At 54.7% G+C, this 57,049-nt stretch carries 58 protein-coding genes (1 of these 58 cut by a window edge); 27 read left to right on the top strand and 31 right to left on the bottom strand.

Annotated elements, in window-relative coordinates; translation table 11 throughout:
- The 3 genes from HX773_RS16910 to HX773_RS16900 all read right to left on the bottom strand — a co-directional run.
- Positions 1-124: the 5' end (the start) of a GNAT family N-acetyltransferase gene (locus HX773_RS16910; protein WP_176972487.1), read on the bottom strand. 398 nt of this gene lie to the left of the window's left edge; only the first 124 of its 522 coding nucleotides appear in the window; it begins with the start codon at positions 122-124; the stop codon falls past the left edge of the window.
- Positions 112-402, bottom strand: a complete 291-nt coding sequence (locus HX773_RS16905; RefSeq protein ID WP_176972486.1) for a DUF1778 domain-containing protein — start codon at positions 400-402, stop codon at positions 112-114. The genes HX773_RS16910 and HX773_RS16905 overlap by 13 nt, the downstream gene beginning before the upstream one ends.
- A 143-nt stretch (positions 403-545) precedes the next feature.
- Entirely contained in the window at positions 546-875 is a 330-nt protein-coding gene (locus HX773_RS16900; protein WP_176972485.1) for a gamma-glutamylcyclotransferase family protein, read from the bottom strand.
- Positions 876-1,189: 314 nt separating this feature from the next.
- Between HX773_RS16900 and HX773_RS16895 the strand changes: the two genes are divergently transcribed.
- Entirely contained in the window at positions 1,190-2,029 is an 840-nt protein-coding gene (locus tag HX773_RS16895) for an MBL fold metallo-hydrolase (RefSeq protein WP_255433251.1), read from the top strand.
- 28 nt (positions 2,030-2,057) lie between these two features.
- On the opposite strand, the gene HX773_RS16890 is transcribed toward HX773_RS16895, so the two are convergent.
- From HX773_RS16890 to HX773_RS16870, 5 genes are all read right to left on the bottom strand, one after another.
- Positions 2,058-2,603 carry an RNA polymerase sigma factor gene (locus HX773_RS16890; protein ID WP_176972483.1) on the bottom strand — a complete coding sequence of 182 codons (546 nt, stop codon included), beginning with the start codon at positions 2,601-2,603 and terminating at the stop codon, positions 2,058-2,060.
- Between the two features lie 5 nt (positions 2,604-2,608).
- Positions 2,609-3,052 (bottom strand): hypothetical protein, encoded by a 444-nt coding sequence (locus tag HX773_RS16885; protein WP_176972482.1) that lies wholly within the window; start codon positions 3,050-3,052, stop codon positions 2,609-2,611.
- 140 nt (positions 3,053-3,192) lie between these two features.
- The gene (locus HX773_RS16880; protein ID WP_176972481.1) at positions 3,193-3,903 is read right to left on the bottom strand and encodes an SDR family oxidoreductase; all 711 of its coding nucleotides are present in this window, start codon (positions 3,901-3,903) and stop codon (positions 3,193-3,195) included.
- A gap of 313 nt (positions 3,904-4,216) precedes the next feature.
- Complete coding sequence (locus HX773_RS16875; RefSeq protein WP_176972480.1) at positions 4,217-5,587, bottom strand: amidohydrolase; 1,371 nt, start codon at positions 5,585-5,587, stop codon at positions 4,217-4,219.
- Between the two features lie 106 nt (positions 5,588-5,693).
- Positions 5,694-14,156, bottom strand: a complete 8,463-nt coding sequence (locus tag HX773_RS16870; protein WP_255433250.1) for a GH36-type glycosyl hydrolase domain-containing protein — start codon at positions 14,154-14,156, stop codon at positions 5,694-5,696.
- 406 nt (positions 14,157-14,562) lie between these two features.
- Here HX773_RS16870 and HX773_RS25800 point away from each other — a divergent pair, with 406 nt between their 5' ends.
- Entirely contained in the window at positions 14,563-14,724 is a 162-nt protein-coding gene (locus HX773_RS25800) for a YnfU family zinc-binding protein (protein ID WP_217548267.1), read from the top strand.
- Positions 14,725-14,728: 4 nt separating this feature from the next.
- Complete coding sequence (locus HX773_RS16865; RefSeq protein ID WP_176972478.1) at positions 14,729-14,989, top strand: hypothetical protein; 261 nt, start codon at positions 14,729-14,731, stop codon at positions 14,987-14,989.
- A 2-nt stretch (positions 14,990-14,991) separates the two neighbouring features.
- On the opposite strand, the gene HX773_RS16860 is transcribed toward HX773_RS16865, so the two are convergent.
- Positions 14,992-15,267, bottom strand: coding sequence for a hypothetical protein (locus tag HX773_RS16860; protein WP_255433249.1), 276 nt, complete (start codon positions 15,265-15,267; stop codon positions 14,992-14,994).
- A 193-nt stretch (positions 15,268-15,460) separates the two neighbouring features.
- Here HX773_RS16860 and HX773_RS16855 point away from each other — a divergent pair, with 193 nt between their 5' ends.
- The 3 genes from HX773_RS16855 to clcA all read left to right on the top strand — a co-directional run bounded on the left by HX773_RS16855 (position 15,461) and on the right by clcA (position 18,158).
- Positions 15,461-15,937 carry a ferritin-like domain-containing protein gene (locus HX773_RS16855; protein WP_137387363.1) on the top strand — a complete coding sequence of 159 codons (477 nt, stop codon included), beginning with the start codon at positions 15,461-15,463 and terminating at the stop codon, positions 15,935-15,937.
- A 291-nt stretch (positions 15,938-16,228) separates the two neighbouring features.
- Complete coding sequence (locus HX773_RS16850) at positions 16,229-16,639, top strand: hypothetical protein (RefSeq protein WP_176972477.1); 411 nt, start codon at positions 16,229-16,231, stop codon at positions 16,637-16,639.
- 112 nt (positions 16,640-16,751) lie between these two features.
- Positions 16,752-18,158, top strand: a complete 1,407-nt coding sequence (gene clcA, locus HX773_RS16845) for a H(+)/Cl(-) exchange transporter ClcA (protein ID WP_176972517.1) — start codon at positions 16,752-16,754, stop codon at positions 18,156-18,158.
- 165 nt (positions 18,159-18,323) lie between these two features.
- Here clcA and ampR read toward each other — a convergent pair whose 3' ends face one another.
- Positions 18,324-19,196 (bottom strand): LysR family transcriptional regulator AmpR, encoded by an 873-nt coding sequence (ampR, locus tag HX773_RS16840; protein WP_176972476.1) that lies wholly within the window; start codon positions 19,194-19,196, stop codon positions 18,324-18,326.
- A 116-nt stretch (positions 19,197-19,312) separates the two neighbouring features.
- Here ampR and blaPSZ point away from each other — a divergent pair, with 116 nt between their 5' ends.
- The gene (blaPSZ, locus tag HX773_RS16835; RefSeq protein WP_176972516.1) at positions 19,313-20,446 is read left to right on the top strand and encodes a PSZ family class C beta-lactamase; all 1,134 of its coding nucleotides are present in this window, start codon (positions 19,313-19,315) and stop codon (positions 20,444-20,446) included.
- A 65-nt stretch (positions 20,447-20,511) separates the two neighbouring features.
- On the top strand, positions 20,512-20,652 hold the full coding sequence (locus tag HX773_RS16830; protein ID WP_167391175.1) for a hypothetical protein: 141 nt from the start codon (positions 20,512-20,514) through the stop codon (positions 20,650-20,652).
- Here HX773_RS16830 and HX773_RS16825 read toward each other — a convergent pair.
- From HX773_RS16825 to HX773_RS16815, 3 genes are read right to left on the bottom strand one after another with little or no spacing between them, the layout of a single operon-like run.
- Positions 20,639-21,751, bottom strand: coding sequence for an MFS transporter (locus HX773_RS16825; protein WP_176972475.1), 1,113 nt, complete (start codon positions 21,749-21,751; stop codon positions 20,639-20,641). The genes HX773_RS16830 and HX773_RS16825 overlap by 14 nt on opposite strands.
- Positions 21,748-22,290, bottom strand: a complete 543-nt coding sequence (locus HX773_RS16820) for a TetR/AcrR family transcriptional regulator (protein WP_176972474.1) — start codon at positions 22,288-22,290, stop codon at positions 21,748-21,750. The genes HX773_RS16825 and HX773_RS16820 overlap by 4 nt, the downstream gene beginning before the upstream one ends.
- A gap of 58 nt (positions 22,291-22,348) precedes the next feature.
- Positions 22,349-23,296, bottom strand: a complete 948-nt coding sequence (locus tag HX773_RS16815) for a MurR/RpiR family transcriptional regulator (protein ID WP_176972473.1) — start codon at positions 23,294-23,296, stop codon at positions 22,349-22,351.
- Between the two features lie 288 nt (positions 23,297-23,584).
- Here HX773_RS16815 and HX773_RS16810 point away from each other — a divergent pair, with 288 nt between their 5' ends.
- The 6 genes from HX773_RS16810 (at position 23,585) to HX773_RS16785 (ending at position 28,188) form a co-directional block, all read left to right on the top strand.
- Complete coding sequence (locus HX773_RS16810) at positions 23,585-23,893, top strand: PTS sugar transporter subunit IIB (RefSeq protein ID WP_176972515.1); 309 nt, start codon at positions 23,585-23,587, stop codon at positions 23,891-23,893.
- A 59-nt stretch (positions 23,894-23,952) separates the two neighbouring features.
- Entirely contained in the window at positions 23,953-24,294 is a 342-nt protein-coding gene (locus tag HX773_RS16805) for a PTS lactose/cellobiose transporter subunit IIA (protein ID WP_176972472.1), read from the top strand.
- Positions 24,287-25,600, top strand: a complete 1,314-nt coding sequence (locus HX773_RS16800) for a 6-phospho-beta-glucosidase (protein ID WP_176972471.1) — start codon at positions 24,287-24,289, stop codon at positions 25,598-25,600. The genes HX773_RS16805 and HX773_RS16800 overlap by 8 nt, the downstream gene beginning before the upstream one ends.
- 31 nt (positions 25,601-25,631) lie before the next feature.
- Positions 25,632-26,984 carry a PTS cellobiose transporter subunit IIC gene (celB, locus tag HX773_RS16795; protein ID WP_176972470.1) on the top strand — a complete coding sequence of 451 codons (1,353 nt, stop codon included), beginning with the start codon at positions 25,632-25,634 and terminating at the stop codon, positions 26,982-26,984.
- A gap of 442 nt (positions 26,985-27,426) precedes the next feature.
- Complete coding sequence (locus tag HX773_RS16790) at positions 27,427-27,687, top strand: biofilm/acid-resistance regulator YmgB/AriR (protein WP_176972469.1); 261 nt, start codon at positions 27,427-27,429, stop codon at positions 27,685-27,687.
- A 159-nt stretch (positions 27,688-27,846) separates the two neighbouring features.
- Positions 27,847-28,188 (top strand): hypothetical protein, encoded by a 342-nt coding sequence (locus HX773_RS16785; protein ID WP_176972468.1) that lies wholly within the window; start codon positions 27,847-27,849, stop codon positions 28,186-28,188.
- 94 nt (positions 28,189-28,282) lie between these two features.
- Here HX773_RS16785 and HX773_RS16780 read toward each other — a convergent pair whose 3' ends face one another.
- From HX773_RS16780 to HX773_RS16755, 6 genes are read right to left on the bottom strand one after another with little or no spacing between them, the layout of a single operon-like run.
- A complete protein-coding gene (locus HX773_RS16780) occupies positions 28,283-28,939 on the bottom strand; it encodes a flavin reductase family protein (protein WP_176972467.1) in 657 nt (218 codons plus the stop codon).
- A 2-nt stretch (positions 28,940-28,941) separates the two neighbouring features.
- Positions 28,942-30,366, bottom strand: coding sequence for a M24 family metallopeptidase (locus tag HX773_RS16775; protein WP_176972466.1), 1,425 nt, complete (start codon positions 30,364-30,366; stop codon positions 28,942-28,944).
- Positions 30,367-30,395: 29 nt separating this feature from the next.
- A complete protein-coding gene (locus tag HX773_RS16770; RefSeq protein ID WP_176972465.1) occupies positions 30,396-31,220 on the bottom strand; it encodes an ABC transporter permease in 825 nt (274 codons plus the stop codon).
- Positions 31,213-32,040: an ABC transporter permease gene (locus HX773_RS16765; protein WP_176972464.1), complete on the bottom strand. Its 828-nt coding sequence runs from the start codon at positions 32,038-32,040 to the stop codon at positions 31,213-31,215. The genes HX773_RS16770 and HX773_RS16765 overlap by 8 nt, the downstream gene beginning before the upstream one ends.
- A gap of 9 nt (positions 32,041-32,049) precedes the next feature.
- Entirely contained in the window at positions 32,050-33,099 is a 1,050-nt protein-coding gene (locus tag HX773_RS16760) for an extracellular solute-binding protein (RefSeq protein ID WP_176972463.1), read from the bottom strand.
- 15 nt (positions 33,100-33,114) lie between these two features.
- On the bottom strand, positions 33,115-34,230 hold the full coding sequence (locus tag HX773_RS16755) for an ABC transporter ATP-binding protein (RefSeq protein ID WP_218168282.1): 1,116 nt from the start codon (positions 34,228-34,230) through the stop codon (positions 33,115-33,117).
- Between the two features lie 540 nt (positions 34,231-34,770).
- On the opposite strand from HX773_RS16755, the gene HX773_RS16750 reads away from it, so the two are divergent.
- The 10 genes from HX773_RS16750 to HX773_RS16705 all read left to right on the top strand — a co-directional run bounded on the left by HX773_RS16750 (position 34,771) and on the right by HX773_RS16705 (position 45,268).
- Positions 34,771-35,874, top strand: a complete 1,104-nt coding sequence (locus HX773_RS16750) for a sugar phosphate isomerase/epimerase family protein (protein ID WP_176972461.1) — start codon at positions 34,771-34,773, stop codon at positions 35,872-35,874.
- A 101-nt stretch (positions 35,875-35,975) separates the two neighbouring features.
- Positions 35,976-36,713: a GntR family transcriptional regulator gene (locus HX773_RS16745; RefSeq protein ID WP_176972460.1), complete on the top strand. Its 738-nt coding sequence runs from the start codon at positions 35,976-35,978 to the stop codon at positions 36,711-36,713.
- A gap of 141 nt (positions 36,714-36,854) precedes the next feature.
- Positions 36,855-38,282 carry an L-fucose/L-arabinose isomerase family protein gene (locus HX773_RS16740; RefSeq protein WP_176972459.1) on the top strand — a complete coding sequence of 476 codons (1,428 nt, stop codon included), beginning with the start codon at positions 36,855-36,857 and terminating at the stop codon, positions 38,280-38,282.
- A gap of 299 nt (positions 38,283-38,581) precedes the next feature.
- On the top strand, positions 38,582-39,046 hold the full coding sequence (locus HX773_RS16735; protein ID WP_176972458.1) for a nucleoside deaminase: 465 nt from the start codon (positions 38,582-38,584) through the stop codon (positions 39,044-39,046).
- A gap of 213 nt (positions 39,047-39,259) precedes the next feature.
- A complete protein-coding gene (locus HX773_RS16730; RefSeq protein ID WP_154191282.1) occupies positions 39,260-39,970 on the top strand; it encodes a FadR/GntR family transcriptional regulator in 711 nt (236 codons plus the stop codon).
- The gene (locus HX773_RS16725) at positions 39,957-41,123 is read left to right on the top strand and encodes a PLP-dependent transferase (RefSeq protein ID WP_176972457.1); all 1,167 of its coding nucleotides are present in this window, start codon (positions 39,957-39,959) and stop codon (positions 41,121-41,123) included. Before HX773_RS16730 ends, HX773_RS16725 begins: the two co-directional genes overlap by 14 nt.
- A 20-nt stretch (positions 41,124-41,143) precedes the next feature.
- Positions 41,144-42,415 carry a sugar ABC transporter substrate-binding protein gene (locus HX773_RS16720; RefSeq protein ID WP_176972456.1) on the top strand — a complete coding sequence of 424 codons (1,272 nt, stop codon included), beginning with the start codon at positions 41,144-41,146 and terminating at the stop codon, positions 42,413-42,415.
- Between the two features lie 24 nt (positions 42,416-42,439).
- Positions 42,440-43,363, top strand: a complete 924-nt coding sequence (locus HX773_RS16715) for a carbohydrate ABC transporter permease (protein ID WP_176972455.1) — start codon at positions 42,440-42,442, stop codon at positions 43,361-43,363.
- A gap of 9 nt (positions 43,364-43,372) precedes the next feature.
- Positions 43,373-44,197 (top strand): carbohydrate ABC transporter permease, encoded by an 825-nt coding sequence (locus HX773_RS16710; protein WP_176972454.1) that lies wholly within the window; start codon positions 43,373-43,375, stop codon positions 44,195-44,197.
- Positions 44,198-44,200: 3 nt separating this feature from the next.
- A complete protein-coding gene (locus tag HX773_RS16705) occupies positions 44,201-45,268 on the top strand; it encodes an ABC transporter ATP-binding protein (protein WP_176972453.1) in 1,068 nt (355 codons plus the stop codon).
- A gap of 41 nt (positions 45,269-45,309) precedes the next feature.
- Here the strand turns inward: HX773_RS16705 and HX773_RS16700 are convergent, their stop codons facing one another.
- On the bottom strand, positions 45,310-45,531 hold the full coding sequence (locus HX773_RS16700; RefSeq protein ID WP_101761506.1) for a hypothetical protein: 222 nt from the start codon (positions 45,529-45,531) through the stop codon (positions 45,310-45,312).
- A gap of 254 nt (positions 45,532-45,785) precedes the next feature.
- Positions 45,786-45,998 carry a hypothetical protein gene (locus HX773_RS16695; RefSeq protein ID WP_176972452.1) on the bottom strand — a complete coding sequence of 71 codons (213 nt, stop codon included), beginning with the start codon at positions 45,996-45,998 and terminating at the stop codon, positions 45,786-45,788.
- Positions 45,999-46,360: 362 nt separating this feature from the next.
- On the opposite strand from HX773_RS16695, the gene HX773_RS16690 reads away from it, so the two are divergent.
- Positions 46,361-46,633 (top strand): hypothetical protein, encoded by a 273-nt coding sequence (locus tag HX773_RS16690; protein ID WP_176972451.1) that lies wholly within the window; start codon positions 46,361-46,363, stop codon positions 46,631-46,633.
- Here HX773_RS16690 and HX773_RS16685 read toward each other — a convergent pair whose 3' ends face one another.
- Together HX773_RS16685 and HX773_RS16680 are read right to left on the bottom strand one after the other, a co-directional pair.
- Positions 46,634-46,840, bottom strand: coding sequence for a hypothetical protein (locus tag HX773_RS16685; protein ID WP_176972450.1), 207 nt, complete (start codon positions 46,838-46,840; stop codon positions 46,634-46,636).
- A gap of 81 nt (positions 46,841-46,921) precedes the next feature.
- Positions 46,922-47,404: a MarR family winged helix-turn-helix transcriptional regulator gene (locus HX773_RS16680; RefSeq protein ID WP_176972449.1), complete on the bottom strand. Its 483-nt coding sequence runs from the start codon at positions 47,402-47,404 to the stop codon at positions 46,922-46,924.
- A 183-nt stretch (positions 47,405-47,587) separates the two neighbouring features.
- Between HX773_RS16680 and HX773_RS16675 the strand changes: the two genes are divergently transcribed.
- Positions 47,588-48,163 carry an NTP transferase domain-containing protein gene (locus HX773_RS16675; protein ID WP_176972448.1) on the top strand — a complete coding sequence of 192 codons (576 nt, stop codon included), beginning with the start codon at positions 47,588-47,590 and terminating at the stop codon, positions 48,161-48,163.
- Here the strand turns inward: HX773_RS16675 and HX773_RS16670 are convergent.
- The 7 genes from HX773_RS16670 to HX773_RS16640 all read right to left on the bottom strand — a co-directional run bounded on the left by HX773_RS16670 (position 48,150) and on the right by HX773_RS16640 (position 55,691).
- Entirely contained in the window at positions 48,150-49,073 is a 924-nt protein-coding gene (locus tag HX773_RS16670; RefSeq protein WP_176972447.1) for an XdhC family protein, read from the bottom strand. The two genes, HX773_RS16675 and HX773_RS16670, sit on opposite strands and share 14 nt — an antisense overlap.
- 17 nt (positions 49,074-49,090) lie before the next feature.
- On the bottom strand, positions 49,091-51,289 hold the full coding sequence (gene paoC / locus HX773_RS16665) for an aldehyde oxidoreductase molybdenum-binding subunit PaoC (protein WP_176972446.1): 2,199 nt from the start codon (positions 51,287-51,289) through the stop codon (positions 49,091-49,093).
- A gap of 3 nt (positions 51,290-51,292) precedes the next feature.
- Positions 51,293-52,243 carry a xanthine dehydrogenase family protein subunit M gene (locus tag HX773_RS16660; protein ID WP_176972445.1) on the bottom strand — a complete coding sequence of 317 codons (951 nt, stop codon included), beginning with the start codon at positions 52,241-52,243 and terminating at the stop codon, positions 51,293-51,295.
- Positions 52,240-52,908 carry an aldehyde dehydrogenase iron-sulfur subunit PaoA gene (gene paoA, locus HX773_RS16655; protein ID WP_176972514.1) on the bottom strand — a complete coding sequence of 223 codons (669 nt, stop codon included), beginning with the start codon at positions 52,906-52,908 and terminating at the stop codon, positions 52,240-52,242. Before paoA ends, HX773_RS16660 begins: the two co-directional genes overlap by 4 nt.
- 241 nt (positions 52,909-53,149) lie before the next feature.
- Entirely contained in the window at positions 53,150-54,415 is a 1,266-nt protein-coding gene (locus HX773_RS16650; RefSeq protein ID WP_176972444.1) for a type II toxin-antitoxin system HipA family toxin, read from the bottom strand.
- A complete protein-coding gene (locus tag HX773_RS16645; protein ID WP_176972443.1) occupies positions 54,405-54,725 on the bottom strand; it encodes a helix-turn-helix domain-containing protein in 321 nt (106 codons plus the stop codon). The genes HX773_RS16650 and HX773_RS16645 overlap by 11 nt, the downstream gene beginning before the upstream one ends.
- A 48-nt stretch (positions 54,726-54,773) precedes the next feature.
- On the bottom strand, positions 54,774-55,691 hold the full coding sequence (locus HX773_RS16640) for a LysR family transcriptional regulator (protein ID WP_176972442.1): 918 nt from the start codon (positions 55,689-55,691) through the stop codon (positions 54,774-54,776).
- Positions 55,692-55,819: 128 nt separating this feature from the next.
- Here HX773_RS16640 and HX773_RS16635 point away from each other — a divergent pair, with 128 nt between their 5' ends.
- A complete protein-coding gene (locus HX773_RS16635; RefSeq protein WP_176972441.1) occupies positions 55,820-56,083 on the top strand; it encodes a DUF2798 domain-containing protein in 264 nt (87 codons plus the stop codon).
- Positions 56,084-56,109: 26 nt separating this feature from the next.
- Here the strand turns inward: HX773_RS16635 and HX773_RS16630 are convergent, their stop codons facing one another.
- Entirely contained in the window at positions 56,110-56,952 is an 843-nt protein-coding gene (locus HX773_RS16630) for a LysR substrate-binding domain-containing protein (protein WP_370463614.1), read from the bottom strand.
- Positions 56,953-57,049: the final 97 nt, after the last annotated feature.

Below are 57,049 nucleotides of genomic sequence, written 5' to 3'. Positions count from 1 at the left end.
CATGCTGTTTCGCGAGATGTTTTTTGAGGAACTCGTCTAACTCGGGGCGCCCACAATTGAAGTTTTCGACGTTAAGTTGCATGTCAGCCGAAAACTTCACAATGGCTAGTTTTACCGTTTCCATTCCCAGGTTGCTTCCTCTCTGCTGAGAGCCGCCGCACGACGAAGACGTTCATTGGGCGCTGGAGGATTTTCAAGTGCGTCCATGACAGCATTCCATGACTCTTCAGTCAGCTTGATACGGCTATGCTCGCTAATCACATTTGCTGCTCGTTCCAGAGCAGAATCAGCAATGAATTGCGAAACGCTAACGCGGCTGATCTGCGCCGCAGTTTCAATTTCGCTTTTAACATCAGGACTGATACGAAGCTCAAGACGTTCGGTTTTTGCCAAACCTGCCATGATTATTTCTCCAGTTATTCTCATGAAGAACCGAGAATTCACATCAGTGATACAAAATCAGTTCTTATTAACGTACGGCATTTATCCGTACAAGCATAGTAAGTATGTCAGCGATCATTTTCAATGGTTCTTTCTGTTCATTTTTACTGCTGCGGCTGCAACTGATAAATCCACGCCGACAGTTGCTCTCCATTGCTGGTGGTGACATCAACTTCAACGCGATCGTAACCATCTTCAAACTCATCGAGCATCGGCCAATGCGGTTCAAGTTTCTCTGAGATAAACAGATAACCCGGCACGCGCGGGCCGTTTTCCTGCAACACAATGCCGGGGAAATCTGCTGCTGCGCCCCAGCCGCGTTCATAGAAGGTGCCAGAAACCGATCCCGCCAACCATTCGCCGCCGATGTTTTCCAGGATATGCGCGTTTGAATGGCCTGGCTGGAGCGTTCCGTAAACAAATAAACGTTTCATTTTCCCTCATAAAATCAAGCAAAAGCGTTACTTTAACTATCGGCGATAGCGATGTCATCAATCGCCCAATATGCGATGTGCGATGCCTTAAAAGTGGCTATTCTGAAGGACCCGCGATGAGAGGTAAAAGATCAATGTTGAATAGTTCGAGCATTTCTCGCTGCAATATAAAACGCTATCCGCAATCCGCTCAGTTTGATGGCAAAAGGTTTAACAATAAGATCCCTCGCCAGCAGTTAGGATTGACTGAATTCGCCAAACTATTCTGGGATTTTGCCTTTAATAAACCAAAAAATACTGCACCTGAATCTGCATTGCCGTTAATCAAACTCGACGCGCAGCAACTTGCTGCGGCGGCGGATAACAGCGTATTTCGTCTTGGTCACTCTTCATTGCTGTTTAAAATGCAGGGCAAATATTGGCTGACCGATCCGGTATTTACGCAGCGCGCTTCGCCCTTTAAGTGGTTTGGTCCCAAACGCTTCCAGCCTGCGCCGATTGCGCTTGAAGATTTGCCGCCCATCGAAGGGGTCATTCTTTCGCATGATCATTACGATCATCTGGATTATCACACCATTTTGCAGCTCAAAGATCGCGTGCGCTATTTCCTGACGCCGCTTGGCGTCGGTGATTTACTGTTATCCTGGGGCGTTGCGCAGGAAAAAATCACCCAGCTGGATTGGTGGGAATCAAAGAATATCGGCGGTATTCATTTTGTCGCCACGCCATCGCAGCACTTTTCTGGCCGCGGGATCATCGATAGTAATAAACGGTTGTGGTGCTCATGGAGCATTATTAGTGATGATTTCCGCCTGTTCTTTGGCGGAGATTCTGGTTATTTCGACGGTTTCAAACAGATCGGCAATAAATTCGGCCCGTTCGATATGGCCTTTCTGGAAAACGGTGCTTATGACCGTCGCTGGGCCGATATTCATATGCTGCCGCAAGACACCATTAAAGCCTTTAACGATCTCAACGCGAAATGGCTGTTCCCGATTCACAATGCCGCTTTCGATTTAGCCTTTCATCAATGGAACGATCCGCTGAATCAAATCGTGGCGCTGGCGCAGGAACAGCAGATAAATGTGTCGATGCCACAACTCGGGCAGGGCGTGCAATTTTTACAGCCGCAGCAAGAGAAAAAGTGGTGGTAAAAAGATGCCCGATTGCCAGGCAATCGGGTTATCCGGTTATTTCGTCATACAGGTTACGCAGCCGCGTGCGTAGAAATAGCACTGATTTGTGCTTGCGCGATAATAATGTCTGCACGCTGCTGCCGCTCTCTTGCGCCAACTCGTTATAGCTGTAGCCGAGCAGTTCGGTTTTCTCGAATACCTCGCGCTGCGCGTCAGGTAATTCGGCTAACGCTTCCTCCAGTTCTTCCCACAGCAGCGTTTTCAGATATTCATCTTCTGGCGTTTGCGGCACGCCAAATAAGGTTTCTGCCAGCTCATCTTCCGGGAAATCTTGCTCTTCGTTGCCACCGAATAAATCGGCCAGCGGCAGCTCACGCTTTTTCCGCGCCCGATCGGTCATTTCATTACGTGCCGCCCGGAACAACCAGGCGGCGACATTCTCCACCGGCTGTTCCACCTGCATCAGCTTATAAGTAACTTCCTGCAAGATATCGTCGGCATCTTCACGCACCGCGGTTCGCCCGCGAATGAACGCATTCAGCTTGGTGCGACAGGCGGTGATTGCCGACATCAGCAGTGAGTCCTGCGCCATCACGCTTACTCGGCGTCGCTGGATTTAGGCGGATTATTCTCCGGCTGAGGACGCGCTTCGCCTCGCTCATCACGACGACCATGCCAGTCGCAACGATCGTGGTGACCACGATGACCAAAGCGATTGCGGCGATGCTGCATAAACTCTTCGCGCTGTTCTGGCGTCATCTGCATCCAGCGTTCGTGCATACGGCGACGCGCCATACCGAACATGCCCGGGCGGAATCCCAAACCGCCAAACAAGATGCGGCACAACGCCAGCATGCCCAGCGCCTGCCAGAAACCGATGCTTTTCACGCCGATGATGCCCGGCAGCAACGCATTCCACAGCGACATCACCAACAAGCCCAGTGCGGCGATGATCACCGCGCCCATCAGCAGCGGTTTCGCCAGGCGATGGCCGCCAAAATGATCCCGATGACCGTGTCTGTGCATATCAAAATCTCTCATTGTTTTTGTCCTCATTACATTAACGGATAACTGCTGGTGATGAGGTAGACGAATGAGCGGTGGGAATATTGCTAAAAAAAGACAAAAAATAAAAAGGCCGCCGGATGGCAGCCTCGCGTTATGGATTTTTCACTGTTGAATCAGCGTCTTGCTTTATCGCGGCGCGGACGAATCACAATATCTGCAATCTGCGTATCTTCCGGGCTATCCACGATAAATCGCACGGCGCGCGCCACCGAAGCTGCATCAAGATACTCCTGCGGATTGATCGGCGCATGGTTGCCCGCGCGGGCACGTGATGCTTGATTCATCGGCGTATCGGTCGGGCCGGGCGCGACTGTCGCGACCCGCACGCCATGTTCGCTCTCTTCGCTACGCAGCGCATGCGCCAGCGCGGTGAGGGCAAATTTGGAGGCGGAGTAAATGACGTGTCCGGCCAGCGCCAGCGTCCCCGAACCGGAGTTGATAAACACCACTTTGCCCTGCGAGGCGCGCAGGGCGGGCAAGGTTAAGCGCGTGAGTTCAGCAGGCGCGATAACGTTAATATTCAGATGCTGTTGCCACAGTTCAGGCGTGGCGGAGAAGGTGGTGCTGAGAATCGAGATCGCCGCCGAATGCACCAGCACATCAACCCGATTTAATGTGGCAGTGAACGCGGCCACGGCGGCAAAATCCGTGATATCCAGTGCAACCGGAATCACATTGGTGACCTGTTCTAAAGCCTGCAACGTTTGCTGATTGCGCCCGATGGCGTAAACCTGATGATCGGCCGCCAATAATTTCACCGTTTCCAGGCCAATGCCGCTGTTGCCGCCGGTGACAATCGCGACCGGTAATGCTGATGCTGTCATAGGTTCCTCTCCTGTTGAGGATTTCAAGCTAAGGAAAACAGCAGCCGCAGGCAAATGCCTAAATTGACTATGTTTACCTGGTGCGCATGAATGCGTACACGATGAAATCTTTGAAATCGTAGGATCGCCATGAATGTCGTAAGGCCAATCATTTAAGCACTGCATCACATCACGGCACATTTCGTAGCGGCGCGATTTATCGCGCAATGAATTGCGCCGCTACGATTTGTGCGCGCAGTAATTTGTGCTTTTATCTCTTAACTGACCAACATTACGCCATTTATGGCGACCACCACCGTTATTGGCAGGGAATCTACATCTTCGCCAATCCACCAAACGTCTGTTTGCCGTTATAGAACGTCGCCACCACCGGCGCGATGTGCGCAACAGCTTCCGCAGAGCAACTGGCGTTAACCAGCATCATGGTGGCGTGATCCTGCGCTTTCGGCCATTGTTGTTCGCCGTGGCTATTCAGCGGCAACACCTCGTTGGTGGCGATACCTAACGCGCGGCTCAGTGAATACTCATCCGGCCCACGATAGAGCTGCGAATAGACGTTGGCTTTCTCCAGCATGCTGCCGCTGCCAAAGGGCTGCCAGTGATCGGCGATGGTGTCGGTGCCCGACCACACCGGCACGCCCGCGGCGCGTAGCTGCGGCAGCGGCATGATCACGCGACCAATCGGCACGGTGGTGGCGATGCTAAACTGCTGCTCTTTCAGTTCCTCGATCATCGCCGCCAATTCGTTACCCTGTAACGTTCCCAGCGCAAAGGCGTGGCTGATGGTGACTTTGCCTTTAAGCTGCGGATTGTCGCGCACCGTTTTCAGCATGTAGCGAATCGCCGCCACGCCGTGCGGTTCGGTTTCGTGCAGATGAATGTCGATCGGTGCGGCGAAGTCGAGCGCGATGCTGAACAGGGTATCCAGCGACTTCTCCATCGCGCCGTCAACGTTGGTTGGATCCAGTCCGCCGACATAGTTCGCGCCCATCTTCATCGCTTCGCGCATCATGCCTTCAACGTTTGAGCGTAGTAATCCGTGCTGCGGGAAGGCGACAATTTCGGCATGAAAATCATCGCGATGGTTGGCAATCGCCTGCTGCAGATGCTCCAGACCTTGTAATTTGCTGACCGGATCAATGTTGCAATGGCTGCGTGCAGAGCTGCTGCCTTTCGATTGCAGCAGGCCAATCAGTTTCTCAGCGCGGATTTCAGAAGTCGGCAGCAGTTCGGGCAGGATCTGCTCTTCCTGATGGATCATGTCAATCACGCTATGGCGCGGCAGCGGCGCGCGCCAGCCTTCGCCGTAGAAGGTTTTATCGAGATGGATGTGCATGTCGCGCGTGGCGGGCAGCAGCAGATAACCTGCGGCGTCCCACGTTGGCAGATTAAGGCTAACGCCCGCAGGATGAACGGCGGCAATCTTGCCAGCGTTCACCTCGACATCATACAAACCGGTTTGCGTGGCGGTGATGACATCCTGTTTGCGGATAAAGGCTTCTTCCAGGCGCACATTGCGTAGCAGATAGTGCGTGGCATCAACACGGCTGGCAGGCGCCGGTTGGCAGGTTTCAGCCGCCTGAACGCTGCGGCTCATGCCCGCGCTGAGTAAGGTGCCTGCGGCGGTGAGTTTCATGCCGGCGGAAAGAAAATCCCGGCGATTGCCGGGTGATAAGAGGCTCATGAATTATTCTCCTTGTAGGGGAGAATAACCCTAAAATAGCCGCTGGCAGGGCGCTGCGATATTTTCCACTGCTGGCTATGGTGAAAACTAATGACCGCAGTGATTGCTACTCAGCGAGATGAATTCGCACCTGATGAAGCCCGGCTTCGCTGCTGAGCGTAATCGCATCATCCGCACTCAGCACATCATCCAGCCACAGCTGATAAGCGCCGGGCGCACGCCGCATCTCAATCTCATAGCGCGCGGCACCTTCATGATAAATCACCTTCGCGCCCGGCCACGCTGTGGGCAGACGCGGACGCAGCCGCAATGTAGCGCCGTGGCGCGTGATGCCGAGCAGGCTTTCGATAATCAGCTGATAGGTCCAGCCCGCCGATCCGGTGTACCACGTCCAGCCGCCGCGACCTTCATGGTGCTCGGCGCTGTAGACATCTGCCGCCATCACATAAGGTTCGACTTTGTAGGTTGCAACAGCGGCAGCATCCAGGCTGTGATTGATCGGATTGATCAGCGCCAGCAACTCCCATGCGCGATCGACCTGGCCCATTTCGGCGAACGCCATAATCGCCCACAGCGCGCCGTGCGTATATTGCCCACCGTTTTCACGGATGCCGGGCAGATAACCGCGAATGTAGCCCGGATTGGGGCCCACGCCATTAAACGGCGGCGTCAGCAGCTTGATCAGGCCGTTATCGCTATCCACCAATTGCTGATCAAGCGCCTGCATCGCCGAGGCGCATTTGTCGTGATCGCCAGCCGCAGAAAGTACCGACCAGCTCTGCGCGATGGCATCAATGCGACATTCGGCGTTGCGCTGTGAACCCAGGGTTTCGCCATTATCGAAGTAGCCACGCAGGAACCATTCACCATCCCAGGCGAGCTGATTGAGCGCCGTTTTCAGTTTGTCAGCCTGCTGTTCACACAAGCTAGCGGCTTCCGTTTGGCCGATACGTCTGGAGAGCGCGGCAAAGCGGGTTAGCACGCTGTAGAGGAAAAAGCCGAGCCAAACGCTTTCACCTTTACCGGCAATGCCGACTTCGCTCATGCCGTCATTCCAGTCGCCGGAACCCATCAGCGGCAAACCATGCTCACCCAATCGCAAACCATGTTTGATGGCGCGCAAGCCATGCTGCCACAGGTTTTCCTGCAGCTGACTGACGTTGGGCAGGCTGTAAACTGACTCTTCTTCGGCGGTGAGCAGCGGCGCTTCAAGATAGCTAATCGGCTGTTCTAACAGCGCGAGATCCTCAGTGGCGGTGATGTAGTGGCAGAGTGCAAAGGGCAGCCAAAGATAATCATCCGAGCAGCGGGTGCGCACGCCGCGTCCGGCGGGCGGATGCCACCAATGCTGCACATCGCCTTCGAGGAACTGGCGGGAAGCGCACAGCACCAGCTGATCGCGCAGTAAGTTGGGCGCGGCGTGGGTGAGCGACAGCGTATCCTGCAACTGATCGCGGAAGCCAAACGCGCCACCGGACTGATAATAGCCGCTGCGCGCCAGCAAACGGCTGGCCAGCGTTTGGTACAGCAGCCAGTTATTCGCCAGCAGATTCACCGCCGCATCGGGCGTCTGCACTTCCACTTTGTTTAGCAAAGCGCGCCAATGCTGTTGCACCTGCTGCAGCTCGGCTTCCGCCTGTTCGCCAGGCAGAAATTGCTGGATCAACGTCAGCGCCGCTGCGGTATCTTCCGCCGCACCTAACACGAACACCAGCATACGCGTATCGCCGTCAATTAAGGTGGTCAGCGTTTGCAGGGTGGCGCAGGGATCGAGTCCCGCGCCGGTATTGCCCGACAAGCCACGCGCCTGCATCATCGCGGGCTGGCGCGTCGAACCATTGCGGCCCAGACACTCAAGGCGATTACCGCTGAAAGCAATCTGATTGCCTGATGCGGCGAAGAAGGCGGTGCGCGCCGATCCGCTGCTGGTGTAGGGATTTACCGCCAGAATGGCGCTGCCATCGGCCACTATCGCCGATGAGGTTTGTACGTGGCGGGCAGATTGGCTCATCAGCTCACCCAGCACCCATTCGACGTAGCCGGTGATCGACAGATGACGGGTTTTGCCAGACAGATTGCTCAGCTGAATCAGGGTGATTTTCGCCGCCTGCTCGCCAGTCACGAAGGTGGTGAGCGTGCTGCGGATGCCTTGCTCCTGATGCACAAAGCGGCTGTAACCCATGCCGTGCTGCGTCAGATAATCTCCGGTGCCGCGCATCGGCAGCGGCATAGGCGACCAGACATCGCCGCTCTCCTCATCGCGCAGATAAAAGGCTTCGCCCGACGTATCGCTCACCGGATCGTTGTGCCACGGCGTCAGGCGATATTCATGCGCATTTTCGTACCATGTGTAAGCCTGACCACTTTCCGAGATCACGCTGCCAAACTGTTTATTCGCCAGCACGTTGCACCAGGGCGCGGGCGTCTGCTGATGTAGGGACAACAAAATGTGATATTCACTGCCATCGGCGCTGTAGCCGCCGGTGCCATTGAACAACTGCACGGTGTCCGGCACAGCGAGGCGAGTGGGCGCAGGAAAGGCCTGTTTATGCGCCAGGAAGCGACAAGGCGGCGCCACCGGCTGCGGTTTCAACAGCACCGTCAGCTGATCGGCCAAACTGCCGTTGCGGCCTTCCAGCACCACGGCCGCTACGCTGAGTAGCAGCGTGATATCTTCGGCCGCAAAGTGCTCGCTTTGACGCAGGAAGATGCCGCCAGGCTTGTCGGTCAGCATCTGCATATCGCCAGATGAAATCATCTTGATCAGCTGATTTTGCAACAGCTGCTGATAGCCGACCTGCTCGCCGTTGAGGATCACCAAATCCGCCATCAATCCTTTCTGCCGCCAGTATTGATGCGCCTTGATCAGATTGCTCACCAGGCTCAGTTGGGTACCGTTTTCAATGCGCACCAGCACAATCGGCAAGTCACCTGACAGCGAGTGTCGCCACAGCGACGATTGTCCCAGGCGATTCTGCTGCAGACGCTGGCTGTCGCCGCGCATTTCAGGGCTGGCAAAAATCACCGCGCTGGCGAGCTGGTTATACAAACTGGCATCTTCAGCGAGAATATTCAGCTGACGCAGCGCCACCTGACTGTGCGAGGCCGCCATCTCAAATACCCGATTGGCGTAGACATTGTTGCGATACTTCTCAATCAAGCCAAGGCAGGCGTCACGCTGCGTGGTTACGCCATACACCAAATCGAGGGTGACGGATTTACCCGCTTTAATCGCGATTTTCTGGCGAATCGACATCAGCGGATCGAGCACCGCACCGGCGCTGCCGCTGAGTACGCCATCGGCTGCAATCGCCTGCGGATCGGCGGCGGTTCTGCCGCGACCAATAAACTGCGCGCGATCGGTTTCATAATGCGTATCGCGCTCGCTGGTGCCGTGAATCAACAGGGCGTGGAACATCCACAGCGGCTCGGTTTTCTCATCACCCGGGCGGCGATGCGCCAGAATCGCTTCCAGTTCAGTGACGATTTCGGTTTGCACAAACAGATTACTGAACGCCGGATGCGCCATATCGCTGGCTGCAGAAGCCAGCACCACTTCCGCATAGCTGGTGATATCAATCTCTCGCAGCTGGCGTGAATGGTTGGTCAGGACGATGCGGCGTATTTCCACATCATCTTCTGGCGAAACTACCACCTGCGTGCGCGTGCTGAGCGTTTCCATGCGCGATTCAAACTCCGCGCCGGCGTTGGTAAAGCGCGCAATATGCTGCGGGCGCGCATCGCCGCTGGGCTGGAAGGTCGGGCTGATCAGCTCGCCGGATTGACGATCGCGAATATAGCAGAAGATACCGTGTTGATTGCTGGTGCCATCGGCGCGCCAGCGGGTTAACGCCACGCCTTTCCACTGGCTGTAACCGGTACCGGATTGCGTCACCATCACATGATAATTGGCATTCGACAGCAGCTGGACCTGCGGCAGATGCGCCGCCGCGCCGCTGAACTCGCGCAGTTCGGGCGTATCCGAACGCGGCTTGATCTCACTGGTATCAACGAACTGACGACGCGGCGTATACAGCTCAATGTCATCCGGCACGCGCTCCTGCAGCAGCAAGTAGGAAGACTGGAAGCGCGCGCTGGACATAAACCGCGCCACCATCGGCGCTTCATGCAATAGATGCGAAATCGCCAGAAAACCCATTCCCTGGTGATGCGCCATGTAGGTTTTCACCGCGACAAATTGCTGGCCGCGCGCCAGGCGCTGCGCGGTGAAATCGAGCGCCTCGTAGAAACCGTATTTTCCGCAGGCACCCATTTTTTTCAGCCGCATCAGGTTATCGATGGCCTGATGCGGTAGCACCATCAGCGCTAATAGCGAGGCGTAAGGCGCAACCACATGATCATCGTTGAGACCACGCTTCAGCCCTAACTCCGGCGTACCAAAGGCTTTGTATTGATAGTTCTGGCTGTCATCGAACGCGGCGTACGCCGACTCGGAGACGCCCCACGGAATCTGCGCGGCGTCGCCGGACGCGATCTGCTGCTTGACCGCCGAGAGCGCCATTTTCTCCAGCAGCGTATCCGGGTAAACCGGCATCACCAGATGCGGCATCAGGTACTCAAACATCGAGCCGCTCCACGACATCACCGCCGGCTTGTTATCCAGTTGGGTGAACAAACGGCCCAGCACGAACCAGCTTTTTACCGGCAGCTGGTTGGCGGAGATGGCGTAATAGTGCGTCAGGCGCACTTCGGACGGGAAGAGATCGTAATGGCCTTTATCGAGCACGCCGCTGTCGAGGTTGTAACCGACGCTGAGCAGCGCGGTTTTTTCGACATAGAGAAAGCGGAAATCCATTTTGGCGTGATCTTCCAGCCGTCCTTCCAGCTCCAGTAAGGTCGCCATGCGTTCACGCGCGGCCCACATCACAGACGCCGCGAGCTGAGAGTTGAGGCCGGGGCGATGAAGCTCTAACTCACTCAGCCACAGCAGAGAAGGCAAGGCGTCAGGCAGGTCATCATCCGGCGTGATCCAGCTGAAAAACAGCGTCCACTCCTGCTGAAAATCGCTGAGCTGGTGGATAAACAGCGCGAACCATTTCACCTGCAACGGCGGCAGCGTGATCTGCGCCAGCAGAATTTCACTCAGCGCGATCAGCGATGAGAGATGATTGGCAATCGCAGCAGGCGCGGCCTGCTGCAGCGCAGTAAACTGCTCGCTTAACTCATCCCAGCGATCGTTACGTTCAGCGCCCATTTGCGCTACTGCCAGCAACAAGGTGTCATTCAAGCCCGCCATGATCACCGGTAAAGTCAGCACCGGCAGATGCTTCCACTGCGCCAGCCCGGCTTGCAGGGTGGCGAGGTGCGCGGCGAGGTTGCCGCTGTCGACGGTGGAAACGTAACGCGGATTTAACGGCTTTAGCGTGTAGGTGTCGTACCAGTTGTAGAGATGTCCACGAAAATGCTCCATGCGATCGAGGCTATCCAGCGTGGCGAGCGAACGGGTAATCACCTGTTTCTGCGTGATGTAGCCAAAATCCCACGCGGTTAAATTGGCCAGCAGCGACAAGCCGATATTGGTCGGCGAGGTGCGGTGCGCCACCACCGGCTGCAACACTTCCTGAAAGTTATCCGGCGGCAAATGGTTATGCTCGGCAGTGACGAAATCATCAAACCATGCCCAGGTGTGACGCGCGGTCTGGCGCAAAAACTGCTGCTGCTCGGCGGAGAGCTTTTTCTGGCGCGATTGCGCGGGTTTACTCAACTGCCACAACAGCCACGGCGTCACTAACCACAGCAGCGAGATCGGCAGCGCCAGCGCAATCAATTCAGGATTAACCAGCGCGGTTAAAAGTGACAGTGCAACGCCCGCCGCCGGATTAAACCACATCGCCTGATAAAAATGGCGGAGTGACGGCGTGGGCGACGAACTGCCCGCCGAGGCACTTTTCCATTCGTGGAGAAACTGCCCGCTCACGTTCAGTCGCCACAGCGTGACGATAATCGCTTTCAGCGACCAATAGCTTTCGTGCGGCAGCGCCGCCAGCGTCAGTCCGGCGCGGCTCAGGCGCATTAACGCATCCGAAGACAAAATAGTGAGATGATGCTGCCAGGCGCGCTTCTTGCTTTTGCGCATGCCTTCCATGCTTAGCGCTAATGCGCTGGGCAACAGTAGGAACAGCGCAATACAGCCGAGCCAAAACGGCGGATTCGCCACCCAGCTAAAGGCCAAAAACATCAGCAGCAGCAAGGCGGGCGCAATCAGGCTGCGACGCAGGTTATCGAATAATTTCCAGCGCGACAGTGCACTCAGCGGATTGGCCTGATAGCCACCATCCTCCAGTCGCACGCGCAGTTTCAGCCAGTTCAGCAACTGCCAGTCACCGCGCACCCAGCGGAAACGGCGCGCGACATCGCTGAGATAGTTATCCGGATAGTGTTCATACAGCACCACATTGCTGACCACGCCGGAGCGCGCATAACAGCCTTCCAGCAAATCATGGCTGAGCACCAGATTTTCCGGGCAGGTATTACGCGTTGCGCGGGTAAAGGCCGCCACATCGTAAATGCCTTTGCCGACAAACGAACCTTCGCCAAACAGATCCTGATAGATATCGGAAGACATCGACGAGTAGGCATCGTTGCCCGGCACGCTGCTGGAGAGGCGCGCGTAGCGGCCTTGTCCAAATGGCGGAATCTCCTCCGCCAGACGTGGCTGCAGAATGGCATAGCCTTCCACCACGCGGTTCAGGCTGTCATCAAACACCGGCGCATTAAGCGGATGCGCCATGATGCCAATCAGCTTGTGCGCGGTTTCACGCGGCAAAATGGTGTCGCTATCGAGGGTAATGACGTATTTCACCGTGCGCATTTGCGCCTGGCTGGCGCCGACGATGACGTTAAACATCTCCGCTTCACCCTGCAGCCAGCGATTGAGCGCATGCAGTTTGCCGCGCTTGCGCTCGTAACCCATCCACACGCCCTGCGAAGGGTTGTGCACGCGGTTGCGATGCAGCAGAGAAAACAGCACATCATTGTGCGACTTGCTGCTGTACCGGCGGTTGAGCGCCTGAATTTTCAGCACCGCATAACCGATGATTTCAGCATCATCGTCATTATGTTCATCGACGTTGTCGGTGAAATCGGCCAGCAGCATAAAGCTAATGTTGTCGAGCGCATTGCCGAGATAGCTGGTTTCCAGCGACCGCAGCAGCGCATCGGTGCCTTGTTTGCTGCTGATTAAACAGGGGATCACCACCAGCGTGCGATCGCCATCCGGTACCGCCAGCTCGTAATCAAGTCGTGGAAGCGGTAGCGGATGGCGGGTGCGGGTTGTCACTTCGCTGAGCAACTGCATGGCGAGCTGGCTGCTGATTAAGATCACCGCCGGCACCAGTAACAGCCACAGCACCACCGACATCGCGGATTGATGGGTGAAAAACAGCGCTTCGGCGCTGAAGGCGGTGGTCAATAACGTCAGGCTGCCCAGCCAGGAGAGCAGCGGCGTTTGGCTGAGATGATGACGCGCCTGATTCAGCCACGAACGGCGCGGCTTTAGCTGTTGCTCAAGCTGCGCGCGCCCTTTATCCAGCAGGAAGTAACCAATGTGCTGCTGACGCGCTGGCAATCCGGGCTGACGACTCAGCGCCAGCACCTGATTGGCCACGCTAAGCTCGTCGAATTCGCTCTGGCGAGCCAGTTCTTCAACCACATGCCGATATTGATCGCGACTGTCAAAATGCATCTGCGGATAAATGCCAGCGGGATCCTGCGCCAGCACCTGTTCGACCAGGCTCAGCGACTCCACCAAATCCTGCCAGTTGATTTCGCCCAGCTGGCGCAATCCGGCAATGCTGTTGCTGACCGATAGCTGGCTCAGTGCCAGCTGGCGGTTGAATTGTTCAATCACATCCGCAGTATTACGCCCGGTGTTCAGCAGATGCTGCTCCACCCACGTTAGCGCCAGCGAGTGATTTTGCCCATTCAGTTTGCGCGCCAGTTCGGCGACAAACGCGCCGGATAGCTGGTCGTTTTTATGCGCCATATCGGCGATCACCTGAATCACGCGGGTGGCGTCTTTGGCGGAGTGATGAACGATCTCATTAATCCACGCTTCGGCCTGGCTGCGCTCCTGATGAATCTCGGCAACGCCTTGCGCAATGCGCGCGAGGTTATCGAGCAGCGCAAAGCGCAGCATGGCGGGAAGCGCCCAGAGTTCACCCATCAGCAGCGGCGTCACGCGCTGATAGGCATGAATAAAGGTCGCCAGCACCGCCGACTCTAAGCGGCCATCGCTGTGGCTGATCATCTCATCCGCAATCGCCTGAATACGTAAATAGTGAGCGGGCTCTTTCAGCGCGGGCAAACCCTGACCAAATTTGGTGGGCAATAGATGGCGCACCATACGAATTTGCTCTTCGATAATATAAAAATTATCCAGCAACCATTCGCCAGCCGGAGTCAAATTACGCTTATCGCCGGTACTTAATATTTCTGCGCTTTTTATCAGCGCCTGTTCATTTTCAGTCAGCCGCTGCAATAATTTATAGCTTTTTTTGGCGTCAGAAAGATGATGCGTTTTTGCCAGACGCTCACCATATATTTCCATTTGTCGCTCGGAAAAAACATCTGGCCGGTTCGCCTGATAAACGCCGCTGTGATGTAAAAACTCAAAGCTGCTGCGTGCCGTTGCTGGAAGCGCACTACTGCTGATGATTGACCCGGTGGGAAGTTTATTTTTCATAATGGCGTCGCAAAAAATCCAATGGATTATAAAAGTCAGCACTATCAACAGGAAAATTGACGGTATAAGAGAGGGCGAGGGAAAATAATTGTCTTTTTTGAGTATAGCGCTAAATCAATTTAACGGTTGGTTTATAAAATAAAAGTTAATTTAAAACATTTAACTGAACGTAATGATGGAGTTGAAGATCTTTAACAGGGTTGTCAAGTGTTAGCTGCAATGAAAAAAATCAGGTGTGTTAGAATGAGTTAACTGAAAAAGGAAATAAATCATGAGCTGGTTAAATCAATTTTTAGAAAGCTTATCACGCCGGGAAGTCAAAACTCAGTGTCCAGTCTGTAAAAAGTTTTGCCCACAATCGTCCTTAAAGCAAGCGCGCGGACAGGCTATGTTGTGCCCGCACTGTAAATCACTGTTTATTGCCGAGGAGTAAGCGAATGCGCCATATTCTTGAATGGATTGATGTAAATGAACAAGCGCCCGGCTACAAGCAGGAGTGCATCGTGCAATTTGAAAATGGTGAGGTGCAGGGCGGCTGGCTGTACGGCGGGCAATCGCGCAGCGGCGAGCATATTTTCCTTGAAGCGCATGCGGAATATGAAACCAGCATGGATGTGAATTTCTGGATGTCATTGCCGCCAGCGCAACCGGACCAACTCGCTGCGTTTCATTCGCCGATGCGAAAGAACGCAAGATAATATTATCGCTCATATTCGATAAATGACCGCTGCGCTTCAGCCTGATCGACAAACTGAAAAGCCAGTGGATGTATTAATTCTTTATCACAATACCAGCAGTCATTAACACGTTTAAAAACGTCACCCTGGTGAAAGGGTTGAGCTTTATCCAAACGCATGACGGCATATTTGCCATTATTGAAGGTAACTTCATAAAGAGAAATTAAACCGAGCGGCATTAATTTGCGTTCGTGAATAATTTCGCCGTTGAGTTCTGGCGGGCTTGGTTTTTTCATCATGTTCTCTCCGATTGACCTGATTTAAGTCTGGCAATAATTTAAACAATGCGGTGAGTTTATTTTTCAGGCTTCGCTTGTGAATTATGCATTGTCCGCCAGGATTAAGTCAGGCTTATGTGCCGGCGTAATTCCTTATTCGTTCTCGCCCACGTTTTTACCTACCTGATATTCTATTCTACCTAAAGGCCATATTATGACGATTAAAACACTGCAAGATCTGTTTGTGCATGATCTCTCCGATATTTACAGCGCCGAAAAACAGATCACTAAAGCGTTACCAAAAATGATTCGCGCCGCCTCTGATCCTAATCTGGTTGCCGCTTTTAAACAGCACCTCGAAGAAACGCGCGGACAAATTGAACGTATTGATCAACTGGTTGAGCTCACAGAAGGCGTGCAGATCAAACGAATGAAATGTCATGCGCTGGAAGGTCTTGCTGAAGAGGCGCAGGAAATTATCGATGAAGTGGAGAAAGGGCCGGTTTGCGATGCGGGTCTGATCGGTGCCGCGCAGAAGGTTGAGCACTATGAGATCGCCACTTACGGCACCTTGCGCGCCTTAGCCCTGAAACTGGATTATCAGGATGCCGCCAGGTTATTGGGTGAAACGCTGGAAGAAGAAAAAGCCACCGATGAAAAACTGACGCTGATTGCTGAAGAGCAGGATTAAATGTCGGCGCAAGCGGTGAGCAGGCGAGAAACAAGCCAGCTGTAGTTCTTCACCGATAATGACGATTTTTTCAGCACCGCAGGGCATCCTGCGGGCTGAATTAATTGGCGCGTTACCCCCGCAATTCCTATCAAAAAGAAATGTCTTACCTGACAGGTTCTTATTTCACGTCCAAAAAAATCCCCCCTATAATCTGATACAGATCAATTCATGCCACGCTTCAGCAACTTACTCTGCGCTTCGTAAAGAAATGTAAGTCCACAGCGAAACGATTAAGTGAGGGGAAAGGTCATGATGAATAAATTCGTGCAGAGCATATTTCTGGTGATGACGATGGTTGCGGTCAGCCCGGCACATGCGATCAGTGCTGCGCATCGCGCCGCGCTTGAGCGCTCAGGATGTGATATGCAGAACGAAGCAACCTGGTGTGACATTCATAAAACCAAAACGCAGAACGACGCGCACCGTCCTGCCGCCGACTCGTCAAAAAGCACACTGGAGGCGCAGAGAAGTGATATTGCTTCCTTTCTACAATCACGTGTTGTGGCACAACCTAAAGCGAGCGCTTTTGCGGCATTGGTGGAGCATGGATTCATGCGTGAAAATGACGGCGACTATTTCAAAATCACCGATCGTTCAGCGTGGCATGTTTTGATGACGTTCAACGCGGATGGCACTGTCGCCAGCGCCACGGTTAAATAATCCACCCAGTTCATTGAAAAATTCGCTTGCGAATTAATGCGTTAAAATTCACTTCTATCACAGTATGCTGATCGTCCTTTTCTGGAACATGGCAATGAAACAGAGGATTTGCATGTCTGCTAACGGTCACTCCGCAGAGCCCAAAACGATATTTCGTGCTGGGCGCTTCTTATTGATGCAGAAACTACTACGCCGCGACAAAACGCCGATCGCGCTGTTGCTACTGGCTGCGCTGGTCGGTGTGTTAACCGGTTTGATTGGCGTAGCATTCGATAAAGCCGTGAATTTTGTGGTGCAGACGCGATTGAGCTGGCTCGCGGATGCCGGTGACAATCTGCTGGTGAAAATAGCCGGTGCGTTTCTGCTTTCGGCATTATTAGGCGCACTCGGCTATTTTCTGGTGCGACGCTACGCGCCGGAAGCGGGCGGATCGGGCATTCCCGAAATTGAAGGCGCGCTGGAGGAACTCCGTCCGGTGCGTTGGTGGCGCGTGCTGCCGGTGAAATTCATTGGTGGCATGGGCGCGTTAGGTTCAGGCATGGTGCTGGGTCGCGAAGGGCCAACCGTGCAACTGGGTGGCAATATCGGCGGCATGTGTGTCGATATATTCCGCGTTAAATCTTCTGAATCTCGCCACACGTTGCTGGCAACCGGTGCTGCCGCCGGTTTGTCGGCCGCCTTCAACGCACCGCTGGCGGGCATCCTGTTTATTATTGAAGAGATGCGTCCGCAGTTTCGTTACAGCCTGATTTCCATCAAAGCGGTGTTTGTTGGCGTTATCGTCTCCAGCATTGTTTTCCGCGTGTGTAATGGCAATGACGCGATCATCAATATTGGTCAGTTGCAGGATGCGCCAACCAATACGCTTTGGCTTTATCTGGTATTAGGTGTGTTATTCGGTGGCTGCGGCGTAGCGTTTAACCGCTTCATTTTCCTCGCGCAGGATCAGTTTCAGCGTTTGCACCAAGGCCGCGTGGCACCGTGGGTGATGTGGGGAAGTTTACTGGCTGGCGCGTGCGGCGTGATTGGTCTGGTGCTGCCACAAGCCATTAATGGCGGGATTGCCCTGATCCCGGATTTCTCCAGCGGCACCTACAGCGCGCTGGCGCTGTTTCTGCTCTTTGCATTGCGCACGCTCATCACTATCTGTTGTTTCTCCTCCGGCGCGCCAGGCGGTATTTTCGCCCCGATGCTGACGCTAGGCACGCTGCTCGGCACCTGCTTCGGCCAGCTCTGCATGCAGTGGCTGCCGGGTTTACATCTGGAGCCGGCAACCTTTGCCGTGGCCGGTATGGGCGCGCTGTTTGCGGCCTCGGTGCGCGCGCCGCTGACCGGCATTGTGCTGGTGCTGGAGATGACCAACAATTATCAGCTAATTTTGCCGATGATCATTACCTGTCTCGGCGCGACGTTGGCTGCGCAGTTCTTCGGCGGCAAACCGCTGTACTCCGCAATTCTTGCGCGCACGCTGGCGAAGGCGAAACAGATAAATGTGCCGTCGGTGAATCGGTCGTCATAAATGGCGTATTTAGCCATAAAATGCCTATGTATGAAGGTGCGCATGAATGCGCACCCTACGAAAACCTCGCCAAACTGCTGTAGGGTCGCCATTTATGGCGACCGAATAACGCTTAACTGACGGGCATTACGCCATGAATGGCGACCCTACGGCGTAAGGTGTGCATTAAAGCAACGCACTCATCAACCAACTCGAAAACGCCGTCATCGCGGCGCTTTCTGGCCGCGATTGCAAACGCGTTAACCAGTAACCGCCGAGATCGATTTCAGCGGGAAAAGGGCGCACCAGCTTCTCGCTTTGCAGCAGGTGATTGAAAATCCTCACCGGCGCCAGCGCAATCCCCGCACCCAACAATGCCGCTTCGATCATCGTCAGGGACGAGTCAAAAATCATCACCGGATGCGCAGGCGATGGCGCATGTTCGTTAATGCTTTGCAGCCATTGGCTCCATTCATCACGCCGGAACGAGCGCAGTAGGGTAAATTTGTGCACGTCTGCAGGTTGCTGCAACTGCCGGGCAATGGCCGGATTACACAGCGGTGATAGCGGGGCAGGACAAATAAACTGCGCCTCGGTGCCGTGCCAGGCGCCGCTACCAAAGCGAATGGTGTAATCGTGGCCTTCGGCAGCCGGATCGACGCGATTGTTGTGGGTGGAGAGTTGCAACTCGATGTGCGGATAGCGGCGGTTAAAATCCTCTAATCGCGGCAACAGCAAGCCGGTGGCAAAGCTTCCCACCACGCCGACTTTCAATTTCTCGCGCATCTGTCCGGACGAGAAACGATCCAGCGTATCGGCAATCCGATCGAAAGAGTCGTTGAGCACCGGCAACAGGCTTTCACCTTCTGTGGTCAGCATCAATCCGCGCGATACCCGCACAAACAGCTGGCAGCCGAGCTGCTGCTCCAGCGATTTCACCTGCTGACTCACGGCTGCATGGGTTACGTGCAGCTCAATCGCCGCATTAGTAAAACTTAGATGACGTGCGGCGGCTTCAAAGGCTCTGAGCGCGTTGAGGGGAATATAGGGGCGAGTCATGCGCTTACCTGTAAGATTTTCTATTGTCTGACGCTAAAATTAACAGTTTGTTGCACCCTGTCAAATTGGGCAAACTGCCCGCGGAACAACAACCCGGAAGGTTAATAACAGTGAAATTGATTTCTCAAACATTGATAGCAACAGCGCTGACATCGGCGTGCTCAATGACGTTCGCCGCAACGGCGGATGTGCAGGCAACCGTTGATCAGGCGATCAAACCGCTGATGCAGCAGCAAGCGATTCCCGGCATGGCAGTGGCGGTGGTGGTTAAAGGCCAGCCTCACTATTTCACCTGGGGCATGGCGGATGTAAAACAGCAGCGTCCGGTCACGCAAGACACGCTGTTTGAGCTGGGTTCGGTGAGTAAAACCTTCACCGGCGTGCTGAGTGGCATCGCGGTGAATAAAGGCGAAATCGCGCTGAGCGATCCGGCCAGCAAATATTGGCCGGCGCTGAATACGCCGCAGTGGCGTAATATCACGCTGCTGCAGCTGGCGACTTACACCGCTGGCGGCCTACCGCTGCAGGTGCCCGATGCCGTGACCAGTGAAAAAGCGCTGGCGAACTTCTATCAACAGTGGCAACCGCAGTGGACGCCGGGCAACACGCGTCAATATGCCAACAGCAGCATCGGCTTGTTTGGCTGGCTGGCGACGAAACCGAGCGGACTGACATTTGAGCAGGCGATGCAGCAGCGCGTATTTACGCCGCTGCAACTGAAGCACACCTTTATCACCGTGCCGGACACCGCGAAGCAAGATTACGCATGGGGCTACCGCGAAGGCAAACCGGTGCGCGTGTCGCCGGGCATGCTGGATGCTGAAGCCTATGGCGTGAAGTCGTCGATTAAAGATATGGCGCGCTGGATGCAGGCCAATATGGATCCGCAGCAGGTTAACGATAAGACGCTGCAGCAGGCGCTGGATTTCGCGCAAACACGTTTCTATCGCACCGATGCGCTCTATCAGGGTTTGGGTTGGGAGATGCTGGATTGGCCCGCTCAGGCAGAGATGGCAGTGAAGGGCGCAGATAACAAGGTGGCGCTTGGGCCGCAGCCGGTGCGGGATGCGCAATCACATCCGCGTGTCACCTCATCGTGGGTACATAAAACCGGGGCAACGGGCGGATTCGGTGCCTATGTCGCCTTCATCCCGGAGAAGCAGGTCGGCATTGTGATATTGGCGAACAAAAATTATCCCAATACCGAGCGGGTCAAAGCCGCGATGCAGATCCTGAAAGCGTTGCAGTAAGCGTATGGGGCGAACTCCTCGCCCCATCAACTACACTTAATGGGTGATCAACAAAGGAGCTTCAGATGAGCAATCACCCTAAAGATAAACGCGACGTGAACGATGAAAAGCATCCCGCCAAGGACAATCCCAGTGAACACGGCGAGATCCCCAGAACGCGCGATGACAGTGAAGACGACAAAAAAGATCCGTTTAACGACGAATAACAAACATCATCAGCAACGGCAGCGCGACAAACAGCATTAACGCGGTTGGCGCGCCTGCCTGCATATAGAGTTGTCCAAACAGCAGCGATCCCATCACCTGACCCGCCGCCAACATAAAGAACAAGATGCCTACGCCGATGGCGGGGGCATTTTTGGTTGCTTCCGCGCCCCACACCAGCAACACACCCGAGAGCGTAACGTAAGCCGCGCCACCCAGCGCCACGGCGGGAAACAGCCAGGCTGAAGAGTGATGGCTGAACGCCAGCAGCAATAAGGGAACGGCCAGGCTGCACTGCGACAGCCAATAAACGCGCTTCATCCCCATCCATTTCGCCATCGGGCCGGTGAGCGTGCCGATAATGCCTGCTGCGCCAGCGATGAGCCACAACAGGCTAACCATGCGGTCGCTGACCTGAATGTGATGCAGCAGATCCGGCCCGAAACTCCACCATGCCGCGCTGGCGACGCCGCTGATCAACGCAACGATGATAAGGCGCTGCAGCGAGCGCTGACGCAGGTGGCTTATCCAGGATTCATGCTGAGCGTTTTCACTCTGATTGGGTAGCTGGCGCCAAATCGGCACCAGGCAGATCATCGCCAGCGCGGCAAAAACCGCACAGGCGATGCGCCAGCCGCCGGGCAGCCAGTACAAAATTGGCACTGACAGCATAATGCCCATGCTGGTTCCGGCATTGATAACCGTGTTCATCTGCGGCTGCTGTTCAGCATCAATGCGCTGGCTGACGGCGCTCGCTAACGCAGGCGAGGCGAGACCGGCGCTCATGCCGGCGATAAACAATCCCATGCCGAGCATCCACGGCGATACCGCGCTCGCGATAATCAGCAAACCCAATGCGGCACACAGCGCGGCGATCGCAGCCGGAAATCGCGGCCCGGCGCGGGCGCTCATCATCGGCGCGATCAGTACCGCCATGCAGTAAGCGGCAAAGCTGCAGGCTGAAAGCACGCCAGAAACGCGCGGCGTGAACGGGATGTCGTGCATCACCTCGGGCATCATCAATCCCCAGGCGAAGCGCGCCATACCGTAAGTCACCGCGATAAGTGAAAAACCGGTGATGCCGAGCGCCGTGCCCTTCATTCTTGTTCGCTGAGAGCGATCAGCTGCAGCGCGGCGTTCTTACCGGCCTCACACGCCTGCGCCGCGCCAATGATCAGCGCGGAAGTGAGCACACCTTCAAACAGCAGCCAAACCGCATCCGCCAGCGCCACATGCTGCTTGCCGAGCGACTGCTGAATGGCGCGCGCAATGTAATCGCGCATGTTGTGCCGGTACGCCAGCGCCTGTTCGGCCAGCGCAGCATCTTCTCCGGCGTATTCGCCCCACGCTTTAAGAAACAAGCAACCATTATTGCCGTATTGCTGCATCCAGTCGGCCATCGCATCGAACATGTGGCTGACCGCTTGCGGATGTTCCGGCGATTGCAGCGCGGCGAAGAAACGTTCCTGACGCGCCTCCAGCACCGCGGCCGTTAGCGCTTCACGTGAGGGGAAATAGCGATACAGCGTACGCGTCGAGACGTTCGCCTCGCTGCAAATGCGATCGGTGCTGATGGCGTGAAAGCCGTTGAGATAGAACAGCCGCTCGGCGGCATTGATGATATCAAGTTTCTTTTTCATCCTTAAAAAGTAAACCGATCGTTTTACTTTTGCAAATCTAAGGATGTTGGAGATTTACTTAGAGACCAGTTAATGCTGACTCCAGCCGATCCAGCGCAAACAAAATGCCGTAACGGCGCGCGTGTTGCGCTTGCGGCAGCGGCAGCCAGATATCGGCCTGATTGGCGAGATCTAACGTCTGCGCACAAAGCGCAATCACCGGCGTTTTTTGAATGTGCGCGTGATGTACCGCGCTGAGCACGTGGCTGTTAACCTTATCAAGCGCGAGAATCAGCAACAGATCGTCCGGCTGCAAACGGCTCAACGTCATGCTCAGCAGGTTGTCATCCTGAATCCACGCGCTGGCGAGCCCGGCGCTTTGCAAGCGCTGATGGACTTCCGCCACCAGCGCCGTTTGCAGCCCCGATGCGCCAATCAGCAGCACGCTTCGGGCCTTACGCAACATCTCTGCGGCGCGCTGCCATGTTGCGGTTTCCGCTTCAGCGTATTGCTGGGTTAACGCCTGTGTAATCGCCTCAATCGGCGCAATTGCGTTGGTGGTTTGTCTCTGTGGCGCGCGCGCCAGCCGCATACGCAAATCGCGGATATCTTCGCAACCCAGCGAACGTGCAAAGCGGGTGATAGTGGCGGCGCTGACTTCTGCGCGACCGGCAAGTTGCTCGATGGTGGCGGAAGCGGCAAACGCGGTGTCGCTGAGAATCGCTTCGGCAACGCGTTTCTCCTGCTGGCTGAGCGACGATTTGCGCTGGCGGATGACATCGATAAACTCCATGTCCTGCTGCTGACCGGCTTTACGCACCTGATGGAGAAAATCATCGAGATCCTGACAGCCCGCCGAAGTGGCAAAGCGTCGCAGCACATCGGGACTGACGCCCGCCTGCGTGGCAAGACTTTCCATGGTGACGTGCAAATTGGCGTGCAGGTTCGCCAGAATAAAACGCGCCAGCCTCGATTCCTGCGCATCCGCGCGCTCCGACTGCTGCCGTAATTGCCAGACAATATCCATCAGCTCATCACATCCTCAGTAGCGAAGGTCCATCATGCATGAAATTATTTTTCATGTTGAGTTTTTTTTCATCTCATCGCGAGGTTTTAGCGCCGTTTGTTAGCTTTGTTATTGTTAAATTACGGTTAAGATCACACTCGTGAAAAATATTTTCATGATGATTTTGTTCGTATCTGTATGACTTATATTGATAAATTATCAATACATCAGAAAATCCTCTGCCCGCAACCACTTTACAGCTTCTCTGAGACAGGTCTTAAATGGCCAGGACAAATCACAGGAGAAGAAATTATGCGCATCGTACTTTGCTGTGCTGCGGGCATGTCTACCAGCATGCTGGTGAGCAAAATGCAGCACGCCGCTGCAGGTCGTGGTCTGGAGATCGACATTAAAGCCGTGCCGGTGGCGGAATTCGAACGCATTCTGCCGGATGCCGATGTGGTTCTGCTTGGCCCGCAGGTGCAGTTCGAAGCGGCCCGTCTTACCGCCATTGCCGCGCCGCAGGGCAAATCTGTCGCCGTCATCGACATGATGGATTACGGCATGATGCGCGGCGAACAGGTGCTCGATAAAGCGCTGGCCTTACACGCCTCCTAAACGTCCGTTTTAACCCATCCGAATGACATTACACGGCTTTGTGCTGTGGGGGATTCTGCATGTCTGAAATCGTGGCTATCGAGTTTGAAGAGGAAATTATGCTGCTGCTGGTGCAGGCCGGCGCAGCCCGCAGCGCGGCCATCAGCGCGCTGCGACTGGCGCGAGAAGGGCGCTTTGACGAGGCGCAGCAACAGCTGGCGGCGGCAGGCGAAAGCATCAGCGCTGCACACCATCAGCAAACCGCGCTGATTGGTCTGGATGAAGGCAGCGGCAAGTTGCCGGTCACGCTGATTCTGGTACACGCCCAGGATCATCTGATGAACGCCATGCTGATTCAGGATCTGGCTGGCGAAATCATTGAACTCTACCGCCGCACTGCGGCAGGAGACACACATGCTTAAGATCGCAATTATTGGTGGTGGCAGCAGCTATTCACCGGAGCTGGTGGAAGGGATCATCAATCGCTATGCGCAGCTGCCGGTGACGGAACTGGCGCTGGTGGATATCGAGCAAGGGCGTGAAAAGGTTAATGTCATCGCCGATCTTACTCGCCGCATGCTGCAGCAAAACGGGCTGGAGCAGGTAAAAGTCAGCGTGCATTTTGAGCTGGACGACGCGATTCGCGGTGCTCGTTTTGTTCTGACGCAGCTGCGTGTGGGACTGTTGGCCGCGCGTGCGGCGGATGAGCGCCTCGGGCTGAAGTATGGTCGGCTCGGCCAGGAAACCACCGGAGTTGGCGGCTTTGCCAAAGCGCTGCGCACCATTCCGGTGATGCTCAACGTGGCGCGCAAAGTGGAAGAACTGGCGCCGGACGCCTTTATCATCAACTTCACCAATCCGGCGGGGATTGTGACGGAAGCGGTGTCGCGCTACAGCAAGGCGAAAATCATTGGGCTGTGTAACGTGCCGGTGAATATGCATCACATGATTGCCGGCATGCTCGACGCGCCCTGGGATGACGTGCAGCTGCGCTTCGCCGGGCTCAACCATCTGGTGTGGGTGCATCAGGTGACGTGCCGGGGCGAGGATGTGACCGCGCAGGTGATCGAGCAACTGTGCGACGGCCAATCGCTCACCATGAACAACATCAAAGATATGCCGTGGTCGCCGCAGTTCCTGCGCGCGCTCAAAGCGATTCCGTGCCCGTATCACCGCTATTACTGGCAAACGCCGCAGATGCTGGCCGAAGAGCAGGAGAAAGCGCAAAACGGTCACGAAGGCACGCGCGCCGAGCAGGTGATGAAAGTGGAAGCAGAACTTTTCGCGCTGTATGCCGATCCGCATCTGGCGCACAAACCCGAGCAACTGAGTTTCCGTGGCGGCGCTTATTACTCCGAAGTGGCGGTCGAGCTGATCAGTGCGATTCACAATAACAGCGGCAAAAATCTGGTGGTGAACTGTCGCAACAACGGCGCGATTCACGGCCTGCCGGACGACGCGGTGGTGGAAGTGAACTGCCTGGTCGATGCGCAAGGCGCGCATCCGCTGGTGTTTGGTGAGCTGCCGCCGCTGATGAATGGCCTGACGCAGCAGATCAAAGCGTTTGAACGTCTGACCATCGAAGCCGCCGTACATGGCGATCGTGAGCAAGCGCTGCTGGCGCTGCTTGGCAATCCGTTAGTCGGTGATGTCGCGACCGCCGAAGCCTTGCTGGACGAAGTGCTGACCCTTAACCAGCCGTGGCTGCCGCAGTTCGCCACGCCATAATCCGTTGCGCCATTGAGCCAGAGGAACACCTATGTCCAACCGTACTTTTATAGACCGTTATGTCTTGCCCGTCGCACTGAAAATCGCCGGTCAGAAGCATGTGCTCTCCGTGCGCGACGGCATCATTCTCAACATGCCGTTTATGCTGATTGGCAGCTTCTTCCTGATCTTTGCCTATCTGCCGATTCCGGCGTGGGGCCATTTGATGGCGGATCTGTTTGGCGACACATGGCGCAACAAACTACTTTATCCGGTGCGCGCCACCTACGACATCATGGCGCTGATCTCCAGTTTCGGTATCGCTTACCGTCTGGCGGAGAAGTATCGCACGCTCGATCCGCTCACCAGCGGCGCGATGGCGTTAGTGGCGTTTGTGATGACGATTCCGCAGCAGACGCTGTTTGCCCCGGTGGAAGGCGCGCCGGCACAGTTGGTCACCGGCGTGTTACCCATTTCGCTGATTGGCAGCCAGGGTTTGTTCGTGGCTATCGTGGTGGCGCTGCTATCGACCGAGATTTACCGCTTTGTGCATAACCGTAATCTGGTGATCAAGATGCCAGAAGGCGTGCCGCCTGCGGTGGCGAAATCCTTCCTCGCGCTGGTACCCGGTTTTTGCGTGCTGGCTATGGTGTTGGTGATTCGTCTGGCGGTGGAAGCGTCGCCGTTTGGCGATATCAATAACCTGATTGCCACTGTGATTGGTTTGCCGATGCATCACGTGGGCGGCACGCTGCCCGGCATGATTTTCTCGGTACTGCTGATTGGAATTCTCTGGACGCTTGGATTGCACGGCGACGCGATTGTGCTGGTGTTTATTCAGCCGGTTTGGCTTTCGAACATGAGTGAAAACCTCGAGGCGTTTCAGCATAACCAACCAATTCCGCACATCTTTACCCAGCAGTTTTACGATTTGTGGATTGCGCCAGGCGGCACCGGCGCGCTACTGGGATTGGTGATCTTTATGCTGATTCGTTCACGCAGCCGCCAGATGAAACAGCTCGGTAAAATTGCCGCACCGGCGGCGCTGTTTAACATCAGTGAGCCATTAGTGTTCGGCATTCCACTGGTGATGAACCCGTATCTTTTCCTGCCATTCATCCTGACGCCAGTGGTGCTGGTGATTGTGTCGTGGGCGGCGATGAGCACCGGTTTGGTGGCACCGCCAGCCGGGATTGCGCTGCCGTTTACCACGCCGATTTTCGTCAGCGGCTATCTGGCTACCGGCGGACATATTTCCGGCACCGTTTTGCAGGTAGTGAATCTGACCATTTCGCTGGTGATTTACTATCCGTTCTTCCGCGTCTGGGATCGTCTGAAGTTCCGCGAGGAAGAGGCGAGTCTGCAGCAAGCAAAAATGGTAAGCGGGGAAGCGGTAACGCCTTGAAGTAAGGGGCAGAAGTGCAGATTGATGCGCTTCTGCATCGTTTAAACCCGTAAACAGCAATGCGCATTAATCACCTAACAGGACTAATTTACAATTCTCTTTGGGCTCTAACTATCACTCAACTGACTGTTATCGCTGATTTTATTTCAACTGCTTAAATTAACAGCGTTTTTATTAAAAGAAAATTCTGTACTCTTATTCTGTGTTTGTATATTTTTGTAATCAAGCGGTGACAAAACTTCTTTCACCCCGAAACCCACGCTACTAAATGTAAACTTCAGCAGGCTCTCTTGATAGACATTTTCTCTAAAATTAATAATATTCCCTTCTTAACAAATTCAATCAGCTTAGTGAGATCTTTTGTAATCTCGCTTTTCAGACTATTCCATTAATTTTTTTATCACTCATTAAAGTGCTGGCACTAAGTTGCCAGGGGAAACGCATGCAAAAAATGAATATCAGTACCGATTTTATCGCCTATTTCAATTGTGGTTCTGTAAAACTGAAATCTGAAGCCGAAATATTGGGTTCAATTATCACCGCTATCATCAAAGACAAAAAAACCGTTACCAATAAGAGCATTATCGCCTATCTGCTGGCAGAGCTTGAGAGCACCAATGATGTGGTGTTCCAGGATTGCCTGCGCAATACGCTGCAAATCGTGGTTGGAAAGACGCCGGATGATGACGGCTTTTTAAGTTAAGATAATCTCCCATAATTAAGAATGGGGGTATTAAACTGATTTCAATTTTAAAAGTTCAGGATTTATCTGACAGTATCAGGCCATGCGAATGGCGTTATAATTACTGGCCCGACCAGAATAATCTGGCACACAGATATATCCAACAATAAGTGATATTTTATGAATTACAGCAATTTTTCAGCAAAAGTGAGTTTCTGGCCAAATATGCATTTCACCGCAATTGAAATTGTACATTGCGGCGATCTCTACGAGATATATGCGACGGATATTTCCCGTCTCGCTAAAAGTAAGCTTTTTGTCGGGCGCACCCATGATAAAAACCTGGCGGATTCCTACGCGAAACAGTTCGAAGAGTGGTTGCCTAAGGTTAACCGTGAAATGAAAATGCGTGACATCGCGCCGTTAACAGGAAATATCACGTCGCAAGCTTTTAGTAGAAAAAGGGATCTTGAAATTTTGCCAAGCCAAATAGATTACCAGCGCAACAGTAATCAATGGTAAACGCCGGAATAGGGCGTATATAACACTTTGTTTTGAAACCAGTCAGTTAGCCCTGACTGGTAATGCATCCAGCCCGATTTAAATAATGTCCTTTTTATTTCGTTAACTGACGCTCCTGCCACTGTTCTTTCGTTAGCGTTTTCACATCAAACTGCTCGCGTGTTCGGCAATAAGTGTTGCCGCCCATACGTCCAATCGCATCCATCAGTTGCTGATCAATATGCAGGTTCTCAGGGTTCACCGCGTCACTGCGCACATACACGCCGACCACTTCGCCCAGAATGATCTCGCGCGCCGCGCCGACCTGCAGCGTGGTATGGCGGCGGCACTCCAATGCAGCAGGAGCCGCAAGAATACGTGGGCTGCGCACCATTCTGCCGGGCGTGGTTTCCAGACCGGCTTCGCGTAGCTCATCGACCTCCGGGCCAAATTTAATGGCGCAGATCTCCATCTGTTCGACCAGCGCATCATCAACGATATGCACGGTAAACTCGCCGGTTTCACGGATGTTGCGCGCAGTGTCTTTGAAACGCATATCGGCATAGTTTTCCACGCCAATCGCCACGATCGCCGGGTCGTGCGTCAGCACGTTGAAAAAGCTAAACGGTCCGGCATTGGGTAAACCTTCCTTGCTGACGGTGGTGACCAGCGCCACCGGGCGCGGGATTACCGTACCAATAAGGATTTTGTAACGCTCACGCTCGCCTAACTCGGCGAAATCAAAATAGGTGTGTCCTGGCATCTCTTTCATTTTTACACTCCGGCGGCAATGCGATGTGTTTCGAGTGGCGTGTGGCGGCTGAGATTCTCAAAACCGTCTTTGGTGACAACGTAACAGTCACCGATATTGCAGCCCGCTTTTAACGGCTCAAGCCACTGCGTATGGAGGACAAAAACCATGCCTTCTTCAAGGCGATCGTAATTGTGCGAGGAGATATTGAAGCTGTTTTGTCCGCCGGCCATGCCAACCGAATGTCCGAGGTTGGGGTTGTGTGGGCCATGAGTGGCGGGATAGACGTGCATCAATTTGCGGCCTTGCGCTTCCCAGTCGATATCTTGCACATATTGCTGCGGGATCAGACGCGCGCCGCCGTCCGGCATCGGTGCCCAGTTGTACGGCATGGTGCGCGCTTCAGGTGAGGTCAGCATGCCTTGCTCGATCATCGGTTCGAATGCGGCGTTGTTGATGTCGCGCATCAATGCGCCGGGTTTGATCAGGCGTTCAGCGCGTTTCACGCCGTCGGTGCAGGCCGCCAGCACTTTCTCCTGACGTTCGCTGATGTCACCCACCGCAATCATGCGCGCGGTCTGCGCGGTGTAGCCGCGCCAGGTGACGTTTGAGATGTAGAGATTAATTAAATCGCCGGGACGCACCACGTGACCGTAAGGTTTGCCGCAGTGAGTGCCAAACTCATTGATGCCAATCTGATAACCATCGCCGGTCTCGCCGCCGAAGGCCATTTGTGCGGCAGTGAAGGCGGCAAAGATTTCATGATCGGTCACGCCCGGTTTCGCCACGTGATACGCCGCCTGCGTGCCAATGCTGATCAACTGCGCAGCGGCGCGGAACATCTCGATTTCACGCGGCGAGCGTACTTTCTGCATGCGATCCAGAATCGGGTTATCAGCAATAAACTTATTGGCCGGCATCAGGGCTTCCAGCGCGGCCCAGAAGGTCAACGCGGTGCGGTCGCCGATTTTGCCGATCTGCGCTTTATGCAGCCCAAGCTTCGACAGGATTTCGGCACACTTTTCTGCGGTTTTTAGCACCGAGTCGCCGGGACGATCGGCGTATTCACGGCCAATCGGGCCAATCTGCCAGATATCCTCCACCAGCAGCGGCTCACCGCCCGGCGGTAACAGCACCGATTGGGTAAAGAAGGAGAGCAGCGTCAACGGCTTATCTACATCGGTTGGGATGATCAGCACACCTTCGCGCATCCAGTCACAGATATAGCGCAGATAGTGATTGGAGGCGTGGAACCACCCCACGCTGCCGGCATGAACCAGAATGGCATCATGCCCGGCCTCTACCGCCTGACGACGAATTCTGCGCAGGCGCTCTTCAAATTCTTCTACCGGCAGCGGCAGCGGGGCGGAAAATTCGAAGTCCGGCTGGAAATCGGCCAGCAGCGAGCCAATGCGATAGCCTGGAGCCTGTGTCGCACGCGAGTTCATAGTGATTCCTTATCAATAAATGTAGTGAGTTAAGATGCCTGCGGGCGCGGGGCCAGCACGCGGCGGGCGACCAGCATGCCCAGCAGCGTTATCGCAATTAAAATGCCGGAGATAGCGGCCACGCGGACGTCGAGAGACTCTTCAATCATCGCGAACATACGCAGCGGCAGAACCGTGGTGCTGGCATCGGCGAGGAACAGCGAAACGGTGACGTTATCCAGCGATTGAATGAACACCAGAAATGCGCCCGCCATGATGCCCGGCATCAGCAGCGGCAACGTGACGCGGCGCAGCGTCATAAACCAGCTGGCGCCCATGGTGGTGGAGGCTTCGGCCAGCGATGGATTGATGCCTTGCGCCACTACCGACGCGGCGCGGTACATCAGTGGACCAAACACCACCACATGTCCCACCACGTTGAGCCACAGCGAAGGCTGGAAGCCGATGAAGTTGGCGACGATCAATGCGGCCAGGCCGTAAACCAGGCTCGGCAACACCAGCGGCGACAGCAACAGCGGCTCGATGGTGCTGACGCTGCTGCGCTTCATGCGCGTCATACCAATGGTGGCGGGCACGGCAAACAGTAGCGCACCAAGTACCGCCAAACCGGCAATCTTCAGCGAGTTCCAGGCCGCAATGTGCTCGGTGGCCGAACGCACAGGATCGAGCAGCGCCTGATACCAGCGCAGCGAGAAGCCCTGCGGCGGATATTTCAGCGTTTGTCCGGAGGTGAACGACATCATCAGGGCGATGACGATCGGTGCCACCAGATAGATCACGCACAGCGTGCCGAAGCCATAAACAAACAGCTTATACAGCAGCGCGGGAATGGGATTTTCGCGACGATTAAACATGGCCGTTCAGTCTCCTGTGGCGGGAAATCATGGTGAGCGCCACCAGCAGACAACCGGTGGACAGCAGCAGAACCACGGCAATAGCGGAGGCCAGCGGCCAGTCGAACAGCGTCCCGACTTCGCGGTAGATCAACTGCGGCACATACACATTACGCGCGCCGCCAATCACCGCCTGGGTGACGAACGAGCTGCTGGTGCTGGCAAACACCAGAATCCAGCCTGCCAGCAGGCCGGGCAGCATCAGCGGCAGCAGCACCGTCACCAGCACGCGCCACGGACCGGCACCGGATACCTGTGCGGCTTCGGTCAGTTGGTAAGGAGTGCGTGACAAAACCGCGATCAGCGGCAGGATGATCAGCGGCAGATCGATCTGACACATCGCCATCAGCAAGCCGGTTTCGGTGAACATTAGGCTGGTTGGCATGCCGGTGATGCCCAGCGCCATCAAGGCTTCGCTGATCGGTCCCTGACGACCCAAAATCACAATCCAGGCAAAGGTGCGCACCACGTTGCTGGTCAGCATCGGGATCAGCGTCAGGAAAATGAGTACCTGACGCAAAGTGCGTCCGCCGTGCCAGTACAGCAGGGCAATCGGCACGCCCAACAAGGTGGTGCCGAGCACGGTTTCAATGCCCAATCTGGCGGTATTCATCAGCACCCGGAAGTTAAAGGGATCGCCGAAGAAATTGGCATAGTGTTGCAGGGTTAAGCCGCCGCCTTTAAGGAAACTGAAACCAATAAGAACCGCGAGCGGCGTCGCGAAGAACACCACAGAAAGCAATAACATGGGTACAACGTACGGAAAGCCGCTCTGTTTCATCTTTACACCTTAACCAGCAACCAGGGCATCAAACTGACGGATCCAGCTATCACGATTTTTGTTAATCGCCGCCCAGTCCGGATAGACCAGCGTTTTAACCTGCTCGCGGGTGATGTAAGCCTCAATGGCTGGCGTCAGCGGCACCTTCGCGTTGGTCGGGAACATCTCCGTTGGCGGCTGCTCCAGTTGAGTCTGCGCGGCCTGCGAAATCGCTGCGTCCATGTAGGCATAAGCGGCATCGAGATTTTTGCTGCCTTTCGTCAGATGGATATTGACTGGCGCGGCTGGCGAGCCGGTTTCCGGATGAACAAACTCCGCCTTCATACCGAGGCTTTTCAGGCGTGCCACGTTATTGGTGCTGCACATAAACACCGCGATCTCACCCTGCTGGAACAGCGTCATCTGGTGATTGGTGCTGTCGACGATGCTGGCCATTTGCTCAGGATGCTCTTTAAACAGCTTGAACACCGCCGCCATGTCGTTCGGGCCGCTGCCAAAGATTTTGGCGATCTCGGTGTAGGCCATGACGGCGGTGTTGGAGCCAAAACCGGTCCAGGAAACCAGACCTTTATAAGCCGGATTTTCAAACAGATCGCGATAGCCTTTCGGACGCGGCACCATATCCGGGTTGTAGGCAATGCCGTTGACTTCCACCGTCACGGTTGGGCCATATTCGCCCTGGAAAGCCGGATCGAGCAGGTTCCAGTTTTTCAAACGTGAAGGATCGATTTTCTGAATCAGATCGTTTTCAACGGCCACCGTCATCTGGCCCGGCGACATCAGCAGCGTGTCGTAAGGCGGATTGCCTGGGCTGGCCATCACTTTAGCCAGCTGATCCTGCGCCATCACCGGTGAAATCGTCAGGCCAAAACCCTCTTTCTTCACCATCGGGCCCAGCACGTTGCGATAGGCATCTTCCCAGTTGCCGGGAAACGTCGCGGCCACTGCCGTTCCACCGCCCGCCGCCAATGCACGCAGCGAGACCGGCAGCATGGCGCTGGCAGCAGCACCTGCCATGAGTTGACCAAACCGACGACGACTGATTTCAAACTCTTTCATAGTGTTGACCTCTGTTTATGCATTCATAGGTAGCGGTTCAGCCGGGAAGGCGTGACAGCGTGCGGTATCGATCTCAGCAAAAAGTTGCGAGCCGGGTTGGGGAATAAAGGTTGCCGGTCCGCGGACTTCGGAAGCCCTTAACGTGGTGCCATCGTCCATTGCCAGGTCATGAACCAGCGTTGGACCCAGCGGAACGGATACGGTCATGCGAACGGGTTGCGTATTGTCACCGGCCTGTTTTGCCAGACGCACTTCTTCAGGGCGGAAGGTGATGGTCACGCGCGAGCCCAGCGTGAAATTGAGACGGCGCGGCAGGCGCAGCAAGCGATCGCCCGCCAGGGCAATCAGGGTACTGTCCTGCTCAAAACGCAGCACCGTGCCCTGTAACTGATTGGTTTGCCCAATAAAGGTGTTGACGAACAGCGTCTTCGGCTGGTCGTACACCGCCATCGGCGTATCGATTTGCTCGACGTTGCCTTTGTTCATCAGCACCAAGCGGTTTGCCAGGCTCTGCGCTTCTTCCTGATCGTGGGTGACGATTAAGGTGGTGATGCCGAGCGTTTTTTGCAGATGCAGTAACTCAACCTGCAGGTCGAAACGCAGCGCACGATCCAGCGCGCCAAAGGGTTCATCCAACAGCAGCAGCGAAGGGCGACCAGCAATGGCGCGCGCCACGGCCACGCGTTGCTGTTGCCCGCCAGAGAGTTCGCGCGGCAGGCGATTGCCGTACTCGCTCAGGCGCACCAGCGCCAGCATCTCCTGCACGCGCTGCTTACGCTCCGCGCGCGAAATCTGCTGACACGCCAGCGGATAGGCGATGTTCTCCGCCACGGTAAGGTGCGGAAACAGGGCGTAATTCTGAAACACCATGCCGATGCCGCGCGCTCTGGCTGACACCAGCGCCAGATCCTGATTGCCCAACACGATCTTGCCTGCTTTCGGCTGGATCAAACCCGCAATCGCCCGCAACACCGTCGACTTGCCGCAGCCGCTCGGGCCCAGTAGCGCCACGATTTCGCCGGGTTCGATGGTGAAAGAGACATCACTGATCGCATTGTTGCCGCCATAACTGTGAGTCAATCCCTGAACGCTCAGGCGCTTACGTTCAGTGCTTATTTCTTTATCTGGCATAGTGCTTCCCTGGTTCTGAGTCGCGTTCATAAAGGTAAATTGATTGCTGGGAAGCATTTTGCAAACGGCATGCCAGATTGTTTCAGTCAGGGTGATTTATTTGTCAACATCATGATTAAAATGGATAATTATGCAAAAATATAAATTCGTAACTTTATGCGAAAGTAATGTTATCTTTTAATTCGAAAGATTTGAATCTTATTCTTTCGCCAGAATGGTGCAGTTTTGGCGTCATTTTGGTGCAATTGCCACCGAATCGGGAGAGTGATGGCGCAGGATGGTTAATGACTCAAGGATGCGGTGGAGCCCAGTACAGCGGGATATCACGGCGTACTGAGCTTGCGGAGTGTTTCTTTTCTAGAAGGTAAGATTTGATTTGCGCAATGTTTCGCATAAACATTCGAAAGTTTATTTGTTTGAGTTTATATCATTAAAATTAGTTGGTTACGTGGCTGTGATTCGCTGTGGCGCACTACATGGCATGCCAATTGCAGCCTGATAACAGAAGATATCAGGCAGATTAAGATTAAGGAGCAGAGAATGAAGTTAGGCATTGATGGGTTAAAGCTACCCGAAGCAAAAAAACGTGGGCCGCTGGCCAGTCTTGACCATGCCAACGCGCTGGGACTGAAAGGGATCTTCTTCAGTACCGTGTTAGACATGAGCCCCGATCTCGACAGCGGTATGCTGCGAGACATCCGCGCTAAAGCCGATGAACTGGGTTTATATCTCGAGAGCGGATTGGGCAAGATCAATCCATATTGCAGCGCAGAGTCGCCGGAGCTTCGCGCTATAGGCAACGGCGACATCATTGCCGGTCTGACGCGCATGATAGAAGCCAGTGCAGCGATCGATTGCCACGAACTGTGGGTTTCTCCTGGTAACTTTAAAGCGGCGTATCCTGGCCGTCTCGCCGTCGATCGCTTCCGTACCGACGTAACCTGGGAAGATCAGCTGCTGGGAATGGAGAAAGTGCTGCGCAAACTGGCGCCTGTGGCGCGCGCGCACGGCGTGCACATGAATATCGAAACCCATGATGAGATCACCTCTTTTGAAATCCTGCGTCTGATTGAAGCCGTCGGCGAAGATTGCGTCGGTGTGGTGCTTGATACCGCCAATATGCTGCAACGCGGTGAACATCCGGTGCTGGCAACCAAACGACTTGCGCCCTGGGTGCGACAGACGCACATCAAAGATGCTTATATTGGTCGCGCCACCGGTGGCCTGGATTTCCAGCCGCGCCCGTGCGGCACCGGCATTGTGGATTTTGCGGCTATCTTGCCGATCCTCGCGCAGGTTAATCCTGGATTAAATCTGTCACTGGAGATTGCGCAATCCACCGACGACAATCGCCGCCGCGCCAATCCGCGCCAGTGCATTCAGATTGACGATCCGCTATGGCGTGCAGGCCATCCTGATTTGACGGAAACGGAGCTTGAAGCCTATTTCGCAATGCTGGATAGCTATCAGCAGCGGGTTGCAACGGGCGAGTTTGAAGATTGGGAAAGCTATGAACGCACGCGATATGGTTATCCGTCCTACGAACATCAGGCTTACGGCTTTGATGCCGCCATCGGCTTTATCCGCCAGTCTGCCGCACATATTCAGGCGATTTGTGCTCAGCAAGGCATCACTCTCGAATAAAGTTACGCATCAATGTTCTTACAAAGATAAATAAGGCAACGGCGTGCGTGTTGCAGTAAATTATCCCGCATTGAGTTAGATGAGATGAGGTCAGGAAGGTCATGAAGAAGACGCGCAGCAAAGTGACGCCAGCAACCAGCACGCCGGAACACAGCGCCGATAGCAGTGACGATGTTTCCGAACGTATTCGCTCCACGCTCGCCACCGCGATTGGCGAAGGGGCGCTTAAGCCGGGCAGCAAAATCCTGGAGGAGGCGATTGCCGAACACTTCGGCGTGAGCCGCACCGTGGTGCGCGGCGCGTTGGGCGTTCTTGAGAGCGATCATCTGCTGGAACGCAAACGCAATCGCGGCACCTTCGTCGCGGAGCCGAGTATCGAGCAGGCTAAACACCTGTTTGAGGCGCGCCGTAAGCTCGAGGGCGTGCTGCTGGAGTTTGTTGTGGCGCGCGCCACCACCGAACAGTTGGCGGCACTGGAAAAACTCGCCGACGAAGAAGAGCATATTCATCATCACGGCGATGAAAAATCGAAAACGGTGCTGTCCGGTAAATTTCACATCGTGCTGGCGGAACTGGCCGGTAATCCGGTGCTGACGGAAATGCTGGCGAAGATTGTGGCTCGGCTTTCGTTGGTGATGTCGCTGTATGAAGCAGACAGCAAAGATGATTGTGGCGCCGATCATCATCGCATGATTGTTGCCGCGCTGCAGGCCAGAGATCTGCCTAAAGCGCAGGAGTTAATGGATCATCATCTCGCGGATATCGAAGGCCGGGTGCGCCTGACTGAAGGCCACGGCGATCGGCATTCGTTTATGTCAATTCTGGAGAATTTTTCCTGACTGTCATGATTTTAAAAATCTGCGAGCCATTACAGGCTGATTATTGATCTCCTGCCATAAACTGATGTTGGCTGTCTGAATGACACAGGTTTCCCAGCCTTAAATTCGCACAATAGAAAGCTTCTCTTTCCAGTGCGAGGAATGGTTGTGGACAACATTAAAGTCGGACTTTTTGGCATCGGGCTTGAAACCTACTGGCCACAGTTTGCCGGGCTGCGGGAGCAGCTTGAGCACTATCTTGCTGGGGTATCTGCGCGACTACGAAGTTATGACGCTGAGGTCGTGGATGCAGGTCTGATCGATAACAGCGAGAAAACAGAGCAGGCGACGCAATTGTTTGCGGATGAGAAGGTTGATGTGGTGGTGTTATACATCACCACTTATGCGCTGAGTTCCACCGTGCTTCCGCTGGTGCAAAGCCTGAATAAACCGGTGTTGATTTTGGCTTTGCAGCCGGAGATGGCGGTGCCTTGTCGGCAAATCAATGCGCTCACCAACCGCGAAGATCGCACTGGCCAATGGCTGGCGCACTGCCAGGCCTGCACAGCGCCAGAGTTGGTTAACGTCTTTCAGCGAATCGGCATTCAGCATCAGCTGATTGTCGGTTATTTGGATGACGATGTGGCATGGCGGCAGATTGCCAACTGGCTTAGCGCTGCGTATGTGGTGCGCTCGCTCAAGCAGACGCAAATTGGCATCGCCGGTCACTATTACAACGGCATGTATGATGTCTACTCAGACATCACCAATCTCTCCGGACGCTTTGGCGTGCGCTTCAAAATCGTCGAATTCTGCGAATTAGTTAGTCTTGCCAGCCAGCTGGAAGAGAGTAAAGCCAGCGCTAAAAGGGATGAGCTTTACCGCGTGCTGGATGTTGATCGCGCCTGCGAAGAGGCAGAAATTCAACGCGCATTAAGTACCGCGGTGGCGCTCGATAAATTGGTTGAGCGACATAAGCTGGGCGCGCTGGCTTATTACTATGAAGGCGCTCCCGGTTCAGAGCATGAAAATATCGTCACCTCGGTGATCGCCGGTAACACCTTGCTGACCAACCGCGGAATTCCTGTCGCCGGTGAGTGTGAAATCAAAAACGTGATTGCGATGAAGATCATATCTCTTCTGAAGGCGGGCGGATCGTTCTCCGAGCCTTACGGCATCAACTTCCGCGATGACACCGTGCAGTGGGGACATGATGGGCCGGCGCATCCGGCGATGTCGGCAGCGAAAGTCCGGTTGGTGCCTTTGCCGGTTTTTCACGGCAAGCCAGGGAAAGGGGTTTCGATTCAGATGAATGTGGCTCAAGGGCCGGTGACGTTCTTATCGGTGGTGGAGCATCGCGATGGAAGCATAACGCTGCAATACGCCGAAGGCGCAGCCGTGGCGGGTGAAACGCTCGATATCGGCAACACCAACAGCAACTACCGCTTTGCCCTCAGCGCGCGCGACTTCACCCGATTATGGTGTGAAGGCGGGGCCGCACATCATTGTGCGATTGGCCGCGGACATCTCGGCGCGGTGCTTGAAAATATCGCAGCACTGTTAAATATCCAGGCAAAACGCATTGCCTAATCCACGTAGGGTCGCCATTTATGGCGACCTGGCAAAATATGATGACAATGCCCGGTTTAGTATTTCGTAAGGTGCGCATTAATGCGCACCTGGTCACCATGAATGGCGACCCTACGGGATTTATCCATTCATTGCGACCACCTATATTGGTATATCCAGCAATGCCGCCATCAGAAATAAAATCTTACTCACTCAACGGTTAAATCCTATACGTTCAATCTGCTGATCCCTTTCGCATTATACAAAACTGAACCAGGCTCAAAATGTCATGGTTATTGATGTCTACAAGCGAGGAATGAATGGACTTTGTACAACGCACGATCGATTTAGCAATGAAAAACGTTGAAGAGGGCGGACGCCCATTTGCAACAGTAATTGTTCGCGATGGCAAGGTAATCGCGGAAAGCGCAAACCGCGTGGCCCAGACGAACGATCCCACGGCTCATGCTGAAATTCTGGCCATCCGCGAAGCCTGCCGTGAAACGGGCAGCGAAAACCTCACCGATTGCGACATTTATATTCTTGCCAGCCCTTGTCCAATGTGTCTGGGCGCACTCTATTATTGCAGTCCAAAGCAGGTGATATACATCACCAAACGCGAAGAGTATTCGACGTATTACCGTGATGACCGTAAATACTTTGAACTGGACACCTTTTACGATGAATACAGCAAGCCGATAGAGCAACGCCGGTTGCCGATGAAATATCAGCCTCGACCGCAAGCGCTCGACGTCTATAAACGCTGGCAGGTTTTAAATAAATAAAAGCGTCTTAGTTGCTCGCGGCTAAATCCCTTTCAAGTTGATCAGCACTCTTGCCACGTCCCCATCTGGTGCAAATCTCCCGATTTGCACCAGCAAAACTCATAACCTCCACTTATTACCCCGCACAAAATTCATCTAATTCAGCGCATTAATAATCTGGCACGCCCGTTGCTATTCGATTGGTAGAGATGTTGGACCAATTAAGGCCATGCGATGCAGATACCGGTTGAGCTTCATCCTATTTCCACGCCGCGCAGCGATACGCTGATCCTTGATGCGCTAACGCGTTATATGGCGCAGTCGGGCGCGCAACCCGGCAGCCGCTTGCCGCCGGAACGTGTGCTGGCGGAGAAGCTTGGCGTCAGCCGCAATACGGTGCGTGAAGCGCTCAAACGCTGGGAAGCGCTAGGCATTATTCTGCGTAAAAAGGGCAGCGGTACCTTTTTGCAGGCGGAAGTGGGCGTCAACGACAGCTTCTTATCGCTGCGCTTTAAAAACGACTCGGCCAACATGCTGCACGCGCTGGAAGTGCGTCGCATCATCGAATCGGAATCCTGCGTGTTGGCGGCTCAGCGCGCCACGGCTGACGATCTGATCGAAATCGAGCAACGTCTCAATGAGATGGAAAAAGTGCATCTGGCGATTGGTTCTGCCGGTGCGGAAGACTGGGCATTTCACGCCAGCATCTATCGCGCTGCGGGGAATCCATTGCTGCTGCAAATGCTCAACGGCATCTACGACTCATTTCATGCATTTTTCGAATCACCGCCGGAACAGGCGCTTTTTTCGGACTCTTTCCCGCTGCACCGTGAACTCTTCAACGCTATCCGCCAGCGCGATTGCACGGCGGCACGCGCCATCTGCCATCAAATTCTCGATATCACCGAACGCGACATGAAGGATGTAATTAATGCCAAACGATAAGCCGATTCCGCAACAAACGCTGCTCACTCACGATCAACGCCATGAAATGGGCGCGGTCACCACGCCGATTTACCAGTCTTCGCTGTTCACCTTCAGCGATTACGACAGCATGATCGCGCGCTTTCGCGGCGAGAGCGATCAGCCGCTCTATTCGCGCGTCGATAACCCGACGGTCAAAGCGCTGCAAGACAAGATGGCAGCGCTGGAGGGCGGCGAAGCCTGTCTGGCTTTTGGCAGCGGCATGGCGGCGATCAGCAATGCGATTCTCAGCGTGGTGGCGCCGGGTAAAAAAGTGGTGTGCGTTAATCACGTTTATCCCGATACCTACCGCTTTCTGCGCGGCTTCTGCCAGCGGTTTGGCATCGTTACCGAGTTCGTCGATGGTGATGACGAAGCCGCAATTCGTGCGGCCTTAACCGATGCCAGCCTGCTGTATCTGGAAAGTCCCTCAAGCTGGGTGATGAGCGAACAGAATCTGAATAAGCTTGGCGCGATGGCGCGCGAAGCGGGCGTGGTCAGCATTATCGATAACAGCTGGGCTTCACCGATTTTCCAGCAGCCGCTGCTGTGCGGCATCGATATCGTGGTGCACTCGGCGTCGAAATATATCAGCGGCCACAGCGATGTGGTGGCCGGTTTGGTGATCGCCAGCCAGCAGCACATCAACAATATCACCCGTCACATCAGCCCTTATCTCGGCGGCAAACTCTCGGCGCATGAAGCGTCACTGCTAATGCGCGGCCTGCGCACGCTGCCGCTGCGCATGAAACAACATCACCAGAGCGCGCTGACTATTGCCGAGAAACTGGCGGAGCATCCGCTGGTGATGGACGTCTGCCATCCGGGGCTGAAACCGCAGTCGTGGTCCACCTTACGCGGCTACAGCGGTCTGTTTGCTTTTGAGGTGGCGGAGCAGGTCGATATTCCGCAGTTGTGCAACGCGCTGGAGCTGTTCCACATGGGCGTGAGCTGGGGCGGATTTGAGAGTCTGGTGATGCCGGCGATTTCGGTGATCAATCAGGCCAGTGAATTTAACTCGGCGGTGGATTTCGGCGTCTCGCCACGCCTGATCCGTATCTCGGTCGGCCTCGAAGAGACCAACGATTTGTGGGCCGATTTGCAGCAAGCCCTTGCCAGCGCTAATCGCGCGTAATCACTCACTGGAGAAAAGTCATGACGCAACGTTTTGCCGTGAAAGCATTAGTGTTAGCCGTGGGTTTGAGTGCAGCGATGAGCAGCCTCGCCGCCAAACTTACCGTAGTGGAAGTGATTACCAGCCCGCCGCGCACCGCGCTGCTACAAAAAATGCTCGATGAGTATAAAACCCAGCATCCCGGCACGGAGATTGAACTGATTTCTCTGCCGTGGGGCCAGGCATTTGAAAAGCTCGGCACCATGCTGCAGAGCGGTCAGGTGCCGGATGTGGTGGAGATGCCGGATACCTGGCAAGGATTGTATGCCAGCAACAATATGCTGGAAGACCTCGAGCCGCGCCTGAAAAGCTGGGATGCCACGCCGCAGCTCACCGATAAAACGCTGGCCATGGCGCGCGCCGCCAACGGTAAAGCCACCATGGTGCCGTACGGCTTTTATCTGCGCGCGCTGTTCTGGAATAAAAAGCTGTTCCAGCAGGCAGGATTGAGCGAACCGCCGAAAACCATGGAGGAGTTCGCCAGCGATGCCCAGCGCATCAGCAAATTGGGTAACGGCATCAGCGGTTACTGCATGCGCGGTGGCGTGGGCGGCACTAACGCGTGGATGATGTTTATGGCGGCGATGAACGGTTCACCGGCGTTCTTCGACAAACAAGGTAACAGCACGTTGACCGAGCCGGGCGCGATGAAAGGCGCGCAGCTGCTAGTGGATATGTACCAAAAAGGCGGCGCCTCGAAAGACAGCGTTAACTGGGGCTTCAATGAGATCGTCTCAGGCTTCTATTCGGGTAAATGCGCGATGCTCGATCAGGATCCCGACGCGCTGATCGCCATCAAAAACAGCATGGCAGCCGATGATTTCGCTGTGGCTCCGATGCCGGTTGGCCCATCAGGCAAAGCCTTCCCGACCATTGGTTATACCGGTTGGTCAATGTTCAAGCAGGGTAAACAGAAGGATCTCGCCTGGCCGCTGATTACCTTCCTCAGTGACAAAACCAACAACCTCGCATGGTCGAAATTCGTCGGCACGCTGCCGATTTACAAAGGCGCCGAGCAGGATCCGTTCTATCAAACGCCGCAGTTCGCCGGCTGGTTCAAAGAGCTGAACGATCCTAACTATGTGCCGCTCACCATGCCAACCCATCTCAAAGGCTGGGGCTACTTCAACTCGGTGATTGTGAAAGAGAGCAGCCAGGAAACTTTGCTGGGTGAGAACGATACCGAAAGCATGGTGAAGGATTGGGCGAAATATCTCAGCAAAGAGCAGAAAGCCTGGCTTGCCACGCAGTAACCTCTAACCACGCGGAGTTTGATTATGATGCTTGATGCTTCTCTGCCAAACAGTCCGGCGCGCAGCCGCCGTCTTCGCTGGAGTCGACTGGCTGAGCCGTGGTGGTATTTGTCGCCTGGCCTGTTGCTGATCGCTTTGTTCATCTTTGTGCCGATGGCGATCGGCATCTCCTACGCGTTTCAGAGTATCAACCTGCTGAATCCGCTGGAGACCGGTTGGGTTGGCTGGGATAACTTCACCGAGATGTTTGATGACCGGCGCTTTTTCAAAGCGCTGGGTCACACGCTGAACTGGACGCTCAGCTCGCTGCTGCTGCAGTTCTTCTTCGGACTGGCGCTGGCGTTGCTGCTCAATCGCGAATTCCGTTTTCGCCGTTGGGTGCAGGCGCTGGTGTTCTTGCCGTGGGCGGTTCCGGCGTTTCTCTCTGGCTTGACCTGGTCATGGTTGTTCAATCCGGTGGTCGGGCCGCTGCCGCAGTGGCTGAGCGATGTGGGCGTGCTGAGTGAGCCGTACAACATCCTGTCCGATCCGCAGCTGGCAATGTGGGGACCGGTGATCGCCAACGTTTGGTTTGGTATTCCGTTCTTTGCCATCACGCTGCTGGCGGCGCTGCAGTCGATTCCCAAAGACCTGTACGAAGCGGCCTCGATTGACGGTGCCAGCGGCTGGCAGCAGTTTCGTCGCGTCACGCTGCCGTTTCTGGCACCGATGATCGCCATCACCGTGATGCTGCGCACCATCTGGATCGCCAATTTTGCCGATCTCATTGTGGTGATGACCGATGGCGGCCCGGCGGGATCGACCTCGATTCTCTCCAGCTACATCTTCACCACCGCCTATCGCAAGCTCGACTTTGGCTATGCCTCAGCGATGGCGGTGTTTCTGTTACTGCTGATGACCTGTTATGCGCTGGTGTTGCTGCGCATCCGTCATCAGCTGCTGAAATAGGAGGCGACGATGCGACTCTTACCGCTGATTGGCCATCGCCTGAGTATTGCGGCGTATCTGCTGTTCGCGCTGTTTCCGTTGTATTGGATCATCAAAATCTCGCTGACGCCGGACCAACTGTTGTTTAGTAAGGGCGTCACGTTATTGCCGAGCGGCGTGACGTTCGGTCATTTCAAAAAAGTGCTGACCGACAGTGATTTCCCGACCTTTTTTACCAACAGCCTGATTGTCTCGTTTAGCACCGCGTTTCTTACCACGCTGATTGCCGCTGCGGCCGGCTATGCCTTTTCGCGCTTCCAGTTTCGCGGCAAAGTGCTGATCGCCGGGCTGCTGCTGTTCACGCAGATGTTCCCGCTGGTGATGATCATCGCGCCGATTTACAAGGTGATGGCGCCGCTGGGTCTGACCAACAGCTTGCTGGGGCTGATTCTGATCTACACCGCGTTCAACGTGCCGTTTGCCACCTTTCTAATGCAATCCTTCTTCGATGCGATTCCAAAAGATCTGGAGGAGTCGGCGATGCTGGAAGGCTGCACGCGTTTTCAGGCGCTGTATCGCGTGCTGATGCCGCTGACCTTGCCGGGCATGGCGGCCACATTGGGCTTTGTGTTTACCGCGGCATGGAGCGAGCTGCTGTTCTCGCTGATGCTGATCAATAAAAACGAAGTGATGACCTTCCCGGTTGGGCTGCTCAGCTTCGTGTCGAAGTTTGCCGTTTCCTGGGGCGAGATGATGGCGGCGGTGGTGATGGCGCTGATTCCGGCCTGTCTGTTCTTCGCCTTTATTCAACGCTATTTGGTTCAGGGACTCACCGCCGGTGCGGTTAAGGGGTAAATCATGGCTGAAATCACGCTCAAACAGATCGACAAGCGCTATGGCAACGTTGAGGTGCTGCGCGATATTAACCTCACCATCAAAGACGGCGAATTCGTGGTGCTGGTGGGGCCATCCGGCTGCGGCAAATCGACGCTGCTGCGCACCATCGCCGGACTGGAGCTGGCGACCGGCGGCGATATCCGTATCGGCAACCAATTGATGAACGACGTGGCGCCCAAAGATCGCGATATCTCGATGGTGTTTCAAAGCTACGCGCTTTATCCGCATCTGACGGTGGCGCGCAATATGGGCTTCAGCCTGGAAATTCAGAAGCGTCCGCGTGCGGAAATTGAAGAGAAGGTGAGGCGTGCGGCGGAAATTCTCAGCCTGACGCATCTGCTCGATCGCCGACCCAAAGAGTTATCAGGCGGCCAGCGCCAGCGTGTGGCCATGGGACGCGCCATCGTGCGTCAGCCGCAGGTGTTTCTGTTTGATGAACCGCTGTCGAACCTTGATGCGCAGCTGCGCGGTCAGATGCGCGTCGAGATCAAGAAGCTGCATCAGCAGATGAACAACACCATTGTGTACGTGACGCACGATCAGGTTGAAGCCATGACGCTGGCAGATCGCATTGTGGTGCTGAACAACGGCGTAATTCAGCAGGTCGGTACGCCGCTTGAGCTGTATGACACACCGGCTAACAAGTTTGTCGCCAGCTTTATTGGCTCGCCATCAATGAACTTCATCAATGGCGTGATCACCGCGCAGGGCGTGCGTATTGGCGATAGCGCACAGCTGCCGCTTAATGCGCATTGGTCGCAGCATCAGGTTGGGCGAGCGGTGATTTACGGTATTCGCCCCGAAAACGTGGCGATTGCTGAAGCGGGCGCGATGAATGTGTTGCCGTTAGAAGTGTCGCTGGTGGAGCCGACAGGTTTATCCGAGCTGATTCATGGATCGCTGCTGGGGCATGACATCATGCTGTTCACCACGCAACGTTCTGGTGCGCAGGCGGGGGATATTCTGCCGGTGACCATTGATGCGGATCGCGCGATGCTGTTCGATGCCGATTCGCAAAAACGTTTTTAACGCGTTTTACAGCTGCCTGTTTGCACAGGCAGCTCCGGGAATTACTTAGATTGCTGCTGTTTGCTGTCCGCTTCTTTCTGCTTTTTGTTCGCCATATGGTGACCAACCGCACAACCCGCTGCCGCGCCAGCAACGCCGTGATGCGCTACGTGGCCCGCCACGCCGCCGACAACTGCACCTTTGATGCAGCCTTTAGCTTCAACCTGAGAAGTGACCGACAGCAGCACGCCCGCAGTTAATACAATCAGAGAAAATTTACGCACTGGATTTATTCCTTATAAAGTTAATAGCGTGCAAATACACGCTTCCAGTGTAGTAAGTGGAATAAATCCTACCGTTATAAACTGTAAACAAAGATATTTTAGCGAAATATCCTGGTGGGTTTAGTGAACGCTTTTTAATCGGCTTATTTAACGTTATTAATCATTGATAAAAGTTACTGACTAAAAGAATGCGCTGGCGAGTGTTTATCACGCCCGAAGAAGATAGAGCAGCCTCCTTGCTGCCCGCATCATCATTAACGTTTCAGTTTGGCCCAATCGACAAACTGGCCATCCTTCATTACCGCCGCTTTTTCTGGAAAATAGTGATAGAAAATAACGGTCAATCCATCGCCTTGCATAACACGCGCAGAGTCGGTGGTTGCTATCTCCGCCATCATCTTGCCGTCGCAGGTGACTTCATGATTCTTCACATTAAAAGTGAATTTTCTGTACTGATAGATCTTCAATTTCGCTGCATCCTAACCGATAACAGCAAGGCAAAGTGAGGCGAGAAAAGCAGTGGTTGCGGCTCTCATACTATTTATTTCCCGTGGTGATTATTCGCCATGGAAACTTACGCGAGGCCACTAAGACTTTTCTTATCTTTAATCAAGTTGGGTGAGCTTGTTTTTATCGGGGAATGTCATCGCGCCGGGGCGATCATTTTTTATGCGGCAGGACTTGCGGATAGCGCTGCTGAATTAGATTGGATTTTACAAAACAATTGTTTTCTCTTAACCTGACTGACGCACGTTGATTTTCTCAAGACAACAACGCCACTGTTTAATAACTCTTAAGCTTGAGTGAATATGACTACACAGAGAATTAAATGACCAGCAGTTACGACGAACAGATGAAGGACCGATTGATCGGTGAGGCGCTGCTTGCTCTTTTAGAAGACCAGGTTGCGGTATCCTCTGCGGCGCTGATCGCCAAACTCGAAGAGATGGCGGAAACAGAACAGGAAAGCTACAGGCGAGTTGCCTGCCAACGCGCACTGGCGGATGTCAGAAATCATAGCGTCAGGACCAACACGCAACGCGATGGACAAGATTTCAGTAGTGCGAAGCATGCTTATATCCCGAATGAGAAAAAGCACTGATTACGACGCTAAACACTTTTCCGCAATCTTACTCATCGCGTTGACATAATCCTGCTTGAGCTGAACGGGCGCGACTTCTTCATGCTGTTTCAATAGCGCAGTAATAAGGTCAAGTTGCAAAGGTTGATCGGATTTAAGCAGGCACGACACGGCGTGACCAATGACAGCATGAATGTCATCCATATTTTCCGCTTTCTCGACTGACATCGCCTTCTCCTTAATTCCTTTGCTAATTAACATTTTTCAGCTTGCTCCAAAGCATTTTTGGCAATGTATTACTTTGCGCCTTCAGGGAAGGGCATTGATCAGTTTCTGGCGCAGCGTGGTAACGCGTGCAGTGAGATCGGCCAGTTCTTCATAAGGCGTATCCATTACTGACACCATGTCAGCCGGAACGCCCGCCGCCGCGATCTTTAATTCTTGTCCCTGCTCAGTGACGGAGATCAGCACTCTGCGCTCATCGCCACCGACATCGCGTTTTCTACTGATAATGCCAGCCTGCTCCAGTCGCTTTAAAAGCTGGCTGAGCGTGCCTGAATCCAGCTGTACGCGCGCGCCCAATTCTGAAACGGTGACATTGTCTTTTTCCCACAGCGCCAGCAGCACCAGATACTGCGGATAGGTCAAACCCAGCGGTTTCAGTCGTGACTGATAAAGTTTGGTCATCGCAAGGGACGCGGAATAGAGCGCGAAGCAGAGAAACTGATCAACAGTCACCGGCGCTTCACTCTCTGGACCTACACAGCAAACTTCATCGTTTAACTCTTTCATATCACCACTATTTTTAAGGCAGAGTTGCAGTCGTTAAGACTGAAAAACGCGACTATATTGACATAAATTAGATTGAAGTCAATCTAATTTGGATTGGCTGTTTTTTGTTAATATCTATTGTAAATCATAGGATTAACGGTAATTTCATTAACAATCGATGGTAACGCAAGGCTTAAAACATCTATGGATTCAACAGCGCCCGGCATTCTTATCCTCGCGGCAGGGAAAGGCTCGCGTTATATCGCCAGCGGCGGCAGCGGCAATAAGTTGCTGGCCAGCATCGGCGACGATGCGCAGACGGTAATTGAAACGGTGATCGAACAGGCAAAGCTGAGCGGGTTGCCGGTGGCGCTGGTGACGCGTCCCGACTATCTGGCGGTGCGTCAGCATGCTGAAAAGGCGGGCGTGCAGGCTGTGCTGTGTGAAAGTGGCGGCAGCGGCGAATCAATTGCGGCGGGTGTGGCGATGACCGGTCACTGGAACGGATGGATCATTACGCTGGGGGATATGCCGTGGCTAACGGTGGATCACTATCGGCTCGTGAAACAGGCATTGGAGCAGGGCGCGGCGCAGGTGCGTCTTACGTATAAAGAAAAACCCGGCCATCCGGTCGGGTTTGCTGGGCGCTACGCTGAGGCGTTACGCAATTTGCAAGGCGATGAAGGTGCCAGAGCGCTGCTGGACCCGCGCGTACTGGTCACCCTTGCAGCGGACGCTGATGTACAGCGCGATCTCGATGTGGTGGCTAAACCACGTTGAGGCGGGCCGCCGCGACATCCGCAACAATTGATAGCGCCAGCGTGCGCGCATCGCGCGCCTGGGCAAAGATGCCAATCGGCGCTTTGATGCGCGCAATCTCATCCTCACCAAATTCCAGCGACAGCAGTTTCTCAACGCGCGTTGCATGCGTACGTCGGCTGCCTAACGCTCCGATATAGAAGGGCGTAGAACGCAGCGCTGAAAGCAGCACCGGCAGTTCACGATCGAGATCGTGATACAGTAAAATCACCGCCGTGAAGGGATCAACTGCCTGCGCCTGCACATCCTCGCCAGAAAGCACCTCGTAACCGGCGGCCTGCGCAATCGCTGCCGTCGCCAGCGCTTCGACCGACCGTCCATATACCGCCACGCGCGTTTTTGGCAGATACCCGGTGATAAAGGCGTCGTCCTGCCAGCCGGTTGTTTCAGCGCAAGCGGCGCTCGCCAGCCGCTGAAACTTCGGCAGATAGCGCAATGCAGCGGGTTGACGCTTTGTCAGTAAATCCAGCACGTTTCTCAGTTGCTGCGCGTCACGTAGCCGATGGAAAGCCAGCGTAATTCCGCCGCCACAGGGCAGCACAATATCCAGATAAGGCGATCCTTCGCCATAGCAGACAAAGCGATCTTTTCCGCTGGTGATGACTTGTAACGCTTCGTAAGCCGCCGCCGCTTCAACGCAGCCGCCGGAAACATAGCCGCAATAGCGGCCATCTTCCCGCACCACCATCTGCGCACCCAATGCCCGCGCCGCGCCACCGCGAATCTCAACCAGCGTCACCAACACAGCCGCGGAATCCGCTTCCATTGCTTCTAATGCGAAGCGCAGGATGGCTTGGCTGTCATCGGTCTGCAAAGCCTGCTGCGGTTTAATCTGCGGTTGCAGATCTTCGTCAATCAGTAGCTGCTGCAATGTGTTTCTCCTCAGCTTCAGACAAGGGCGGGCAAGCCTTTGAGTAACTTATCCAGCGTCACCGGATAGTCGCGCACGCGCACGCCGGTGGCGTTGTAAATGGCATTGACGATTGCCGCGCTGACGCCGCACAAGCCCAGTTCACCGACGCCTTTTGCTTTCATCGGTGAAGAGATGGGATCGGTGTCATCGAGGAAAATCACCTCCTGCTGCGGAATATCAGCGTGAACCGGCACTTCATAGCCCGCCATATCGTGGTTGACGAAATAACCGAGGCGTTCATCGACGAACAGCTCCTCCATCAACGCGCCGCCAAGTCCCATCGTCATGGCGCCAATCACCTGACTGCGCGCAGTTTTGGGATTCAGAATGCGTCCGGCGGCACACACCGCCAGCATGCGCCGCACGCGCACTTCACCGGTGGCGACGTCCACGCCGACTTCAATGAAGTGTCCGGCGAAGGTGGATTGCTGATATTGCTCATCAAGATCGCCAAACTCGATGGTGTCTTCCACGGTGATGGTGGCTTCGGCGGCGGCCTGAGCGAGCGGCGCGCTCTGGTTTCCGTCATGCACCTGACCGTCGCTGAAGGTGGCGCGTTGTGCATCAAAACCCAGTTTGCTGGCGACCGCTTCACGCAATTTCACGCAGGCGGCGTAAACGCCAGAAGTTGAGGTGTTCGCACCCCATTGGCCGCCGGAACCGGCAGAAACCGGGAAGTCTGAATCACCTAAACGAACCGCCACACGCTCAATTGGCACGCCCATCATCTCCGCTGCGGTTTGCGCAAGGATGGTGTAGCTGCCGGTGCCGATGTCGGTCATGTCGGTTTCAACGGTGATGATGCCTTTATTGTCCAGATGCACGCGCGCACCGGAAGGCGTCACCATGTTGTTACGAAAGCCCGCCGCAACGCCCATGCCGACCAGCCAGCGTCCCTGTTTAACCATTGCCGGTTTGGCGTTGCGTCGTGACCAGCCAAAGCGCTCGGCGCCGGTATTCAGACACTCAACCAGCTGGCGACGTGAGAAAGGGCGCTCGGGTTTGGCCGGATCGACCTGCGTGTCATTGAGGATGCGGAAGGCGATCGGATCGATGCCCACTTTTTCCGCCATTTCATCGATGGCGATCTCCAGCGCCATCAGTCCCGGCGCTTCACCCGGTGCGCGCATAGCGTTGCCTTCGGGCAGATCCAGCGTCGCCAGTCGTAATCCGGTAAAGCGGTTAGCACCGGCGTAAAGCAGTTCCGTTTGCTGCACGGCGGTTTCGGGTGTGCCATCCGGCAGATTGCCCGACCAGCTTTCATGCGCGATGGCCTGAATCTTGCCGGATTTATCGGTGCCGATGCGGATGTGCTGAATGGTGGCGGGTCGATGCGTGGTGTTATTGGCGATTAATGGTCGAGGCAGCATCACTTTGACCGGACGCTTAACCGCGCGCGCCCCCAACGCAGCTAACACCGCATCGCTGCGCAGGAACAGCTTGCCGCCAAAGCCGCCGCCGATATAAGGCGACACGATGCGGATCTTTTCCATCGGCATGTTAAGCGTGGCGGCCAGATCGGTGCGGCACCAGTCGATCATCTGATTCGAGGTCCAGACGGTGAGTTTATCGCCTTGCCATGTCGCCATTGAGGCGTGGGGTTCCATCGCGGTATGACTTTGGTCCGGCGTGGTGTAGTGCGCATCCAGCTTGACGTCAGACGCTGCAAACGCACCGGCGAAATCACCCACGGCTTTATCAGGCGTCTTTTCGGGAGCGGAGGTAACGCCCGGTTTTTGCTGCGCGAGATCATAAGCACCGCGCTCACGCTGATAATCCACCTTCACTAAACTCGCCGCCGCACGCGCCTGTTCAAACGTCTCCGCCACGACCAATGCCACGGCCTGGTGATAGTGTTCGATGGTGTCGCCCGCCAACAGGCGAGCGGTATTTTTATCGCCTTTGCCCAGTTTTCCCGCGTTTTTAGCCGTCACCACCGCTAACACGCCCGGCGCATTTTGCGCTGCCTGCACATCAATGGCAGTGATTTTTCCTTTGGCGATCGGCGCGCCGACCACATAGCCGTATGCCGCATAGGGCGCTTCTCGATGCCATTCGTAGGCGTAATGCGCCAGGCCGGAGGTTTTCAGCGGACCGTCGATACGATTGAGTGGTTGGCCGACCACCTTGAGCTGATCAATCGGGTTAGTGCCTGCGGGTTTTTCGAATTTCATGCGTTATCCTCTCGCTTCTGCCAATACGGAAGCGAGCGTACGCTGCGCCAGAATGATCTTGAACTCGTTTTCAGCGGTGGGTTGCGCCGTGGCGAACAGCCGATCGCTCACCGCCTGCGCGCCCTGAATCACCGCGTTATCCGCCTCTTCCAGCCGCCACGGCTGATGTGCCACGCCACCGAGCGCCACACGGCCAGATTTATCCGGCTGAATGATGGCGGCAACGGAGACCAGCGCAAAAGCGTAGGACGCGCGGTCGCGCACCTTGCGGTAAATGTGCGTGCCGCCCAGCGGAGCTGGCAATGAAACTGCCACAATCAGCTCGCCAGGAGTGAGCACGGTTTCCAGATGCGGCGTGTTGCCAGGCGCACGATAGAATTCAGCAATCGGTATTTTGCGCTCACGGCCATCCGGGCTGACCGTTTCGATAACCGCATCCAGCAAACGCATCGCCACCGCCATATCGCTAGGATGCGTGGCGATACAGGCCTGGCTGGTTCCGACCACCGCATGCTGGCGACTGAAGCCATCCAGCGCCGCGCAGCCACTGCCGGGCAAACGCTTGTTGCACGGTTGGTTGGTGTCATAGAAGTAGGGACAGCGCGTGCGCTGCAGCAAATTCCCTGCGGTTGTCGCCTGATTACGTAGCTGGCCGGAAGCGCCCGCCACCAATGCGCGCGACAGCACGCCATAATCACGGCGAACGCGCGCATCGGCCGCCAGATCGGTGTTACGCACTAGCGCGCCGATGCGTAATCCGCCATCGGTTGTGGCCTCGATTTTGTCCAGCTCAAGACCATTCACATCAATAAGATGCGTGGGCGTCTCAATCTCCAGCTTCATCAGATCGAGCAGATTGGTGCCGCCGGCGATGAATTTGGCATTGGGATGTTGCTGGGCGCTGGTAGCGGCTTCAGCCGGGGTTTTTACCCGCTGGTAAGTAAAGGCTTTCATGATTCCAGGCCCTCCGCATACTCTTCAATCGCCGCAAGAATGTTGGAATAGGCACCGCAGCGACAGATATTGCCACTCATGCGCTCGCGAATTTCATCCGCTGTGACTTTTGGCGCGGAGACCAGATCGTGGGTTACGTGGCTGGGAATACCCGCTTTGATCTCTTCCAGCACCGCCATCGATGAACAAATCTGCCCCGGCGTGCAGTAGCCGCATTGGTAACCATCATGTTTGATGAACGCCGCCTGCAGGGGATGCAGCTCGTCAGGATTTCCCAACCCTTCAATGGTGGTGATTTCCGCATCCTGCTGCATCACCGCTAAAGTCAGGCACGAGTTGATGCGACGTCTGTTGACCATCACCGTACAGGCGCCACATTGGCCGTGATCGCAGCCTTTTTTGGTGCCAGTCAGATGCAGATGCTCACGCAACGCATCCAGCAGCGTGGTGCGGGTATCGACATCTAACTGCTGCTGTATGCCGTTGACTTTGAAGCTGATCGGCACCATTGCCGGCGCGGGCGTAGTTGCGCTGCTACCCTCAGCAAAGGCAACCGATGATGTCGCGGTTGCTGCCGTTGCCGCACTGACTTTCAGCAGGCTACGGCGTGAAAGGTTGAAGTGATTTCGTCCATCAATTGCCGATAATCGGCTGATTACTCGCATTCCGCCGGCATTGTGGAGAGGTTTTGTTACGCGTTGGCTGCTCATGCCAAACCTCCAGTAAAAGGGTTAAATGTTGAGGTACAACTTATATTTGTATGGTTTTAGAAGGGTAAGCATAGTCGGCATCTGCAAAAGCATTATCCGTAATCACTGAATGGGTTTATGAGCGGGAGTAATAAAAGCAGGTCAGGGCGGTGAAGGGCCCGAGAAAAGAGCGTTTTTCCGGGGCCGCAGCAGATAACTATTTCGTCAGGTTTTTGATGTTTTCATCAATGCGCGCCTGGAGAAAGCGCAGCGTTTCCGCAGTAATTTGCTCTGGGAACGTATTGGCGGCTTTGCGGGCAAAGCCAGACGCAACCGAACAGTAATTATCGATGATAGCGCCTGCCTGCGCTGGCGTGAGATCGGTTTCCTGTTGCCCCAGCGTTAACAGGTGAGCGCGTTTAATATCCAGCGCTTCACCCATCACATCCATCTGATGATAGCCACCCGGACCTTCGCAATAGGTGACGTCATAGGCCGGTGCCAGCTGCCATTGCCCGCTGGCTGACATGATCCAGGCAAAGTTTTTAGGGTGATCGTCTCGATTATTGAAAACAACGTTGAACACCACTCTTTCAAATGCGCGCGCTTTTTCCCTGACATCATTGGTGCAGAGTTGGGTGGCGCGCAGAAAATTGGTGCAATCCAGCGCGCCGGGTGATTGGTAGTTTGCGCCGGTAAACGCTGCCAGGCTCTGCATGGGAATGCGCAACCCGTTTTGACGGTCAAAACGTCGTGAAGCGAAAGCCGCCTGACCGTTCGGCAAGGCAAAATAAGCGGTATCTGGCGTGCTGATGTTGCAGTCACGCAGACACTGCGCATACGCAGCTTCAATGGCACACACTTCTGGATGTTCCTGCCGCGCCGGAAACTTTATCAGCCAGGCCTCTAATTCTGCTGATGCCGCTGTGGTGAAGCCCCCGCTGATGGGATCGCGATAGAGCAGGGCTTTAGGTCTTGCACCTTGTGGTGAGCCGCCCATCTGCAGCAGTCTTTGCAAAAACTCTCCGCCTTCGCCGTCCAGCACCTGCTGGACTTCGGCCGAGAGTTGGTCCAGCGCGATGTTATCAGGGCGTTCATCAGCTTCAGGTTGCGAGGGTTCAAACGACATCGCACCCATCGCGTTGTTGCCTACATAAGTTAACCGTTCTAACGGGCCGATGCGTGCGGCGTTAAGCCCGCGCTGGCGGAACAGGCGATCCATCAGCAACATACCCCAGCCATCGGGCAACGCATCATAGACCGGGCCGGGCAAACCCAATTGATGAGCAGGGAAATCTCTGCGCAACCGGGGACCTTTCAGAGGCAAAGTAAAGGAGGCGAGTTCCAGACCGCGCCGAGCAGCCGCTTCGCTATACTCAAACATAATCACCGGACGGCCGGTTAGGGCGGTCGAGGAGGCCAGCGTGCCCCAGTGGAAGCGTTCTCCCCAGCCGTCGTACCAGACATCGACTTTACTCACCATCTGCATTGCTCCTTTTCACCCGCTTGCGGCTGGCGTTCTTTTCGTAGCGAAGCAGGTCATCGAGACTATCGATTTGCGGGGCAAACAGCGCTTCCAGCTCGTTAACCCGACCGAGCACCATCGCCACTTTCACCAGGTTTTCAAAGCCGACGTTACGACCCGCTTCCAGATTGGAAACCGTATTCACGCCAATTCCCGCTCTGGCCGCGACATCCGCCTGCGTCATCCGCTGTGCCAGACGCTCTTTACGTAAGCGTCCACATAACAGCTTCACAATTTCTTCGGGCTTACTAAGAGTTAAATCCAGCATATTGTGGCTTATCGTCCAAAAATGACTTTAACACCCAATATTATAGAGTTAATCAACGAAATCGGCGAGTTGTTGTTCCAGAAACATAATAAACGCTCTTACCTTTGCATTCAGCGCCGAACGCTCGTTGACGCATGCATAAATATTCATCGGCGAAGCCACAACCTCGCTTTTCTCACCTTGATCTGAGTGGAACAAAGGTATGAGTTGACCGCTCTCTAGCAACGGCTGCGCTATAAAACTCGCCAGCCGGGCAATTCCACCGCCGTTTTCGGCAATTTTCGCGATGATATCAATATCATCGCTGATGAATTCTGGGTTGAGCTTTGCATTCACCGGCTGGCCATTGACCATAAACGTCCACGGAAGAAAGCGTCCGTCGGTTGGATAGCGGAAAACCAAACAGGCGTGTTGGCTCAGATCTTCAGGCGTTATAGGGCTGCCCGCGCGCGCCAGATAAGCGGGTGCCGCGCAGAAGATAAAGGGTAACGAGGCAATTTTGCGGGCGATCAATTGATCGTTCAGTTGCGCCTCAATACGAATACTGACGTCAACGCCTTCCAGACGGTGGTCAACATTGCGATCGGTACTAATCAGTTCGATATCAATATCCGGGTAAGTTTGTTTAAAAGCGGGCATCAGTGGGGCGAGAACGTGCCTGCCAAAGGCCGCCGTGGTGGCGATGCAAAGCGGACCCTGCGGTTTGGTTTCAATCGCTGCGGCCTGCGAGGCAAGGTCAATATCATGGGGAATGTGTCGGACTTTTTCGAAATAGCGTTTACCGCTTTTGGTTAACGTCATGCTGCGGGTCGTGCGTGAAAGCAGCCGCACACCCAAATGTGTCTCCAGACGCGCGACACTTTGGCTTACCGCTGCTGGACTCATTCCTTTCGCCCGCGCGGCGGCGGCAATACTGCCGTTCTCCACTACGCGGATAAACGTGTTGATCAATCCCAGTAAGTCCATAGATCCCTCAATGCGTGATTCGTTACTTTTACTTAATAATGATTAAAGCAGAAGCGTTCTACTCGCATGCTGATTCGCTTGATAGGTTAGCGGCTGTTTTGCTTAAACTTACTGAAAAGGATCACGCTATGACAGCAGCAACCGAGAAAAAAACCGTCCGCATTCGCCTGCCAAAGCATGTTTCACCTTACATCTTCGCGCTGTATATGGCGACCATCATGGCGTTTCTGATGAGCCTGGTCATCACCTTCGCCGAATTTGGCATCGGGCCGCATTATATGGAAAATGTGATGAATGCATATCAGGTCGCGATGCCTGCGGCTTTTGTTTGCATACTGGTAGTGCGCCCGATTGTGGTTCGGTTGGTGGGGTTAACGGTGCATGGTCATTGAGTCGTTTGATGCTCCTCGCATCAGTTTTATTGGGAGCTTCCAACTCTGCTCTGTAAAAAATCGATGAACGCTCGTACTTTTTCAGGTACATGACGGGTATTGGGATAAAGGGCAAAAATCCCCTGATGGGGGAAATGATGATCTGGCAGCAAATGGATTAAATTTCCCTGGAGCAACTCTTCCTTCACAAGCCAGGCAGGTAAGAGGGCAACGCCAGCCCCTCCAAGAGCAAAAGCCAGGAGCGAAGCAGCGTTGTCAGCCATGATCATGGCAGGACTTTGTACGTTGAAAACTACGCTCTCACCTTCGGGTGTTGAAACTTGCCAACTCAATGGCGTTGACAGACGACTATGTGCAATCCATTTCGCATCAGCGAGTTGCGTCAGAGTGGTGATGGGACATTCTCCCATGGTGTGCAGATAGGCAGGTGAAGCGACGGGGAAGATATCGAAGCGATCGATAAGCCTTGCATGGTGACTGGAATCGGCAAGTTGACCAAGCCGGATTGCCACATCGAAACGCCCGGAAATAAGGTCGTCATTCTTCGATGATGAAACATGCTGGATGCGCAGTTGTGGGTGTCTGGATGAAAATTCCGCCAGTGCTGGCACTATCACACGCGCTCCATACTCGGGTGTCGTGGTAATGCGCAATAAACCTATCAACCCAGAATGATCGCCGCGAACTTCATCGAGGAGGTGCTCAGCATCCTGCAGGAGTTGCCGGCAACGGTGATAAAACCGTTCTCCGCTATCCGTGACAGACACTCGCCGGGTACTACGAGTCAGTAAAGAGACTCCCAGTTCCGCTTCAAGTTGTTTGATATTGAAGCTCACCACCGCTTTAGTCAGCCCCAGCTGTAGTGGCACACTGAATTTGGCCACCTGAATAGAGGTGATATCATCACCTCATAGTCAAAACAGGTGACATTATGACCGGACGTAACAGACGCAATTTTAGCCCCGA

The sequence above is a fragment of the Pantoea sp. B9002 genome, from assembly GCF_013385945.1.
Classification (GTDB): Bacteria; Pseudomonadota; Gammaproteobacteria; order Enterobacterales; family Enterobacteriaceae; genus Pantoea.
This window is presented reverse-complemented; position numbering and strand designations above follow the sequence as displayed.

Coding starts and splice junctions, on each gene's coding strand:
- HX773_RS16800 (WP_176972471.1), top strand. CDS start 24,287: ATGCTTAAGATCGCAATTATTGGTGGTGGCAGCAGCTATTCACCGGAG.
- HX773_RS16690 (WP_176972451.1), top strand. CDS start 46,361: ATGACCAGCAGTTACGACGAACAGATGAAGGACCGATTGATCGGTGAG.
- HX773_RS16905 (WP_176972486.1), bottom strand. CDS start 402: ATGGCAGGTTTGGCAAAAACCGAACGTCTTGAGCTTCGTATCAGTCCT.
- HX773_RS16640 (WP_176972442.1), bottom strand. CDS start 55,691: ATGGACTTACTGGGATTGATCAACACGTTTATCCGCGTAGTGGAGAAC.
- HX773_RS16675 (WP_176972448.1), top strand. CDS start 47,588: ATGGATTCAACAGCGCCCGGCATTCTTATCCTCGCGGCAGGGAAAGGC.
- HX773_RS16820 (WP_176972474.1), bottom strand. CDS start 22,290: ATGAAAAAGAAACTTGATATCATCAATGCCGCCGAGCGGCTGTTCTAT.
- HX773_RS16635 (WP_176972441.1), top strand. CDS start 55,820: ATGACAGCAGCAACCGAGAAAAAAACCGTCCGCATTCGCCTGCCAAAG.
- ampR (WP_176972476.1), bottom strand. CDS start 19,196: ATGACTCGCCCCTATATTCCCCTCAACGCGCTCAGAGCCTTTGAAGCC.
- HX773_RS16755 (WP_218168282.1), bottom strand. CDS start 34,230: ATGCCAGATAAAGAAATAAGCACTGAACGTAAGCGCCTGAGCGTTCAG.
- HX773_RS16710 (WP_176972454.1), top strand. CDS start 43,373: ATGCGACTCTTACCGCTGATTGGCCATCGCCTGAGTATTGCGGCGTAT.
- HX773_RS16740 (WP_176972459.1), top strand. CDS start 36,855: ATGGTTGTGGACAACATTAAAGTCGGACTTTTTGGCATCGGGCTTGAA.
- HX773_RS16735 (WP_176972458.1), top strand. CDS start 38,582: ATGGACTTTGTACAACGCACGATCGATTTAGCAATGAAAAACGTTGAA.
- HX773_RS16650 (WP_176972444.1), bottom strand. CDS start 54,415: ATGGTGAGTAAAGTCGATGTCTGGTACGACGGCTGGGGAGAACGCTTC.
- HX773_RS16730 (WP_154191282.1), top strand. CDS start 39,260: ATGCAGATACCGGTTGAGCTTCATCCTATTTCCACGCCGCGCAGCGAT.
- HX773_RS16765 (WP_176972464.1), bottom strand. CDS start 32,040: ATGAAACAGAGCGGCTTTCCGTACGTTGTACCCATGTTATTGCTTTCT.
- HX773_RS16715 (WP_176972455.1), top strand. CDS start 42,440: ATGATGCTTGATGCTTCTCTGCCAAACAGTCCGGCGCGCAGCCGCCGT.
- HX773_RS16750 (WP_176972461.1), top strand. CDS start 34,771: ATGAAGTTAGGCATTGATGGGTTAAAGCTACCCGAAGCAAAAAAACGT.
- HX773_RS16705 (WP_176972453.1), top strand. CDS start 44,201: ATGGCTGAAATCACGCTCAAACAGATCGACAAGCGCTATGGCAACGTT.
- HX773_RS16685 (WP_176972450.1), bottom strand. CDS start 46,840: ATGTCAGTCGAGAAAGCGGAAAATATGGATGACATTCATGCTGTCATT.
- HX773_RS16825 (WP_176972475.1), bottom strand. CDS start 21,751: ATGAAGGGCACGGCGCTCGGCATCACCGGTTTTTCACTTATCGCGGTG.
- HX773_RS16760 (WP_176972463.1), bottom strand. CDS start 33,099: ATGAAAGAGTTTGAAATCAGTCGTCGTCGGTTTGGTCAACTCATGGCA.
- HX773_RS16645 (WP_176972443.1), bottom strand. CDS start 54,725: ATGCTGGATTTAACTCTTAGTAAGCCCGAAGAAATTGTGAAGCTGTTA.
- HX773_RS16780 (WP_176972467.1), bottom strand. CDS start 28,939: ATGAAAGAGATGCCAGGACACACCTATTTTGATTTCGCCGAGTTAGGC.
- HX773_RS16770 (WP_176972465.1), bottom strand. CDS start 31,220: ATGTTTAATCGTCGCGAAAATCCCATTCCCGCGCTGCTGTATAAGCTG.
- HX773_RS16855 (WP_137387363.1), top strand. CDS start 15,461: ATGACGATTAAAACACTGCAAGATCTGTTTGTGCATGATCTCTCCGAT.
- HX773_RS16725 (WP_176972457.1), top strand. CDS start 39,957: ATGCCAAACGATAAGCCGATTCCGCAACAAACGCTGCTCACTCACGAT.
- HX773_RS16720 (WP_176972456.1), top strand. CDS start 41,144: ATGACGCAACGTTTTGCCGTGAAAGCATTAGTGTTAGCCGTGGGTTTG.
- HX773_RS16850 (WP_176972477.1), top strand. CDS start 16,229: ATGATGAATAAATTCGTGCAGAGCATATTTCTGGTGATGACGATGGTT.
- HX773_RS16805 (WP_176972472.1), top strand. CDS start 23,953: ATGTCTGAAATCGTGGCTATCGAGTTTGAAGAGGAAATTATGCTGCTG.
- clcA (WP_176972517.1), top strand. CDS start 16,752: ATGTCTGCTAACGGTCACTCCGCAGAGCCCAAAACGATATTTCGTGCT.
- paoA (WP_176972514.1), bottom strand. CDS start 52,908: ATGCGAGTAATCAGCCGATTATCGGCAATTGATGGACGAAATCACTTC.
- HX773_RS25800 (WP_217548267.1), top strand. CDS start 14,563: ATGAGCTGGTTAAATCAATTTTTAGAAAGCTTATCACGCCGGGAAGTC.
- HX773_RS16660 (WP_176972445.1), bottom strand. CDS start 52,243: ATGAAAGCCTTTACTTACCAGCGGGTAAAAACCCCGGCTGAAGCCGCT.
- HX773_RS16880 (WP_176972481.1), bottom strand. CDS start 3,903: ATGACAGCATCAGCATTACCGGTCGCGATTGTCACCGGCGGCAACAGC.
- HX773_RS16870 (WP_255433250.1), bottom strand. CDS start 14,156: ATGGAAATATATGGTGAGCGTCTGGCAAAAACGCATCATCTTTCTGAC.
- HX773_RS16830 (WP_167391175.1), top strand. CDS start 20,512: ATGAGCAATCACCCTAAAGATAAACGCGACGTGAACGATGAAAAGCAT.
- HX773_RS16865 (WP_176972478.1), top strand. CDS start 14,729: ATGCGCCATATTCTTGAATGGATTGATGTAAATGAACAAGCGCCCGGC.
- HX773_RS16885 (WP_176972482.1), bottom strand. CDS start 3,052: ATGAGAGATTTTGATATGCACAGACACGGTCATCGGGATCATTTTGGC.
- HX773_RS16775 (WP_176972466.1), bottom strand. CDS start 30,366: ATGAACTCGCGTGCGACACAGGCTCCAGGCTATCGCATTGGCTCGCTG.
- HX773_RS16900 (WP_176972485.1), bottom strand. CDS start 875: ATGAAACGTTTATTTGTTTACGGAACGCTCCAGCCAGGCCATTCAAAC.
- HX773_RS16890 (WP_176972483.1), bottom strand. CDS start 2,603: ATGGCGCAGGACTCACTGCTGATGTCGGCAATCACCGCCTGTCGCACC.
- HX773_RS16875 (WP_176972480.1), bottom strand. CDS start 5,587: ATGAGCCTCTTATCACCCGGCAATCGCCGGGATTTTCTTTCCGCCGGC.
- HX773_RS16815 (WP_176972473.1), bottom strand. CDS start 23,296: ATGGATATTGTCTGGCAATTACGGCAGCAGTCGGAGCGCGCGGATGCG.
- HX773_RS16680 (WP_176972449.1), bottom strand. CDS start 47,404: ATGAAAGAGTTAAACGATGAAGTTTGCTGTGTAGGTCCAGAGAGTGAA.
- HX773_RS16785 (WP_176972468.1), top strand. CDS start 27,847: ATGAATTACAGCAATTTTTCAGCAAAAGTGAGTTTCTGGCCAAATATG.
- HX773_RS16745 (WP_176972460.1), top strand. CDS start 35,976: ATGAAGAAGACGCGCAGCAAAGTGACGCCAGCAACCAGCACGCCGGAA.
- HX773_RS16860 (WP_255433249.1), bottom strand. CDS start 15,267: ATGATGAAAAAACCAAGCCCGCCAGAACTCAACGGCGAAATTATTCAC.
- paoC (WP_176972446.1), bottom strand. CDS start 51,289: ATGAAATTCGAAAAACCCGCAGGCACTAACCCGATTGATCAGCTCAAG.
- celB (WP_176972470.1), top strand. CDS start 25,632: ATGTCCAACCGTACTTTTATAGACCGTTATGTCTTGCCCGTCGCACTG.
- HX773_RS16790 (WP_176972469.1), top strand. CDS start 27,427: ATGCAAAAAATGAATATCAGTACCGATTTTATCGCCTATTTCAATTGT.